A 57671-nucleotide genomic window follows, 5' to 3' on the forward strand; every position below is an offset into this window, starting at 1 on the left:
TTGGATCGCCATGCAGAAGACCCGGAGAAAAAGGACAAGCTTGCATTAATCTATTCGAGTCCTGACCGAGAGGAAGCATTCACATTTCTTGAACTGAGTAAACGCAGTAACAAGTTTGCGAATGTACTTCGAAAATATAATGTACGTAAAGGAGACCGCGTCTTTCTATTCATGCCGCGCAGTCCGGAATTTTATGCCGCCTTTTTTGGAGTTTTAAAAACCGGTGCCGTTGCTGGTCCCCTCTTTGAAGCATTCATGGAGCAGGCCGTAAGAGACCGGTTAAAAGATAGTGAAGCAAGTGTGCTCATTACAACAGCTGAATTATTGGAGCGTGTTCCTTATACGGAACTCCCCAATTTGGAAAATATCATAATCGTTGGCGAGGATTCGGATAAGGAAGGAGCTTTCATTAGTTTTGAAGAAGAGATGGAAGCTGCGTCAGATGAATTTGAAATGGAATGGGTTGACTTAGAGGACGGGATGCTGCTGCATTATACGTCTGGTTCCACTGGCAGGCCTAAAGGGGTCTATCATGTGCATAACGCCATGATCCAGCATTATGCGACCGGAGAGTGGGTCCTTGATCTGAAGCCGGATGATGTGTATTGGTGCACGGCAGACCCAGGCTGGGTGACTGGGACAAGCTATGGTATATTTGCCCCTTGGCTGCACGGGGTGACGAATGTTGTCCGCGGTGGAAGATTTACACCGGAATCCTGGTATGAAACACTTGAAAAATACAAAGTCACAGTTTGGTATACTGCTCCAACGGCCTTACGCATGCTTGTGAGTCACGGGGAAGATAAAGTGAAGCAGTATGATTTATCCGCATTACGTCATATTTTAAGTGTCGGTGAGCCGCTCAATCCGGAAGTGATTACATGGGGATTGCGTGCCTTTGATTTACGGATTCATGATACATGGTGGATGACAGAAACAGGTGCACAACTGATTGTGAATCTCCAGTGTAATGAAATCCGACCAGGATCTATGGGGAAACCAATTCCTGGAATTGAAGCATCCATCATTGACCACGAAGGAAATGAACTGCCGCCAAATCAGATGGGTAATCTTGCAATTAAAGCGGGCTGGCCAGCAATGATGCGCCAGATTTGGAATAACCCGGGTAAATTTGAAAGTTATTTTATCAATGGCTGGTATATTTCTGGAGACAGTGCTTACCGGGATGAAGATGGTTATTTTTGGTTCCAGGGGCGTCTGGATGACGTGATTAATACATCTGGAGAGCGGGTTGGTCCATTTGAAGTTGAATCGAAATTGATTGAACACCCTGCTGTTGCGGAAGCTGGTGTTATTGGGAAACCCGACCCAGAACGTGGAGAAATTATTAAAGCATTTATTACACTAAATGATGGATATGAGGAATCAGAGGATTTACTTCAAGACATCCGCAAATTTGTCAAAACTGGTTTAAGTGCGCATGCTGCACCAAGGGAAATTGAAATCAAGGATACGATACCAAAAACGAGAAGCGGAAAAATTATGCGCCGCCTCTTGAAGTCATGGGAGCTCGGGCTGCCAACTGGAGACACATCAACATTGGAAAATTAATTGAAGTTAAAAAATCCTGCATGCATAAGAGTGCAGGATTTGAAGATTATTATCTGGAAACGGAAAATCCAGTGCAATTGGCGGATTTTGTGTACCATGATGCATAACAGTTTATAAAATATTAAACGGTGGATGAAAAAGGAAGATACACATGAATTGTACAACTAACGATGAAGAAACAGCTATTATCCATTACTACCCAGGAACAACTATTAGAATGCAGCCTGGTGATGTGCTCTATTCCCATAAGTATGCCCTTTCTTCATTTTTAGTCGGACACACCGGAATTGTCGGTACGAATTACCGTATTTATCATGTGAATCGCTGGAAGGAGTTCGGTCACGCTGATAGTATGCCAATCTATCTTTCGCGTCACCGGGAGGAAGAAAAAATCACCATTCTCCGCCATTCCAATGAACAGGAAGCGAGTCAAGCAGCAAAATGGGCAATGCAGTATTATGACAATGTGCAACGCTATACGTATGTACGCGATTTAACCCGGCTGGAAGCTAATTATTGCTCCAAATTCACCTGGCAAGCCTTTTACTATGGCACAGAAGGACGAGTGGATTTATTACAGATAGGAAAAAGAAAGTCTTTTAAAAAATTTGTGATGCCTGGTGCAATTTATCGTCGTCTCGAAAAGATCGCAAGCTTCGAAAATACATTGTACCGGTAGATATTTATGTTTTAGAAATCATAAAATGGGAACACTTCATTATGTATAATCATTAATAAAGGAGTTGCTATTGATGGGTAAAAAAATTGCTACAGTCATTACAGACCTATTTGAGGACTCGGAATATACAGAGCCGGCAAAGGAATTTGAAGATGCCGGACATGAAGTAGTTACAATCGGTGCAAAAAAAGGTGAAACAGTCATCGGGAAACAGAAGGACGCCAAGGTTCCGATTGAATATGGAATTGATGACGTGGATCCGAACGATTTTGACGCTCTCTTTATCCCAGGTGGTTTTTCACCAGACCAATTGCGGGCGGATGACCGATTTGTAGAATTTGCCAAACATTTCATGGACGAGAAAAAACCGGTATTCGCGATTTGCCATGGTCCACAGTTACTCATTACAGCAAAAACGCTCGAAGGCCGTGATGCAACAGGTTATAAATCAATTCAAGTAGATATGGAGTATGCTGGAGCGAAGGTTAGAGATGAAGAAGTAGTCGTTTGCCAGAACCAACTCGTTACGAGCCGGCAGCCAGACGATATTCCAGCATTTACCCGAGAATCACTGAATGTATTGAAATAAGTGGAACACTCTCTCAAGTTTATTCTTGAGAGAGTGTTTTTCAAGTTTTATAAATAAACAAGAACACTCGTGACTTCAGTCATGAGAGGTTCAAACGGAATCAATATTTGCTTTCATGACGGAGCGCATTAAATATAGCGCATAGTCATTTGTATTCTTTTCCTCTGAAGCCATACAGTTCTCTGGTATGTGCAGGTCCATTTTATACATATAAGCATCCTTCGCTGTGAATAAAATACAAATATCCCCTGCTATTCCCGCAAGAATGAGCGAATACCGATTCAAATCAGTCAGCAGCGAATGGAGCGGCGTCTGGAAAAAGGCGGAATGTTGTGGTTTAATAAAGAAATAATCATCATCATCTGGTTTCATCGCTTCAATTATTTCTTTACTGCTATGATTCGTGCACTGTTTAATAATTTTATCAAAGTCAGCTTGCCATAATCCATAATGGTCATTAACATAGATGACTGGCAGGTTATTTTCTTTTGCAAATTCTTTTAGCTTGATTAAATTTGGCAAAATCTTCTCTGTATTTCTTAATAATTTATCCCCACCGGGAAAATTGAAATCGTTGATGATATCAATGAAAACAACGGCTGTATCTTTCAAGTTCTGCATCGTATTCGCTCCTTTGTGGATATTATATCTAAAATAAATGTCTTATTAGTTATTTCCTAATCTTATGATTTCAAACTTCTATAGAAATGTGGGTTATCTTATGTCTGATGAAAAATTTATGCAAGCAGCGATCAGTGAAGCAATAAAAGCAAGAGAGCGAAATGAAGTGCCGATCGGTGCAGTCATCGTTCAGGATGGTGAAGTCATTGCGAGCGGATATAATCTTCGGGAAACATCGCAACAGACTCTCTCGCATGCTGAACTTCTCGCTATCGAAGCGGCCAATGAAAAAGTCGGCAGCTGGCGCCTTGAGGACTGTACGTTATACGTCACCTTAGAGCCATGCCCGATGTGCGCTGGAGCTATCGTGCAATCACGGATTAAACGTGTTGTCTACGGGGCACCGGATCCGAAAGCCGGTTGTGCGGGAACGTTATTCAATTTGCTGGAGGAATCGAGGTTCAATCACCAAGTAGAAGTAACAAGCGGTGTCTTACAGGAAGAATGTGCCAGTTTACTTACTGATTTTTTTAAGACGCTAAGGCAGCGAAAAAATAAGTAAACTCCCGCTTCCGTTTATGAAATGTTTTCCATTGCAAACAGTAACGGAAAACGTTATAATGGTATTTACCGTGCTAAGCGGGGAGGTAGCGGTGCCCTGTACTCGCAATCCGCTATAGCGAGGCCGAATCCCTTGCCGAGGTACGGCGACTGTATGGTCAGCCTTAGTGAATTGGTGTTGACGCTCGGGTCCTGCGCAACAGGAACCCATGAACCCTGTCAGGTCCGGAAGGAAGCAGCAGTAAGTGGTCATTCTTGTGTGCCGCAGGGAAGCCTTGGCCGAGCCATGAAGCTAAGAAGCGCATAGGGACGTCGTATCGACGTGAGGTGCACGGTATACATATTTCGTGAGCAACGACTTTAGACATCACAAAATGGTGTTGTCTAGAGTCGTTTTTTATTTTTCAATTGTAACGTGATAAACTAACAGTAGTTAAGAGAGATTAAAGGAGGCGCTCCTCATGTCTTTTACCGATACGGATATTATGGATGATATCATGCAGCAAATCGTTTCGAAAAAAATCACTCCAGGGACAAAACTACCTTCGGAAAATGAACTTGCCGATAGATACCATGTTCCAAGAATGACTGTGCGCAGTGCCCTAACGAAATTAGAAGAGAGAGGACTCGTCTACTCTGTCCAAGGAAAAGGACGGTATTTACAGGAAAAAACGAAGCAAATTCAATTGTCGCTTACGGGAAAAACAAGTTTTACGGAAAAGATGCAGCAACTCGGTTATGATTTAAAAACTGAAAACCGGTACTGTGAAAAAATCAATTTTGACGAGAAAATTTATGATGCACTTCAAGCTGAAGAAACGGATGCAGTCTACCAAATCGGCCGGCTGCGCTTCATTGATAATGAACCGATTGCAATTCATCATTCCTTTGTTAGGAAAGCGCACTTTCCCAAGATAAAGGAAGACGGTCCGCAGATTACGTCAATGTTCGCTTATTACCGCAAACTTGGATACAATCATTTTTCCAGTAGCGAAACAATGCTTAGCATTACGTTTCCTACCGCAAAAGAGCAAGAACTCCTCTCCTGCCAAAGCCTCGTTCCTCTCCTAGTCGTTGAAACGAATTGTCTGGACATGGAGACGAAGGAAGTACTAGAATACACGAAAATTTTATATCGCAGTGATAAATTCACTTATGACATCACTGCAGGTTAACATAGGGAGGTATCGAAAATGGGGAAAATCATTGAATTAAATCAAAGTCACTATGACGAGATATTTTCATTATCCCAATTTGCATTTCAATATGAACTAACAGAAGAGGAATTACATAAGAAAAAAGAAGAAGCAGAAAGATATGCTATTTGGGGGATGATGGATGGAGAAAGAATCGCTGCTAAGCTGCATTTGATTCCATTAGCTGTATCTATTAATGGTATCCCGTTTGAGATGGGAGGGATAGCTTCGGTTGCGACGTGGCCTGAATACCGGAGAAAAGGAATGGTAAAGGAGCTGCTGCTTCATGCATTGCAGACCATGAAAGCACAAGGACAGACGATTTCATTCCTTCATCCATTTTCTGTTCCATTCTACCGCCAATATGGCTGGGAGGTGGCTTTTGCAGAAAAACATTATGAGATCCCAATGAAAAATGTAAAGCAGAATTGGAACGGGAAAGGCTATGTCAGAAGAGTGAATAGCGACATCCCTTTACTGGATTCCATATACCGCAAGTATATCAAAAATTACAATGGTGCTTTATTGCGAGATGAAAAATGGTGGAAACAGCGAGTACTTAAAGATCAGCATATGATTGCAGTCGCCTATGATGAAGAGAACCAGGCGGAAGGATATATTATTTATCAGCTAAAAGACCGGTTGTTCAAGGTAGATGAGTTTGTTTACAATACGACGAATGCACTTAAGGTATTCATGCAATTTATCGCCAATCATGACTCCATGGCTGAAAAGGTAGAAATGGTTGTTCCAGAAATTGATTTATTGCCATTACTCGTGCATGAACCGCGCTTCAAGCAAAAGATCATGCCATATTTTATGGCAAGGATTGTGGATGTGGAAGCTTTTTTAAAGGAGTATATGAGTAGTATCTCTACAGCCTTCGGTTCATTATCTATTAGGGTTGAAGATCCTTTTATAGAAGAGAATACGGGGATATACACACTTCATGAGGCAGATGGTAAGATTGATATCGTCTACGAGTCAGTAATGAATAATATAAAAGGTCCTGTGATAAGCTGCACGGTGCAACAACTTATTACGATGCTGCTAGGTTACCAGCGACCGGAAGATTTATATCAATTGGAACTGATTAGTGGAGACACTGAAGCAATTGAACTGTTAGAATATATTATTCCGAGAAAACAGACGTACTTCACAGATTTTTTCTAAGTGAGTGATTGGAAAGACCATTAAATGAAGAGGTTGGGACATAACGATAAGTTTAGGTTATGTCTCAACCTCTTTTTTTACTGGGACAAATGCACGGACCCCTTGTCCCACTTTTTACAGAAACTAAACACTAGCTTAACACACCCGACTTGGCGACAAGTTAAGCTTAAATTGTGAAGGAGGTTGGGCGGAAAAATGAAAAGACGGAGACGGACGAGAATTCTTATCGAAGGAAACCCTATTTTGGCCAAAAGATTATCTGAAACAATAACAGCAACCTATGAGTGGAAGGAAATTATTGCCCCGCACTACGGACTTACGATGGTGAAAATGCGGGAGTCTGCTAAAAATTCACTTTTTTATATCGGTGAGGTGCTTATTACCGAAGCAAAAATAGAAATCAATGGAGCAATCGGCATTGGTATTGTCGAAGGAATGAAGGAGCAGATTGCACGCCAGTTAGCAATAATTGATGCAGCTTACAACGCAAACTTACCAGAAACTCAAGGATGGGGAGCAGATCTTTTATTAGAAGAAGTAAGGATTAATGAACAAAAAGCGTTGGAACAGACCAAACTCTTTGAAACAAAAGTGGACTTCCAAACGATGGAAATGGACAGTTAACGAATAAAAACGAACAGGAGAGATAATATGGCAATTGATGAAGTACATGATTTGCAGTTTGTTTTCCGTGAAATTTTACATACAATGTCACGTCCAGGTGAAATTCAATCGTTGCGCAAACTCGAAGGAAAGAATGACCTTGATTTACCGCTACATGATGCGACTCTTTTTACGTTGCTCACACTATTTGATGCAGAGGTTAGCTTTCATGTCTTGCCTCGTGCGGAAAAACAAGTTGCTGGTAAAATATCAGCTTACACCCTTGCGTCCCACACAACACTTGCTAAAGCAGATTTTATCATTGTGCTTCCTGATGCCACAGAGGCGGAAATAACAGAAGCACTGGAAATATGTAAGAAAGGCACACTAATCGCTCCCCATCGTGCAGCAACATTCATTATCGACACTGATTTTACAGAACGGAATATAACGGTCCGTTTAACTGGCCCTGGCATTAAAGAGCAAACGATGCTACATACATTATCGAACAACATCTGGGAAGCAAGAAATACAACAGTCACAGAGTTCCCATTAGGTGTTGACCTCATTTTAACGGATAGCAATATGCAACTCGTATGTGTACCACGAACAACGAATGTCGAAGTTATGGAGGTGGAATAAATGGGCTATGTCGCGGTAAAAGGTGGCACAAAGGCAATTGAAGCTTCGATGGAACGGTTGACATACGAACGCCTGAAAGAGCAGGAAATTATCGAAGTCGAAACGATTATGGCTACAATGAAAAGTCTAATCGACCAAGTGATGTCAGAAAGCAGCCTATACTCCCCATTTCTTGCAGCGCTTGCGATTAAACAAGCGGAAGGCAGTATGGAGGAAGCCGTCTTTCTTCTGCGTGCTCATCGTTCGACTTTACCAAGACTTTATACGAGTGAAACAGTGGAGCCGGAGACGATGTTTGTCGAACGCCGAATTTCAGCGAGTTTTAAAGATATCCCTGGTGGTCAATTACTCGGTGCAACGAAAGATTACACCCACCGCTTACTTGATTTTAATTTACTGGAAGAAGATAAAACACAAATCACAACGTGGCTGAAAAACTTTGAAAACAATCTTGAGCAAACGGAAGGAAAAGTTACTTATTTTCCTAAAGTCGTTGATTACTTGAGGGAAGAAGGTTTATTTGAAACGTACCCGTTAAATGATACGGCACCGATTGATATTACAAAAGAAAGTCTTAGCTTTCCGGCATCAAGAAGTGCAAGATTACAAGTGCTCACGAGAGGACAAACCGGAGCAGTTACTGCACTCGGTTATGCATCATTAAGAGGTTACGGTCAAGTGCATCCGACGGTCGGAGAAGTTCGAGTTGGCAGGCTGCCAATTCATACCGCTCATCCAGTAGAGGGAAGCGGCAACCCGGAAGATGACTTTTATATTGGTGAAATTCGCGTAACTGAGATTGAATCCTTCGTACCGATCACGAAAAAGAACGGCAGGAATGAGGAAAAGTTAGAATTTGAGATTGGCTACGGGATTTGTTACGGGCAAAATGAAACGAAGGCGATTGCGATGAGCATTCTGGATCAATGTCTTGATCATCCCGAGGGAGATTTCCCGACGCATGATGAGGAGTTCGTGCTTCTTCATATTGATTCCGTTGAAGCGACAGGATTTATTTCCCATCTGAAGTTACCGCATTATGTCACTTTCCAATCGAAACTCGATAGCGTGCGGCAGATTAAACGAGGAGTGAGCGACGATGAAAGCTAAAACCCATTTTGCATTTTTTGATGAAGGATCGAAAAAGGAAATTAGAAGAGCCCTCTTAAAAGCAGTTGCAATTCCTGGTTACCAGGTTCCCTTTGCCTCAAGGGAAATGCCGATTGCTCGGGGATGGGGTACTGGAGGGCTGCAAATCACCCTTTCTCTCATTGGTAAACAGGACGTGCTGAAAGTAATAGACCAAGGGGCAGATGAATCGGTAAATGCGGTGAGTATTAAAAAACTCATTTCTAAGACGACTGGTGTCAGACTCGTGGAACGAACCGAGGATGCGACACTCATTCAATCACGGCACCGGATTCCTGAAGTGCCGCTTACGAAAAATCAAATCCTTGTTCTGCAAGTTCCCATGCCGGAACCATTACGCGGAGTTGAGGCAAGTGAATATCAAACGAAAATCCTTCATTCGGAAGAGGATTACAGTGGCGCGTGGCTTCAATTATTCGAACAAATTATGAAATATGGAAAGACAGCAACAGGTGCAGATCACCCCGTTTATGTAAATGGTCGCTATATTATGGCCCCGAGTCCGATTCCGAGATTTGATAATCCGAAGCTTCATCAATCAGACGCACTTATTCTCTTTGGTGCTGGGCGAGAGAAGAAGATTTACGCCGTCCCACCTTATACCGATATATCTTCCCTTGCTTTTGATGACTATCCGTTTCAAGTGGAGTCCTTTACTGGGGAAAACTGTCATTTATGTGGAGCAGAGAATGTATTTTTGGATGAACTCGAGGACCCTGTCACGAATGAAACAATCTATCAATGCAATGACACAAGTTATTGCTTAGAACGGTTAAACGAGAATGAGGAAGCGGAGGTAAGGAAGACGTATGCATGAAGCACCTTTACTACGTGTAAGAGATTTAACAAAGCAATTTGGAGAAGCTTGTTCATCCTGTGATGGTGGAGAGAACTTGGAAAAAAACTATTGTCCAACGTGTGGAACGGTATATGCCTGTCAAAACATTTCCTTTGATTTATATCCCGGTGAGATTCTGGGCATTGTCGGGGAAAGTGGGAGCGGAAAATCGTCGATGATGCAGTGCCTCTACTTCGATTCAGAGGTCACATCCGGTGCCGTCTATCTCGATCATATCCCGGCTCTAGCAGGGAAAAATGTGTTCACGCTCTCTTCCCAGCAGAAGCGTGCCATCCGCAATCAGCAATATGGCATGGTTTATCAAAATCCGATTCGCGGGTTAAAAATGGATTTTTCCTCCGTCGGTAATATCGCGGAGAAATTAATTGCAGCAGGTAACCGGCATGTTGGTGACATGGAAGCGGTGAGTAAGAGCCTACTTGAGCATGTTCACATTCCATTATTTCGAATGAAAGAGGAGCCAAGGAATTTCTCTGGTGGAATGCAGCAACGAGTTCAGATTGCCAAAGCTCTCTCGAATAACCCACCGATATTATTTTTAGATGAAGTGACGACTGGACTCGATTTATCGGTGCAAGCGAATGTGCTTGATTTGATTAAAGGCATTCAACGTGATCTTGGAATTAGCATGATTGTCGTTTCGCATGACTTAGCGGTGATTCGGATGCTTGCCGACCGGACGATTGTCATGCTGAACGGGTCGATTATTGAAGATGGGTTGACAGACCAGATCCTTGAAGACCCGCAGCATGCCTACACCCAGCAATTAGTATATTCCCTACTGTAAACGAAGGAGGAAGCAAACTTGTATATCATTCATAATGGAAAAGTTATATTGGAACAAGAAATCTTGGAGAATCATGCCGTTGTCGTAGAAAATGAAAAAATAAAGGAAATCATTCCTGAAGAAAAAATCGCACATTTCCCTCGTGCTAATAAAATCGATGCAAATGGCGGCTTCATTGCACCGGGTTTCATTGATATCCATTCTGATTATATTGAAGGCATTGTTTCCCCGCGTCCGACGAGCATGATGGATATGGATATTAGCTTACGGGAAGCAGAGAAAATCTTAATTAGTCATGGTATTACGACGATGTTCCACTCCCTTTCTTTTTACCGCGAGGATGCATTCACGCATAAGCCGATGCGTTATCCGCATAACGTGCAGCGGCTCGTTGATGCAATTGCCAGGACGCACCATGAATTACATTTGATCCGTCACAGGCTCCATGCCCGTTTTGAAGTGGATAATATCGATGAAGTTGATTCGCTAATTGAAAACATTGAAGCTGGAAAAGTTCATCTCTTGTCCTTTATGGATCATACACCTGGTCAAGGACAATACCGGGATCTGGAAGTGTACAGTGAGACGTTGAAAGGTTATCGGGACCTGACAGATTCGGACGTCCAAACGATTATTAAAGAACGGCAAAATGGCACCTTTCTCACCACGCAAAAAATAAAAGAAGTTGCAGATATTGCTATCCGAAAAGGAATTGCTGTCGCATCGCATGATGATGACCATCTTGCAAAAGTTGATTTAGTGAAATCTTTCGGCACGACGATTAGTGAATTCCCGATTACACTCGAAGTTGCTAAAAAAGCGAAAGAAGCGGGTTTACAAACAGTCGCAGGTGCTCCGAATGTGCTGCTTGGCGGCTCCCACTCTGGTAATTTATCAGCTGCTGAAGCGATTGCGCATGGCTGTATTGATATTCTTTGCAGTGATTATTATCCCGCCGCCCTGCTTCATGCTGTATTTAATTTACATGAGGAGTACGGTTATCCGCTCGAGGACATGGTCCAAATGGTCAGCATCAATCCGGCAAGAGCAGTTCGGTTAGATCATGAGGTCGGTTCCATCCAGCCAGGAAAAAAGGCAGATCTTCTTTTGATTGAAAAGATGGATGATGGCTATCCGATGCTTACGATGACGATGGTGAATGGAGTTGTGATTACGACAACGAATTATCGCTTGAATTAAAGGAGGAGATTCCTATGACAATGCTAGACATCCGAAATTTTGGAAAGCAATTTACAATCCACCATCTAGAAAAAACAATCCAAGCCGTTGAGGGAGTGAATTTTTCCATTGAAGAAGGAGAGTTTCTTGGAATTGTCGGGAGGAGCGGGAGTGGTAAATCAACAGTTTTAAAAAGTATCTACCGTTCCTATTTATCGGACGCAGGTGCAATTCTTTATGATTCTGCCAGATATGGAAAAGTGAATCTCGCAAAAGCAACGGAACGCGAGATGCTCTACCTTAGAAAATATGAAATTGGCTATGTTTCACAGTTTTTAAATGTCATGCCGCGGACAACTTCAAGAGAATTAGTGGAGAAGGCGTTATTGGAAATGGGTGAAACAGAAGAAGCAGCACGCTGCGAAGCGGAAAAGGCATTGGATCACTTTGAACTGGATGAAGCCCTTTGGGATACGTACCCAAATACGTTTTCCGGCGGGGAGAAGTTGAGATTGAATATTGCGATCGCAACCGTAAAGAAACCAAGACTTCTCCTGCTCGATGAACCAACCGCAAGCTTAGACTACGCATCGAAAATGAAGGTGCGGGAAATCATTGAAAAGCTGAAAGCAAATGGAACGACCTTGCTCGGAATCTTTCATGATATTGAATTTATGGAAGGCGTCTGTGACAAGGTGTACGATATGCGGACGCGAAAAGTTACGCAGGAGGTGGCGATCGCCAGTGAAGGCTGATTTGCACGTGCACAGTTCTTACTCCGATAGCTCGCTCACAATGAAAGAAGTGTTCCAGGAAGCAAAGCGAAATGGTGTCACTCATCTTAGCTTTGTTGATCATGATACGGTGGCTGGGTTGGCTGAAGCGAAACGATTAGAAAAAGAGTATGATGTTACCGCCATCCCTGGAATTGAAATCTCTGCCTATGATTTTGAACGGGATCGTAAAGTTCATATTCTTGGTTATAACTATGACCAGCATGCACGGCATATCACCCGGCTCTGCACCCCTCTCTTCGAACGAAGACACGAGCACACGTTATGGCAAATCGAGCAGATTAAACGGGCAGGATACAGGTTCCATGTGGAACGAGTGTTAGAAGCAGCAAAGCCTAGTACAACTATTTATAAACAGCATGTGATGACTCAGCTTACAGATGCAGCTTATGATTCCAATACTTATCAAACACTGTACCGGAAGCTTTTTAAAGGAGAGGGTCCAGCTGCTGGAGACATTATTTATATCGATGCATTTGATGCAGTCGAAGCAATTGTTGCAGATGGTGGACTTCCTGTTGTTGCCCATCCGGGACAACTTGATTCTTATGAACTCATTCCAGAGCTTGTCGAAGTCGGTTTAGCTGGAATCGAACTGCATCATCCGGATCACACAGAATTAGACCGGGACAAAGTAGAAGCCTTGGCAGAGAGTTTTGGCCTCTTTATGACTGGCGGGACAGATCATCATGGCTCCTTTGGCTCAAAGATTGAAATTGGCGCGGTTCTAAGTCCATTTAATCCATTGTTTAGATAGTTTTAATTTTATAAAGTTACGGTTAAAAACTTGTAAAAACGCTATTTTTTCTAATAAATTGTGGTTTAATAGGCGATGGAGATAGGTTGAAATGAAGCTCGACCACAATTTTTCGAAATTAAAAATGGAGGGGAACAAATTTCATGAAGAAGAAATGGTGTGTGTTAGCAATGCTGTTTGCAAGTATTCTGTTACTCGCTGCTTGTTCGGATAGTTCAGCAGAAAGTGGTGAGGTGGATGACGTCATTGATATCGTGTGGTATCCGAACGAATCCGGTAATGATATGAAATCTTCTCGAGACGAAATCGGCAGTGTTATTGAAGAAGCAACTGGTAAAACCGTTGAGCATCACTTAACGACAGATTACGCCATCGCAATCGAAACGCTTGTAAACAACAATGCAGACCTAGCTTTCATGGGAGCGGTAGGATACATAGAAGCTAAGAATGGCAATGATGCAGTTGAGCCTATCGTCGTACCATCAGGTCCATCCGGCACATTGGATGACGCGATCTACCATAGCTGGTTAGCGGTAAATGTCGATGAACAAGATAATTTCAAAGTAGACGGTGAGTTTTCACTGGATACGATTGTAGATAAGCCATTTTCCTTTGTATCAAACAGCTCAACATCAGGATTTGTGGTGCCATCCTCTGGTATCGTTGATTATTTTGCCGATCATGAGGAATACGGCGATTTAACACAGGAAGATCTGATGGAAGGCGGACCATTCTTCTCTCAAGTGTTATTCGGTGGATCGCACCAAGGTTCAGCGGTTAACCTCTTGAACAATTCCGTTGAAGTTGCAGCATTCTGTGATACTTGTGTTGAGAGTTATGTTGAATTAGCAGAAGGTGATGCAAATTCACCTGGAGCAGTCTACCAAGTGAAAGACGATGCTGCAGAACCATTCAACACCGTTACAGGGAAAGAATTCACACTAATTAGTGTGACTCCAGTACTGAATGCTCCATTTGCTGCCAACTTAGAAGTGATCGGTGAAGAAGATTATGAAACGATTCAGGAACTGTTCGCCTCTGACGAAATCGCAAATAACGAAAAAATTTTTGTACCAGAAGACTCCGATGCGTCCGGTTTATTCTATAAATCGGCTGATGAACGTTTTGTCCCAGTAGAAGATGAGTGGTTCAATCCAATCCGTGAACTGCAAAACTAAGTAAAAACAATACGGGATGGAGTGTGCAAGACTGCATACTCTATCCTGTTAATAAAAAAGGAGTTCAAAAAATGACATTATTACAGGTTGCGAAGCTTGGGAAGTCCTATGATTCACAGACACAGGTGTTGAAAGACGTAAGCTTTACGGTGGAAGCTGGCGAGTTTGTCTCGGTAATCGGACCATCCGGAGCAGGTAAATCAACCTTACTGCGCTGTATCAATCGAATGGTCGAGATTAATCATGGAAAGATTCTATTTGATGAGCGTGATGTCGGTTCGTTGAAGAAAAAAGATTTACGTAAGTTACGGACAGATATCGGTATGGTGTTCCAGCACTATAATTTAGTTCCTCGCTTAACTGTCATTGAAAATGTGCTTCATGGTCGCTTTGGTTATAAAAATACGGTTCAAGGTGTTCTCGGACGTTTTACAGAAGAAGAAAAGGAACAGGCTTTTTACTTACTAGACAAGCTTGGGATTGCGGAACATGCTTATAAGCGCTGTGATCAATTAAGTGGTGGCCAGCAGCAGCGTGTCGGTATATGCCGTGCGCTAATTCAAGACCCGAAATTAATTCTTTGTGATGAACCAATCGCCTCATTAGATCCGAACTCCTCTAAAGTCATTATGGATCATTTACAATCGATCACAAAAGAATTGGGTATTACGTGTATCGTTAACTTGCACCAAGTAGAAGTTGCACAAAGTTATTCGGACCGGATTATTGGTCTTAGAAAAGGTGAGGTTGTTTTTGATGGAAGGAGTGCTTTGCTTCTTGAAGAGCAGATTAATCATATTTATGGTACGAAACAACGGGAATTAATCACGGTTTAAGGAGCAAACAAGTGTGAAGGAAAAAACAATTCGAAAAAGCAGATGGATGACAACTATCGCCTTTATCATCATTATTGGGGTGACCTATTTTTCAGCAGTGATAACGGATTTTAACTTTATTGAAGGTGCCTTAACCTTCCCCGCTGCTATCAGCTGGATAGCTTCCAATCTGTGGATTACTGCTGAAACATGGGAAAGACTGCCAGCAATTCTGACAAAACTGAATGAAACAATTTTCATGTCCATTGCAGCAACGACCTTAGCAGCAGTCATCTCCTTATTTTTAGGATTAATGGGCTCCCAAACGACAAAAGTCAATAATATCTTTAGTGTCATTGCTCGCTTCATCGCTTCATTTTCAAGAAATATACCAGTTGTAGCTTGGTCCCTTATTTTACTTATTTCCTTTGGGCAAAATTCACTCACTGGATTCCTCGCGTTATTCGTTGGCACACTTGGATTTCTAACACGAGCTTTTATCGAAACGATTGATGAGGCCGAGCACAGTGCAGTAGAGGCATTGCAAGCTACAGGGGCAACGTATTCTCATATTGTAAGCAAAGCAGTACTGCCGCAAAGCTTACCACAGATGCTCAGCTGGATTCTTTTTATGATTGAGACGAATATCCGGAGTGCGACACTCGTAGGTATTTTAACAGGGACGGGAATTGGTTACACTTTTGATATGTATTATAAATCACTGAATTATAATGCTGTTGCCCTTGTCACCTTCACCATCGTCATCACTGTCATTATAATTGAACTGATATCCAACCGGATAAGGAAGGTGATTTTATAATGGAAGCATTTAGGGAGAAAATTCCACTCGAACAACTTTACATAAAACGGGCAAAGAACGGCAAAATCAATATTAAATCAGGGAATAAGATTGATCTCGTCACGAAATGGACGATTGCTGTATTGACTCTTCTCACGGTTCTAGCTTTCTTTTTCTTTGATTATACCGGGTTGAGCCTTGAGCGTGCGATACCGGAGACATGGCATAATTTAAAGACGATGTTTCTGGAACCCTCCCTGAGCCATTTTAGCTGGGGAGAGGCAATGTATCAGATTGGGGTAACAGTAGGTTTAGGCGTGTTAGCCACTGTCATTGGAGCAGTTATTGCTTTATTCCTCTCATTTATGGCGGCGGAAAACTTGTCCAAAGCTTGGGTATCAAAAACTGTCCGGATGGTCATGGCATTTATCCGTGCTGTTCCGACGGTGTTATGGGTCCTTATTTTTGCAATTGCTGCCGGGTTAGGGAGTGAAGCAGCGGTACTGGGAATGCTATTCCACTCGATTGCCTATCTTGTCAAAGCATTTTCAGAAGCCTTTGAAGAGGTGGATAATGGAATTTTAGAAGCGATGCGTGCAACTGGGTCTAACTGGTGGCATATCGTTACGCACGGTGTGCTACCTTCTACATTTACTTATTTATTATCGTGGACGTTCTTACGTTTTGAAATCAACTTCGGTGTTGCAGTTGCAATGGGAGCCGCAGCTGGAGCGGGAGGAATTGGTTTCGAACTCTTCATGGCATCTGGATTTTATTTCGATTTAAGGGAAGTTGGCTTTATCACTTATGCCATTCTTATTATTGCGATTGTGCTGGAGATGGCTTCGACAAGGTTGAAGAATCGTTATTTTCCAGCTTCGGTGAGAAATTAAAGAAGATTTTAAAATAGGCAAGCACTGCTATAGAGCGGTGCTTTTTTATTTTTGGTGTAACTTTTTCCTTTCTAATTCGTGTTATAGATAGAGGGGGAGTATCTGACGTGGGGATTAATTTAGACAACATTTATCAGATGTATTTTTTTGATCTATATCGCTTCCTTCTTTCCCTTTGTCATAATCATCATACGGCAGAGGATCTCTTGCAAGAAACGTTTTTTCGAGCACATCTAAATATTGAAAACTATGATGCCGATAATATTAAAACATAGCCCGTTACAATCATCCTTTCCTTCTATGGTTCCTGGAACCCGAACATAGCGATAAATATAAAAAAACTAAGCAGAATAATCAGCGAAACATGCATAACAAGCAGTGTTTTCCGTGGAAACCCCTTCAGTCCAAAGAAAGCACTGATTCCACCTAAGATGCTGATGATAACTGGGATAAAGATACTTATATTATATAAATGGTCGATAAAAGGAATGGATATGTTTAAGGAAAGATACCAGAACATAAAAAATGCAAAAAGAAAACAAATAATCGATACACTAGTAAATAGTTTTTGCATGATTATCCTCCAATTGTTCCACATGGGACAATTTTGTCAGTAATGTCTCCTCTACTATATACATTCAACGAAAAAAGATGTTTCCCTTTTTTAAACATCCTTTTTCGTTCCCCTTATTTTTCTTCCTGTATAAATACGGAAAGCACCGTACCAAAGATAGCGATTCCAGCCATCACGAGAAGCGCAAAAGTCGTTCCCCAGTATGTTCCGACTTTAAACGGCGCATCCATAACAGAGGTCGTGACACTAATAATAGTCGAAAGCACGATAATTCCAAACACCATTCCGAATTGCCGTACTGTATTAACGATAGCAGATCCATGAGCCATATCTTTATTATTAAGTACATTCATGCTTAATGTTACAAGTGGCATAAGGTTTAACCCGAATCCGGCCATGAATAAACAGAAGTATAGCATAATCCAATAAGGCGAGCTTTCCATTGTTACCGTATTGAGTAATAGGAGCGAAACAGAGATAAAAGCAAAGCCGATTACAGCAATCCGTTTTGCTCCGTACCGGTCAAATAGATTCCCTGAAATAATGTTAATAATCGACAATATAATCGTTCCCGGTACAAGGATGAACCCGGATACAAATGCATTTGTCCCGAGCACATCCTGCGCGAACATCGGGAGAATCGTCTCTGCAGATAATAACAGCATCAGATTGATGAAGACAAGAATCATAATGAGTCGGAATGTGGAATGACCGAACAATCTCAAGTCAAGAATCGGTAGGGGTAAGCGAAATTGTCGCGTGATAAAGAATATAAGCGCAACTAATCCAATCCCTATCGGTGCAAGCACCAACACATCCCAAAATCCGAGTACACTAATATTACTTAAACCGAAAATGAAAAATGAAAAACCGATAGCAGATAAAATGATGGACGGAAAATCCAGCTTTGAATCCTGTTTTTCCAGCACATCCTCCATCAGAAATATCGCTAGGATTAACGTGAGAAGTACTATCGGGAGCAGCATCCAGTGTAAGGAACGCCAACTGAAGAAATCAATAATAATTCCCGAAATAGATGGTGCACTTGCAGGCGCTACGTTTACGACTGCACCGAGTAAGCCCATCGCAAATCCTCTTCGTTCATAAGGAAACACAGTAAGCAAAATCGTCTGTACGAGTGGCAGAATAATTCCTGCTCCAATTGCTTGGACAACCCGGGCAAATGTTAATGTATAAAAGTCTGGAGCAAATCCACCAATAATTGTTCCAACAAGTAGGCAGGAAAGAGAAAAGACAACGAGCGATTTTGAAGTAAATCGATTGGATAAATACCCAGTCATTGGAATAAAAATAATTGTCGTAAGCAAAAATGCAGTCGTCAGCCACTGGACTTGGGTAGCGTTCAGATCGAATTCCCGCATGATGGTCGGATAAGCGGTGATGAGCAAGAATTGGCTGAATGTAAATAAAAAGGCTGCTGTTATAATGACAACAACAACCCCCTTTGATTCGATTCTTTTATTATTGCTCAAAAGACATCCCTCCTTTATCTTTCGAAAATCTTAGTTGCTAGAAGTATAAGCTTTCTGACAAGTAAGAGCAAATACCATTCATGAGAAGAAAAATCAAAAACCCTGTCTCTCCGCTAGAAACAGGTTTGCAGGCTTACCTAAGTTCGATTGTTATTCACTATTTCATAAAAACCAGAAGAGTTTCTCTAGATTGTAAATAAAAAGTACGGCGAGAACGAGAATGATAACCGTTGTGATATATTGTTTGGAGTTCTTTAAATACTTCCATTCCAAAAAGGCTTGAAAATCAATAAGTATAATCATGTACAGAATAAAAAAACCTTTCATAATCGCATTTTCATTCTTTTCCCATACACCCAACCAGATTTTCTTTTTATGAAGGGATTCCGCGATTTCTAAAGCTTTATTGAATAAGTATTTTCCTAGGCCATTTTTGTGAAAAGCCTTTTGTATGTAAATCCGCTCAATTTCAAGGGCATCTTCACCCATTTCCTCTGCCTGGGTATCACCGATATTCACCTTTAAAAATCCGGCAAGCTCCCCATGAAAATAAAGAAAAAGGAATTGGGAAGAGGGATTAGACAGTTCTTTTTCCAATTGTGCCGGGTGATATGCCCGTTCCATATAAGCTTTCATATTTTCCGGCGCATTTTGATCTTTAAATGTCTCATTGAATGTGTTTTAACTAATTTCTCGAAGCTCTTGCAGATGCTCTCTGCTGCATGATTGTAAATGGATTGTCATTATAAAATTCTACTCCTATCTTCTTTTATCGTGATTTTTCCCCGAATCATTTGAAAACTAATCATCGCAATCCAGATTGTAAATAGCAATCCGATCGCTTCGTTAAAATCGTGCATATTTTGTTTTGCCTGCATTAAAAAGAACCAAGCGAGAAAGGAACCGATAATTTGTATGGCTCCTACAATACACCCAAATATACCAATCTTTTTAAAAGAATTAAATGAAAATAGACCGATTGAATGAATCATAACCCAACGGCTTAAGCAAAGGTTCGCTAGAATATACATACTGACTGAAAGCCCGCCTTCTAGCATGGCCCAATCATATAGCAAGACAGCAAAAGAATGAGCTACCGTATCTTCCGTGGTACGGTACAAGTTAAACGCATATTCAACGGTCACTGCTTGGAGCATTAGGGATAAGCCATACAAAGTAAATCCAGAACAACCTGCAACTAATGCGATGGTATTTTTTAATCGAAAAATCTTCAATTCTTTAAAATGGATGTACAGACCAATTGGCAGTAGGACGGATAGTAACATAACGAAGGCTTTACTCCCGTGGTCAAAACCTAAAAGTCCAGGGAAATTACTGTAAAATTCGATACCTGTCTGTGCCATCGCAGCCTCATCATTGATGACCACCGGGTTTAATTGATTAAATAAAATATGGATAACCATCCAAATGATTAGAATGGAAACATGCATTATTCCGGCCTAGCCAATTGCCTTCAAGATTCTTCACCCCCAATATTTAAAAATTCCGTCTCTTTATAAAGCACCCTTGTATCACAATAGCAGAACAAGGGTTAAAGTATGTACGATGCCCTAAAGTAAGAAGCTTTCTCTCTCATCTTATTCCTTTTCTATCTTGTACTGAAGTGGTTAATGATTAAAATATAAAATGGATAGATAATTAAAGTTCCTGCTAAAACCCATAAGATAGTTTCGTTAGTTGGTATCGGAGCGGCAATGGCAGGAAATGCTTGGGTAAAGATAAAAACAAATAAAGCAAAATACGGTATCCAAAGGAGTGCTGCCCAGGACTTCATCTTGTCCTGTCCGAACCATTTTTTAGTTGGAAATAATAAGGTCAGTCCGGCACCTAGGACAATAACTAGAAATGTAATGGTCGCCATGATGTTCACTAATCTCGTCTGTTCCCCAGTTAAATTGCTAATATTTGTCACATTCAACATAAATTCAACAGGAACAAATAGAATTAGAGCGTATAAGATACTAATAATATTTAACCTCACAAACTTCAATCTATCAACATCCCTTCCCGTTATTCCTCTCCCTACCCTTTAGAGTAACATATAACTTGGGGATTTGATTGTTTCAGTTGATGGTAGTCAATATATCTTAGATATGATTGAAAACATTGATTTTCCATTAGAAATACAAATTAAATATAACTTTAAAGACAATGACTCCAATATTCGACAGGTTCGTAAATTAAAAGACGATTTTCAAATGATTCGTATTTGCGGTGTCGTTTTACTATCCCTTACTCCTATTCAGAAAAGGAGTATTTAAGCATTATTCTGGTGAAATACAAGTAAACCTCTTATAGTTTAGTTCTTATATTCCTTTGAAACAACTAAAGGAAATGGAACCCCCTCAACTGTCTTAAAAACACATTTGAGATAATTATAATATACTTAAAAACCTGAATACAGGTATAATTCAGGATTATTTTCTTAGGGTAAAGAATTGTAAAGATTACATTAACCCGCCTTTTTTTGAAGAAAAAAATGATAATATAAAAACTGTATGAAAGATATCAATCTTTCGTTAGATGTTTTTTAGTAAAATTACAGTCGACAATTTACTTTGAAAGGTGGTATGAGTTTTATAAAAATCTATTAAATAATATAGTTTTTAAATGTAATTATTTATCTAAAACTAGGAGGAAAAATAATGAATAGAAAGTCAATGAAAGGAATACTATTATCACTTTTCATAATTAGTATTTCAATGATATTAGTAGCATGTGGTTCATCATCAGATGAAACTACTCAAGCGAGCGACTCAGAAAATGACTCTGAAACTCAGCAGGAAAATGGAGAAGTTACAGAAATTACTTTTTGGTATGCTTTTGGTGATGCAGTTGGTGAAAGTAACGAATCTTTGACTGAAGAATTTAACGAAACAGTAGGCGCCGATGAAGGTATTCATGTAAATGCGGAGTTCCAGGGCGACTATAATGATATTTATTCGAAATTACAAAGTGGATTTGTGGCCGGTGAAGTACCGAACATTTCAGTTATTAACTCACTTGGGGTACTCCAATTTGCTAAAAATGACATGTTAGAACCGATTGGTGATTTTATTAGCGATGAATCTTTGGATGATTTCTATCCAGGATTATTATTAAATAGTTATTATGACGATGTTCAATATGGATTACCTTATTTAAGAAGTACTCCTCTAATGTATTACAACAAAACATTATTTGAAGAACTCGGAATTGATGAAAACTTAGAGACATTTGATGATGTTAAGGCAGCATCTGAAATTTTAAATGAAAATGGCTATACAGGTATGGGCTTCATACCAGACCAGTGGCATTTTGATGCTTTGATGCGCCAAAGTGGTGGTGGAATAATGAATGAAGATATGACCGAAGCAATATTTGCATCTGAATCTACAGTAGAACTATTCGAATTCCTTCGTGAAAATATGGAAGAAGAAAACTTTGATTTCTATCAAAGTGGTGATGATCAAACAACTGCTATTGCAAACCAGGGATTAGGTATTTGGCTCGCTTCAACTGGTAGTTTAGCTAATACTTTAACAATAGCAGAAGACGCTGGTTTTGAAATCGGCACAGCTTTTATTCCAACTAAAGATGATATCCGTAATGTTCCTACAGGAGGAGCAAACATTGTAATGGTAGCTGGACAATCTGAAGAAGAAAAAGAAGCTTCAGCTGTATTTATGAATTGGTTAACAGCACCTGACCAAGCTGCAAAATCACATGTTAACACAGGATATTTACCTACACGTCAAAGTTTAGGAGAACATCCAGATGTTGTTGCGATTAATGAAGAAAATCCACAATATCAAACTGCTTTAGACCAATTAGACCATGCTGGTATTGAACCTAATGCACCAGGATATGCTGAAGTTGTTGCCCTTGTCTCTAATATGATTACTGAACTACTTACAACAGATGTTGAAATTATGCCGACATTGGAATCATACGAAGATGAAGCCAATGCAGTTTTAGAAGAAAATCGTTAATAAATTCTTTTGAATTTGATTCCTTAATAGTCTTGTAGTTGTTAAGACTAAAATACTATTACCCATTATCTTAAAAAATTAAACATTATCTAACATTATTATTGAAAAGATGTGATGAAAAATGGAAATATTAAAAAACAATCATACGATTTATGTTTGTGCACATAGAGGATATATGTCAAAGTTCCCGGAAAATTCTTTGCTAGCATTTCAAAAGGCACTAGATTTAAATGTGGATGCTATAGAAATGGATCTTCATTACACAAAAGATCAAAAAATTGTAATTTTCCATGATGAATCAATTGATCGAATGACAAATGGTAGTGGGAGAGTAGAAGATTTAACTCTTGAAGAGTTACGGGAATATAAATTATTAAACCCTGATAATACGGAATCAAATGAAACGATACCTACTTTTGAAGAATACCTCAATTTGACTAAGAACTACGACAGCTTATACCATTTCGTTGAAATAAAAGAACAAAAAGATAGTGTAGATTTACTAGAGGAAGTTTATCTCATGTTAAAAGAGAGGAGTCTACTTAGTCGAACACTACTAACTAGTTTTGACTATCCTGTTATCGTTGCAGCGCATAATAAGAAAATGTTTACCCAGGGCTTTTTGTTTTCTAAGATGAAGAACAAACCGGAGAATGAAGATAATTACTATGATTTGTTAAATTGTGTAGGTTTATTTAAAAACGATGTTACTGAAGAAGAGGTATCTTTTGCTAAAAATCAAGACTTACAAATGACATTAGTACCGATTGATACTACAGAAGATATAAATATTGCAGTAGACCTAGGCATCAATATATTTGCTTCTGACGAGTTAGAAAACACAATTGAATATAGAAATAAAAGATAGGAACATTATCCTAAACAAGATATTTACACATGTCACACAGATCGTAAAGCACCGGAGATGTTCTGTACTCAACATTCTCACCGGTATGTTCACGGATTTACGGGAAGGAATCAAGTTGCGAGAAAAGAAATACACAGCTTATCTTACCAGATCAATACGAACTTAATAATAACAGTTCACAAACGAAATTATTGAAATCGTGAAAAGTATTCCACAAGAGCTAAGAAATGATGAATAGCAAAGGTCTTGAAATCATCACAGTCGCTACGTTTTATTCTGAAGCTAAAGATTTTCAAAAAGAAAGTTTGAGTAATTCTGAGGTGTCAGGAGTATTTTGAAGATAATCAAAGTATATAGATGGAGGATATAAGGATATTATGGGATCAATAGAATTGAAAAATATCACAAAGTCTTATGACAATAAAAAGAATGTAATAGAAGATTTAAATTTAAAAATTCCAGATGGTAGTTTTACCGTATTGATTGGACCAAGTGGGTGCGGGAAAACAACTACTCTGAGACTAATTGTTGGCCTTGAAGAACCTACTAGTGGAGAAGTATATATTGATGATAAATCGATGGAAAAAGTAGAACCTGGTGATAGAGATATAGCAATGGTTTTTCAGAACTATGCACTTTACCCAACAATGAACGTAAGAGAAAATATAGAGTTTGGATTAATTAATAACAAAGTCAAAAAAGAAGAACGTGACAAACTTGTTACAGAAATTGCAGAAATAGTTGGCTTAGAAGATTTTCTTCAAAAAAAGCCTGGTGAATTATCAGGTGGTCAGCGCCAAAGAGTTGCCTTAGCTAGAGCCATGGTCAAAAAGCCAAAGGTGTTTATTATGGATGAACCACTATCAAACCTAGATGCAAAACTAAGAGCACAGATGCGCATTGAATTAAGTGAATTGCATAAAAAAATGAATACGACATTTGTATATGTTACTCACGACCAAACGGAAGCAATGTCAATGGCAACTAATATTATTTTAATGAATGATGGAGCAATTCAACAACATGATACTCCTGAAAAGTTATATGAAGATCCGGCTAACTTATTTACTGCAGAATTTATTGGATCACCATCTATGAATACGTATGAAATAAATGAAATACCTGACTATAATCCCCCCATTCCTGAAGCCAAATATGTAGGATTTAGACCATCTGCAGCAGAAGTTATTCTAAATAGTACATCTGAAAAAATGAACAAAAATGATTTGATCATAAAGGTGAAGATTATCACTCGTGAATATTTAGGTTCAGAAATTATATATAATTGTGAAAGCAGCTTTGGAAAAGTATATTTTAAAACATTTCAAAAGGAAGATATGTCGGACGAAAATGAAATAACACTGTACCTTCCTGAACAAAAATTATTTTACTTTGATGAGGAAGGGAAGAGGGTGCATATTTAAAATGAAAAGAAAACTATTTCCCTACTTTTTGGTTTTACCAACGATGATTGTAATCATTCTTTTTAATGTATACCCAATTTTAAGGATGTTATATCAAAGTTTCCATCAATGGAACATGATAAATGATATGCAATTTATTGGATTCGATAATTTTATAAAACTAGCTTCAGATAAAGTGTTTTTACAATCACTAGGTAACACATTCTATTTTGTATTTTGGAATGTTCTTTTATGTACAGGTTTGGGTTTATTGTTAGCAGTATTTTTGCAAAAGAATACTAGATTCAACAGATTTTTACAATCAATCTCCTTTTTCCCTTATGTCGTCTCTCTGGCATCTGTATCCCTACTATGGTCCTGGATTATGAACAAAGACTATGGATTACTGAATTATGTCATTTCATTTTTCGGTATTACATCACAAGACTGGCTTGGGAGTCCGGGTTTGGCAATGAATTCTATCATACTTATATCAGTTTGGAAATCGGTAGGGTTCAATGTTTTAATTTTCATATCTGCTTTACAAAGAATTCCAAAATATATATATGAGGCTGCGATATTAGATAATTCCGGCTCATTTCAATTTTTCAGGAAAATTACACTGCCAATGATATCACCAACTTTATTTTTCATAACAATTATAAACATAATCAATTCCTTTAAGATATTTGAAACTGTACAGATATTGACACGAGGCGGCCCTTTAAACTCAACAAGAACAATTGTTTATGAAATTTATGAAGAGGGGACTTTATTCTTCAATGTTGGCTATGCATCTGCAATGGGAGTAGTATTATTAGTAATTTTGGCTATTTTGACAATAATATACTTTAAAACACAATCTAAACGTGTCCAATATCAATAGCATAAGAATAGGAAGGTAAATAATGAAAATAGTAAAAAAAAGTTCCCATTTAATTTTAAGCTTATTTATATTTATAGTGTTCTTTTTTCCTTTTCTTTGGATGTTTTCTTCGTCACTAAAAACGTTGGGGGAAACATTGCAATTTCCTCCAACATTATTTCCTGAGGACTGGCAATGGTTAAACTATGTAGATGCAATACAATCTATGCCATTTTGGAACTTTTTAACAAACTCACTTATTGTAACTCTCACCACTATCATACTTCAATTTATAACTACGATAACAGCAGCATATGCTTTTGCCCGTTATAGATTTGTGGGAGAAAAGGTTATGTTCGGATTAGTTATGGTTAGTATGATGGTTCCGGGACAGTTAACATTCCTAACAATTTTTGTTATGTTCGCTGAATGGGAGATTATTAATACGTTGCCAACTTTAATTTTGCCATTTGCGATAAGTGCATTTGGTATTTTTATGTTACGTCAAACATTTCGTAGTATTCCTAATGAGATTATTGAAGCAGCCAAACTAGATAATGCGACTGAATTCACAGTTATAAGAAAAGTCATGTTGCCTATGGCAATACCTACCCTTGTTACATTGGGGTTATTAACATTTATTGGAACTTGGAATGAATACTTTTGGCCATTAGTATTGACTACGAATAACGACGCACGCACCTTACCTGTAGGTATTGTAGCGATGATTAATGCGGAAGATGGAACAAATTATCATACGATGATGGCGAGTAATGTACTGCTTGTTATTCCGATTCTTATTATCTATTTGTTTGCTCAAAGACATATAATTAAAGCATTTACTTATTCAGGTGGACGATAAAATTTTGAAAGTATTCACAGGCGTAAATGTCGATTCAAATATTAAATGAAAGGAAGTAATACAGTGATTACAGCACATGCGGGAAGCGACGGATACAAACCAAACAGTTATGAATTTATTCAGTCAATGTTAGATTCTAATGTTGATGCACTTGAGATTGATTGTCAAATGTCATCTAAATCAGAGGTTTATCTTAGTCATGATCCCTTAGATGATTATTCCGAAGCATTATCACTTATAGATGTTTATCAATTATTAATAGATAGTAATAATACCAAAATAATCTTAAATGTAGACTGCAAACAAGATTCTATCCCTTTGTATGCTATAAATAAAGCGAAGGAATTTGGCGTTTTCGATCAGATTGTTATATCTGGGAAAATCAACATATCTGATATTAATCCTGCTGATAGAAATCAGTTATTCTTTAACTTGGAAAATCTAATAGATATTAGTAAGTTGAGTTCTATGGATATTTCAGAATTACGTGATCTTCTACAGGATCTTTATTCTAAAGGGATTCGTAAAATACAATTACCATATACTGCAGTATTTGATGAATTGCTCCACTTGCTTAATGAAATGAAATTAAAATTGTGTGTTTGGACTGTTGATGATTCATTGCTAATCAAAGATTTATTGAATCGTGGGTGTTACAATATCACAACAAATATAGCTTTGGATTACCTCCATTCAAACGAAGACTAATTCGTTGTAACGATAATACTTGGTATCTTGTATTAAAAAATTCCAATGCGGATGGAGATCCTTTCGCTATCCGCTATCAATATCCACTACCACGAACACAAATAAGGTCAAGGGTGGTGGGAGTGTTGCTGTATATAGGATAAACACACGGGAACTGTCTTAGCAACGGTGGATCAAAAAGATAGCAGAGATTGATTTATCAATCGTTAGGCATCGACAATAATCGTAGGACTGGGAACGATTATTATTTTATCGATAAAAAGCTTACCTCTAACCAAGTGCTGATTAGGAGGTAAGCTTTTATACTTTTTATAACTACTTAAACCTGTTGTTTGAGTATAATAGAACGAGATAAATCTTTTGCTGTTCCAAGTTGTTGAGGTGCTAAAGAAAAACCGGTGATGTTACCCCCAATTATTTGGGCTTGCTGTTTCATATCTTCGGTGGATAGATTAATTGTGTTAATATTAATTTCTGAATCATTAATATCAAAAACCCTAACTGCTTGCTGGTCTAGGACAGCAGCGAGCTGTACAAACGTCCATTGATCCTTTTCTATAATAGAATTAGAGTGGTTATGCCCATTAATATATATTCCTGTTCCTGTTTTCTTTTGTAAAACTTCCTGAATTGGAATTTCAGCATCAATGGATAGATAGGGTCTTTCTGAGTTTTTGGTCGTTTGGTGAACTGGATGATGACCAAATATAAGAAGGGGAAGTAAACCAGAATCTTTCACCACATTTTCTAACCAAGTTAATTGATTGGTTTCAAGGGTTCCTCCCCAATTCTCCAAATCCTGATCCCTAGTTGTATCAAGAAAAGCCAGTGTGGCATGATTAGTGGAAATAGCTTGATAACGTGTTTGTCCAGTAATCGTTAAGACATCCTCTTTTCTATTCCCATACACATCATGATTTCCCAAGACATGAATAAAATGTTTATCATATTTACGAATGAAATGGTATACATCTTCTAGTTCCCTATTTGTTCCATAATTTGTTAAATCCCCTATTGAAACATAGTAATCTGCTTCGATTTGAAAGAGCCTTTGGAAGAATTGCTCGTAAAATTGATTACGTATTTGCTCCATTTGTTTATCTTGAAAAGGCAACTCCGGGTAATGTAGATCTCCAAACACTGCAATTCTCAAAATATTTCCTCCTATCGATTAAACAAACTCGCATAATAAAGAGGATGCCCTCTTTCCTTGTTAGACGAATTATCGAGTCCTTCGTAGAGACGATTCCAGCGGGTTTAATATGCTTTGCAATAAAATGCACCGATTCTCTATCGTGAGAAAAGCCTCTAATAAGGTCGGCATGGACAAATAACGGTTTTGGACACTCTTTTAGTGCCGGGACATTCTCTGAAAAAAGTTTAGTTTCCTATCCATTAAAATAATTCCACTTACCTTTGTATCGTGTGCGATTTCTAAATTATTAGGTGTACATGCCCGCGAGTATTTGGTTCTTTCTTAAGGTCGGTTAAATAGTTGTCATTACTTATCAACCCCCTTTTCAACTATAACGTATGTAAAGTATAACATTCATTTATTAAACTCAAGTTAATTTACAATAATCTAACATTAGATTTATACTCACTTCATACTCCTGCTCTATAATGAAATTTATAAGGAAGATTAGGTAAGCAAAAATTCGGAGTGGAGAAAAGTTGAAAGAATCCTTTCATAGACATTATGAAAATCCCAACCAACATGGTTTGGTTTACTTTATAGTGCCTATAAAGGGTTTTTTGTATGGCTTGCAATCGGGGATGAAAGTTCTCGAACGAAGAGCCTGAATAAAAAGGTATTCTACCTAACCAATACGACGATTAAAACAAGGGAGATATTACAGTTGGGAATGCACCACATGTTATATTATTCTGTTGGTCTTCTCTTTCGCGCAACGGTCTATCATTAAAGCATTCGTATACAATGGAGTGAAGTAGATTATGAAAGGTCTAATTACATTATTATTACCTGCATACAATGAAAGCGAAAATATAGATTATCTCTATGATGAATTAATGAAGATAACCAAACAATTGCCTTATCTTGTGGAGTTTCTTTTTATTGACGATGGAAGCAAAGACAATACGCTTGAAAAAGTTAAGAATCTAGCTCGTTTTTCTAATCACGTTAAATATATTTCTTTTTCCCGTAACTTCGGTAAAGAGGCTGCCATATATGCCGGATTACAGCATGCGAAAGGGGAAGCTGTAATCCTTATGGATACGGATTTGCAGCATCCACCTTCTCTCATCCCAGAGTTAGTTCGGGGCTATGAGGCGGGATATCACCAAGTCATTACTAAAAGAGACCGAAGAGGGGAAACAAGATTCCATAAATTTATGACGAGCACTTTTTATCGCTTAATGAATAAAGTGAGCGATGTGAATTTAAATGATGGAGAAGGGGACTTTCGCTTACTTAGTAGAAAAGCAGTGGATGCGTTGTTGCAATTAAGTGAAGGAAACCGATTTTCCAAAGGACTTTACTCATGGATTGGTTTATCACAAAAAACAATTACCTATCAAAATGTACAAAGAGAAAGCGGCAAAAGCAAATGGTCTTTCTCTTCCCTAATTACCTATGCTCTTGACGGGATTCTGTCTTTCAATACCAAACCATTACGTCTTTGTTTTTACTTAGGTACGGTAAGTTTATTTTTATCTTTTATTTATGTGTTGTATATGTTTATCTCTATTATAATAAATGGAATCAATGTACCCGGCTATTTCACGATTATATCTTCTGTTCTATTTCTTGGTGGTGTGCAATTGCTTTCAATTGGTATTATCGGTGAGTACATTGGACGGATTTATAATGAAACAAAGAAGCGTCCGCATTATATTGTGAATGAAAGTAATGCAACAGAACTCAAAACGGAGGTCACCGCGTATCCTTACCCAAGTAAAATATACCCACAGGGAACAACCAGAACTGAGAAAAAAGAGAAGGTTGGGTTTTAGTGATTAGAATTTTGGAAAAGCTGCACACGCAAAAGGAATTTCTCCGTTTTGCGTTAGTGGGAATCTGCAATACCATAAATTATTATATTCTATATCTATTTTTTCTTGAGTTAGCTAATATTCATTATTTTATAAGTCATTGGGTCGCGACACTCATTAGTATGGTTATTTCCTACTTTTTGAACGTTTACTTCACTTATAAAACCAAGCCATCTTGGAAATCTTTCTTTATGTTCCCGTTGACACAGGTGGTCAATATGATTGTTCAGGCCATTTTCTTGGCTGTATTTGTAGAATTTATTGGGATTTCCAGTGTTATCGCTCCATTCATTGCAATTATTCTCACAGTGCCGATTACTTTTGTTATAACAAGGAGAGTTTTAAACTAAATGGGTGATTACAAAAAGAATCAACTTTCAACCAAGAAAATTTGGCTTCTAGTAATCGTTGGATCTCTCATCATTGCAATCTTAAGTCATCTCTATTTTATCTATCAAAAGAGTGACGGCATCCTCATGGCTGGCTTTAATGATGGCTTAAGTCAGATGATTCCATTTAAGAAGTTTATTTATGATGCATATACGAGTGGGAATTTCTTTTATTCCGACTCCTTTGGCCTTGGTGGGGGCATCTACTCCCAACTAGGCTATTATTATTCTACCAATTTATTCTTTCTATTCTATGTTGTAATCATATTTCTTTTAGAAATACTAGGGGTAATCGAACATCCTGATATTACCTTTTGGGCAAACGCTATTTTACCAATGAGCATTTTTAAAATAACTATTGCTTTAATTGTTACTATATACTACTTCAGACAAATAAAATTTGGATTTTTAGCCTCTTTTTTAGGTGCAGTTGTGTACGCGGTAAATGTACTCTATTTTCGCCATACCATGTATTGGGATTTTTTCAGTGATGCTTTTGTTTGGTTTATTCTTCTGTTAATCGGAATAGAAAAAATCATTCAGAAAAAGTCGGGAAAGCTATTTGTAATTGCGGTTGTTTGTAATTTGATTACCAATTTTTATTTTTCTTACATAAATTTTATTTTGGCATTGTTTTATATCTTACTGCGTTTTCTTATCCGATTTTTTAATGATGAAGAGAAAGTGTCAAAGCAGCTTATTCGCTATATATCCTTAGGTATTATTGGATTTTTGATTAGTTCCTTTGCTTTTATCCCAGCTGTTATGGGGTATTTGGATAATTATCGACCGGAATTTTCCGACTCAATCCCATTGTTTACACTAACGGATAATATCCTGTTTAATAGTCGGGTAATGTTTCTGCCTATTTTTATTATCATTCTTGTTTGTATTCGGAAATTTTATAAGCATCCCATCTTCCGATTCTTTGCAATCACTTCCATAATTGGAACAATACTACACTTCATTCCTGCTGTAGGCAGTATGTTTAACGGATTTTCTGCACCACAAAACCGCTGGGAACATATCGTAGGACTTGCATATGGAGGGATAACTGCGTTCACATTCCACTATATAAAACAAATAAAGTTACGACATATTAGTATTGGAGTCGGCCTCTATCTATTCGTGTCAATCGGAATCGTTTGGTGGGATGATTTTGAATTTGATCGTCCGATCCGATTTGTTATTCCAATTCTATCTTTTATGATGGTAATCATTTTATTGGGGATGAAAAGGTTTTCGTCTACTAAACAAAAAAGGATATTTTTTGTTAGTGTAACGCTATTCATGATGCTTATCGCTAATACATTCCAATCCGCTAGACTGATGATTCCGCCAAAGGATAAAGTATTGGCAAGTGAGGCTGTCATGCAATCCGGACATTATAATTCTAAAGAGCAGCGTAATATACTTGAGAATTTGGAACAGAGGACAGATATAGAGAACTTTCGCATTGATTGGATGGTTCCAACAAGAAATAACACTCCTATTGTGCAAGATTATGATGGATTTAGTATTTACTCTAGTATTTTGAATCAGAACCTATTATTTTTTTACTATGATCGATTACAGATTAGTATGGAAGAAGAAAGTGTTAGCAGATATGATGGGATGGGAGATCGAACGAATTTATTAAGTATATTAAATGGACAGTTTTATATGCGGGATAAAGCGATTGAAAAAGTTCCTTATGGATTTAATAAGATTCTAGAAAGTGAAAACTACCATGTTTATGAAAATGAATGGTTACTTCCTAATTTTCGAAAAACTAATACTTTATTTTCAGAGGAGGAATTTATAAATCAGCCGATTCTGACAAGAGAACATGCCATGCTTAAAGGGGCAATTGTTGACAAGCAAAAATCAACTGATAGATTACCAGATTCAAAAGAAATTACGGATTATAATATCAAGTTAATCAATGCAAATTATGATGATAAAGCATTAGAAGTAAAAGAAGAAAACGGTGGTGTTGAAATCACGCTGACCGATTCAGTAGAAGCTGGAGATCTTTATCTTTCATTCTATTTGGAAGGGATTAAGAATAACGATAAATACGTGTTAAAAGTAAATGAGTTTCAAACCATTAGGAAAGAAGCGGATTCGATTTACAGAACTGGCTACAACGACTTGACGCTACGTGTAACCGCAAGTGACAAAATTCAAATCAAGCTGCCAAAAGGAACATACCAGCTCGAAGACTTCCATATTTTTCATGAGGACTATCAGTATTTAAAAAATGCCTATATCGAGTACGCTGATGAGCGCCTATCCATCAAATGGAACAATGGTCGGGTAGAAGGCGATGTCGTGAGCGAGGAAAAAGATGAATTAATTGTCACACCTATTCCATACGAAAAAGGCTGGCATTTACAAATAAATGGGAAGTATGTTCCAATGGAAAAGGTAAACTATGCTTTTATTGGAATTCCTTTAGAAGAGGGAATGAATGATATAAAAATGGTTTACCTGCCACCGTACTTTGGAATTAGTTGTTTATTATCTATAATTGGTGTTTCTTTGTTTTGGTATCTAGTGAGAAAGCGGAAGCGTAGAGTAAGTGATTCTAATAAAGAAACTTGATATTTACTTAATTTCTAGCTAACAAAAACAAAATATAAAAGGAAATAAAATTTAATTGAATAAGACGAGCAGTTGGAGAAGGTACTTGCAGCAATTGAGAAGACTAGAAAAGGAGATAACATTTGAATTTTACCGAATAGATTATGTATATAAAGCTATAAAGAGTAGAAGAGGCACAACAAATATTTTAATTCACTTGTTGTGCTATTTTATTGCTTATTGATATAAAACGCTTGCCTAATATATATGTTTCTTGACTTTTAGATAGCGTTATGTACTCCCTAAAGCTAATCCTCTGATTTTGCTTTCAGTATATCTTTTAAAGTCGAATGGATATTTTGTAAAGTTATTAAAATAAATCCGAGCATAACAAATGTGACGATTTCTCCAGTAAATATTGATAGTGCTGCTAATATCACAGCATATATAGCGTATAAAAAGTTATTCATGTGTAATCACCTTTCTATGCAACAATTTCATTTAATCGGTTATGCATTCCATTAAAAAGTCTTAAACCAATTTAAACATAAGAATATCATCCGCATATTCCATTTCATTTCATTTAATTTCTTTTATTTTCCTTCCTTCTTCGACAAATCCCATCTTCTAGTTTTCCTGTTCTGACAGTGATTTTTAGATTGTTATTCGTTACAGCCATAGACTGTTCTCCTTTTATCTATATCATCTTAATCTACAAGACTAGCTATTAATTCCGTATAAGTTGCTGCCCATTCAGAAAAGGCTAAAGAATCATCCCAAGTAGCCGTTTTCGTTGCCTTTCCATTGCCCCAATCCAAAACTCTCTGATGCAGCATATGAACTATTAAACGACTCTTTATGAAACCTTTATCTGTCCATCCTTCAAAATATTTGTTTAGCATGTGCCTGGCAATCTCCAATTCATCATGATTGAGGTAATAGGTCACCATTTTAATTAAATCCAAAACGGGGTCTGCAAAATAAGAATTCGTAAAATCAAAGACGCCACTAATGCCCCAGCCGTTTTTCTCTTTATTTACAAGGAAGTTTCCTGGCTTAAAATCTCCCATTACAAAAGTTGGTGAATCCAGTCGATGAAAGGATTCTCTAGATTCATTAAGCAATGTTCGAGCCCACTCCATATCTTCAGGAGTGATTGTTGAATACTTATTCGCATCTTCCAGCCAAAACATTATCCGCTCGAAAAGCCAGTCGGTATAGCTAGGCTTGAAAGGAATGCTTTCCATTGTATCTGTGTTAAGTTCACCGAAGTCAGCTACTTTCCATTTGTGTAAAGCAGACAACGTACTTACAATTGATTCAGCAATTTGTAATTTATTTTCATTCGTGAGTGTATTTTTCAGCAGTTCAGAATCGATATGCTCTCCCGTTAGGCATGGCATAAGGGCGTAACTCCAACCAAAAATCTCCTCCGATTCATCAATGATATAAGGGATTGGAACCGGCGTATCTGTCCTTTTCTCGATATTTTCAATAAAGAACTTTTCCTCTTTCAACTGCCCAGGATAAAGAGGATTTCCTTTCAAAATAAAATCCCCATTTGTAGAGGAAACGAGCATCGTTTGTCCCATTGCGCCTTGTTCTGTTTTTCTGGATGAAAGGAGAGTGCCTAAACTAAATTTATTAAGCATTGCTTGAAGCTGGGTAGGATGTATAGTACCAAGCTTTTGTGATGCAAAGATTATTTTAGCAGTCATGTTCATTCACCTATTATTTATTTCATTTAAATTTCTAAAGATGAAAGTTGTAATTGTGGATTCGTTACCAATTGTTGATAAACTTTATCCTTCCAGGTGTACCCCGTATTATCGAGTGCTTTGAATCGATTTATGTATTTATCTTTTGGAATGTGGCGCAACGACTTATTTAAACGCTCGTATTGTTTATCTATGAATTGACTTACTGATTCATCCCTGTTTAATAGTGTTCCATCCAAGTCAAAAATTACTGCTTTAATCACGTTTATCTCTTCCCCGCCATAAATTAATTAAATGTCCAGTTTCCTATTATCTGGCTTAATATAATTACTATCGCAATAACCGGTCCAACAATTAGAATGCCAGTCACAAACGACTTCAGCATGCCCCAAAGGATTGAAATGGGCTTACCATTCCTATCTAAATCATCAATCTTGCTATTTATTTCTTGGATTGATTTATTGATGGTTTTTAATTCTTCTAGTATCTGATTATGAAATTCATTAATCTGTTGCTCTGTATTCTTTTCCATTATAAGCTAGCTCCTTAGAACTGAATTTACAAATTCTGTTTTGACCTTCTCCTTAGACTGAGTAAAAGAACCGGCAGCTATTTTCCGTCCTTAATCTTTTTTCTTTCTGTACTTTACTCCCATCACGGCTATGAAGATGATAATTAATACAGCTATAATAGAAGAATCCACCGAACCACCTCCGTTTATTGTTCCTTATTCTCCAATGCACGAACTCTATTTTCCAATTCCGCAATCCTTTCCCGTAACTCATCTGTCGGCTTTTTCATACGTTGAGTCCATCCTCCTATGATGCCAAGTACAGCGATAATCACGATAATACCCCCTACTGCAAACATGAGGATGATTTCTATTTCACAGGCTCCTTTCGCTTGTATCTAATCGATTTCATATGTTTGATAATTTCAGTCTACCCGAAATACCGGAACAACGAAATACCTTCTGAATGAAAAAGCGAGGAAATGAATAGACTCCCTTAAGTTTTTCAAGTTGTTATCCTTCATCAGTTCACATTCACCCCCTATATCGGGTATAATTAGAAATAGAATGTAGAGGAGAATCTGTATCATGAGCTATCAAGCTTTATATCGCGTTTGGCGGCCTCAGGTCTTTGAGGACGTCGTTGGACAAACACATATCACACGTACCCTGAAGAATGCTATCCGTGAGCAGAAGTTTTCCCATGCGTATTTATTCACCGGACCTCGTGGAACAGGAAAAACGAGTGCAGCGAAGATTTTTGCAAAAACCATCAACTGTGAACATAATTCGGATGGAGAGCCATGCAATGAATGTAATGCATGTCTAGGGATTCAGGATGGATCGATCTCTGATATTATCGAGATTGATGCAGCATCGAACACGAGTGTCGATGATATCCGGGAAATCCGTGATAAAGTAAAATATGCACCGAGTGCCGTTTCCTATAAGGTTTATATTATTGATGAGGTCCATATGATCTCTGTGAATGCATTTAATGCGCTCTTAAAAACCTTGGAAGAGCCGCCGCAGCATGTTGTGTTTATTTTGGCGACGACCGAACCACATAAAATTCCACTGACGATTATTTCCCGATGTCAACGTTTCGATTTTAAACCAATATCCAATGAAGCTATTGTCGACCGGATGAAAACAATTGTTCAAACGGATGAACAGGACGTGACCGGGGAAGCACTGGATGCGATTGCTCGGACGGCAGAAGGTGGAATGCGTGATGCGTTAAGTATTCTTGACCAAGCTATTTCCTATAGCAGTGAAGAGGTCACCTTAGAAGATGTGCTCGCTGTAACAGGTGGGGTTTCCCAAGGAATTTTAACGGAAATTACAAATGTAATGGTTGAAAAAGATGTGCAGCATGCAATCAAGCTGCTTGATACGATCATCCAGGAAGGGAAAGACCCTGGACGCTTTGTATATGACCTCATCTACTTCATGCGCGACCTGTTGCTTTACAAGAGTAATCCAGACTTGGAAGGTATGCTTGAACGGGCCAGGGTTGATGAGGCATTCCAGAAATTAGCTGAGCTGACACCGATTGACTGGATTCAAGAAGCAATCACCCGTCTGAACACATGCCAGCAGGAAATCAAATGGAGCAACAGTCCGAAAGTATATATTGAAATTGCGATTTTAACGATTACGAATGGCTCTGGGGCCGCAGGGAACCAAGCTGCAGTGGCAAGTGATGAAGTGCTTCGGTTGACGGAGAAGCTTGCACAGCTTGAGAAGCAACTTGCCCGCATGAAGGAGCAGCCGCCGGTCGCTGCAAGCGAGCCAGCACCACAGCGGGAGCAAAGACGCACCCCATCCCGTAGCTCAAAGAGCAGCTTTAAAGTTCCAACCGAGCAGATTTATGCTGTTTTAAGGGCAGCGGAGAAGCAGGAGTTACGCCAAGTACAAGGAAACTGGGCGAACTTTTTAGAAAGGCTTAAAGGCACGAATGCCCCGGCCCATGCAACGATTCAGGACAGTAAGCCGGTGGCAGCTTCACCGGATGCACTAGTTGTTGCATTTAAATATGAGATTCACTGTAACCTCTTCCTCGATAACCGGGAATTGGTTGAATCCGTCCTCGCTAGTGTTGCTGGGAGACAGCTTCAAATTATTCCAATCCCTGAGGCAAATTGGCTCGAAGTCAGGCAGGCATTCCTCAATTCCCACCATGAAAAGGATGCGCATGAGGAGAATGAAGAAAAACAAAGTGATCCGCTCGTTGAAGAAGCGAGAAAACTTGTCGGTGATGATTTATTGGAAATAGAAGAGTAAGACTCTTTTTTTAAAAATATGAGAAATGATAATAAGGAGGTATTTCCATGAGAGGAAATATGAATAATATGATGAAGCAAATGCAGAAAATGCAAAAGAAAATGATGAAAGCACAAGAAGAATTACACGAGATGACGTTTGAAGCTTCTGCCGGTGGTGGTATGGTAACTGTAACGGCAAACGGTAAGAAAGAAGTTACAGATGTAGAAATTAAAGAAGAAGTAGTCGATCCAGATGATATCGAGATGCTGCAAGATTTAATCATCGCAGCAACGAATGATGTGCTGAAGCAAATCGATGAGAAAACAGAAGCAACGATGGGACAATTTACAAAAGGCTTAAATATGCCTGGCATGTTTTAATGGACGCGTTCCTGCGGGTAATTCCACTCGTATGAATCGCTCTCGGCTTGAAGTACTTGCTTTTACATGTTCGGCCAAGCGCCCAGCAGCTAGTAAACTTTAAGAACGTTGCTAAACGGGCGCTTGCGCCTTTGTATGAAGGACAGGTGCTTTTTGCCTTTATCGTTTAGGAGGCATAATGAATGTATTACCCAGAACCGATATCAAAGCTGATGGACAGCTTTATGAAACTGCCAGGAATTGGCCCGAAAACTGCTGTTCGTCTGGCTTTTTATGTGTTGAATATGAAAGACGATGATGTCTTGAACTTCGCGAACGCATTAGTGAATGCGAAACGCGAACTGACCCACTGCTCGATTTGCGGTCATATCACGGATAAAGAAATCTGTGCTGTCTGCTCGGATTCAAGTCGGGATGGGTCGATTATTTGTGTGGTGGAAGATCCAAAAGACGTTATCGCGATGGAAAAAATGAAGGAATACAATGGCAAATATCATGTTCTTCATGGTGCAATTTCGCCGATGGATGGAATTGGACCAGAAGATATCAATGTCCCTGATCTAATAAATCGCTTGAAAGATGAAGAGGTTGAGGAACTGATTCTGGCGACCAATGCCAATATAGAAGGGGAAGCAACTGCAATGTATATTTCCCGATTAGTGAAACCTTCTGGCATTCGTACGACGAGAATCGCCCACGGACTTCCGGTAGGCGGAGACTTGGAATATGCGGATGAAGTGACACTATCAAGAGCATTAGAAGGAAGAAGAGATTTATAAGATTTGGGTGAAGAACATGGCAAGGAAGTTGAAGAAGAAGCATGTGGATGCGGAATTACTTGATAGTATTTTTGCTTTAGAAAGGGAATGGAAGCAGATTCGTGAGCTTGGGACGAGAAGTATTGACCGTACCTTGGAAAGCAGAGCTGCAGAGCAAGCCGCCCAGGCGAAATACTTATACTTACTGCGCGAAGCAAGACGTCGTAAATTGAATGCATTACACGTGTAAAAAAATAGAACAGACGCCTGGACGTCTGTTTTTTTATTGTAATCCCACTAAGAGCGGGACAGTCTATTTAGTTTAGCGCGATATTCTTGATACAGCCAAATGACTAAAATAGAAAGTAAGATTACCGTCGTGAGTGGTATGATCCATAAGTTTTCTACTGCCAAATTCCAGCCAATTACCATAACAGCGATAGAAAGAACCGGTGACATGATGTAATAAGCTTTTGACTGATAAAACCAGCCATAAGGAAAGAAATGTGCCCCTGTAATAATTGCAAAAATAAAAACAGCTAATTCCGTGTTTGTCCCAATTGCCCAAATCAGAATAGGAAAATAGATAAATTGGGCGAAATTCAAAATCAATCCTAATGAGCTTAAAGGATTCCCCTCTAGTTTCCAATCCGCTTTAAGAAGTCCATTAAAAGCAATTGATAATGGAAACATAATCCCCGTCGCAAACAACATACCTATCGTTTTATAATATATCTCGAGATTCGTGAAAAAAATAACGGATATAATAATCCAAACAACTACCCCTGCTAATAGAAATCCAAGCCCATTCTTTCCCCTGATCGATAATTCACTTCTAATCTCCTCAAAATTCAAAAAAAAGCCCCCTTTTTCATCATCCGACACCCTAAGAATACCATCTTAATACAATAATTGGAATACTCTCTACACCTTTAACTTCTATATCTTTTTTCAACGCATATATATAAGATGACTGGGACATGGGGTCAGAGTGAGGCTGCTGAAAAACATATTTTGGAAATTATTTTTCCCACTTTGATAACCAAAATCGAGTGAAAACAGGTATCTATTCCCCACTTTCATAGGTTATTTTACATGAAATTTGGGAATCGGTTTCCATTCGCTTGAAATTAGTGTACTTTTTCAGCAGCCTCGGTCAGAGTAACTGTCCCACTTCAAGCAATAATTTCAGTGTCGGGGGAGTGTCTAAACATGAGTTCAACTTTAATCATTATCATTATGATTTCCGTTATCGTCTTACTACTCACTATCGGTGCGCCCGTCAAACCAATGAAAATACTTGGACAAGGGGCTGTCAAACTAGTAATCGGAGCTTTATTATTATTTTTTGTTAATGTATTCGGTGCAAACTTTGGTATCCATGTCCCAATCAATCTATTCACCGCACTTGTCTGCGGATTGCTCGGAATATTTGGTGTTGGATCCCTTGTCGCGATCCACCTTTTTATTCTATGAAACGAGGGACAACATGGGATCACAGAGCATTTGTCCCACTTTAGCTCGATATTTCTCTTCCTTCAGGCCACCAATATGCCCATTTTCATTATGAAAATAGCATTTTTCATCTTCCATGAATAAGATACATGAGATTAGGAGATACTATGCTCATGGAGGTGGGGAAATGGAAGCAAAGGCGCTGAAACATTGCGGAATCTGTGAGGAAGAGAAAGGGCAAGGTATTCATTTATATACGATGTTCATTTGCAGAGAATGTGAGTATAATATGATTCATACCGAGCCACGCGAAGAGAAATACCGTTACTATGTGAAAAAACTAAAAAATGTAAACCAGCAACAGTTATTTTCCTAGAGTCTTTGTTTTCGCAAAGGCTTTTTATTTTGTCCATATCTATAAACAGAAAGTTTTTGCAAGTTAGTTACCAGCATGATATTCTGGGTGAAAGTGTTATTTTTAACTTTTGGAATAATAATAATTGATATGTCCGTATGAAAATGGGGTGAGTCGATGAGGAAAATTTTACTTACGTTGATGATTATAATTACCGTACTTTTCGGATGTCAGAACAGCGCCACTGAAGAGCGGAATGATGGCGGTTTTCTCTGGAAAGTGGAAAATGAGGATACAACCGTTTATTTACAAGGTACTATTCATGTAGGGAACGAAGATTTTTTCCCGTTAAACGAACAAATAGAAGATGCTTATGAGGAATCTGATGTTGTTTTGCCTGAAATTAATTTAAATGAACTCGATGTCATGGAATCCCAATCCTTGATGATGGATCTCGCCATGTATGAAGAGGGTCAGACACTAGCTGATGATTTAACGGAAGATACGTTTGTTGCTTTGGAGGAAATCCTTAAAGAGAATGATATGGGCATCGAAATGGTTCAGCAGTTCAAACCTTGGTTCATGGAAATGTTGCTGATGCAATTTGCGCTTGAAGAATCAGAGTATAGTCCGGAATATGCGGTGGATCAATATTTTCTAGACCGAGCGGATGAAGATGAAAAAGAAATACGTGAGCTGGAAACATATGAAGATCAGCTCATGGTGCTATCAGGATTCTCCGAGGAATTACAACTTGAAATGCTGGAAGATGCAATTTTGAATTATGATGAGATGGTGGAAGATTTGGATGAAATCACCGCTTATTGGTTAAATGGAGCAACAGACGAATTAAGTGCCTCTGGTGAGGATGAGGAAAGCATTGAGGGTTATGAAGAATATATGGAAGAAATGAATACAAACCGTAATATCGGAATGGCAGATACGATTCTTGAAATACTTACAGAAGATAGCGGTCAAACGTATTTTGTCTTTGTTGGTGCAATGCATATGGTGGAGGATCCGAGCATTGTTTCGTTAATTGAAGAAGATGGTTATAAGGTTGAACATATTTATTAAGAAGTGGACTTCCCCTTTTAGATAGTTTTCTAAACAGGGGATTTTTCGTTGTTATGCAGGATTCTCATCTGTTAGTACGGATAGAATGATAATTAAATAAAGGTAAGGTCCCGTTGATTATCCTTCCTCTTCCACTTTCTGTTCTACCAAGCACTTTCCACCCCAGTCCCACTCTATGTTAAACTATACTTAACAGGAGGTACCCGCCAATGAAGCAGAAAAACATCCCTATTTTAAAAATGCTAGATAAATTTACTAAAAAAAACCCACTTTCTTTCCACGTTCCGGGACATAAAAATGGTACAATTTTTCCTGAGCAAGCACAGACATATTATGAGCACATCCTGAAGCTTGATGTAACCGAGCTTCCGGGTTTAGATGATTTGCATGCTCCTCAAGGCTCCATCGCTGAAGCGGAAAAGCTCGCTACTAAATTTTTCCAATCTGATCATACTTTTTTCTTGATTAACGGAAGTACGGTGGGCAACCTTGCGATGATTCTAGCAACCTGCAAGCAAGGAGATAAGGTCATCGTGCAGCGCAATTGTCATAAGTCCATTATGAATGGACTTGAACTTGCCGGTGTACGTCCCATCTTTATTGCACCGGATTACGATGCCAAAGTTCAGAGATTTACAAGTCCAGCGCTCAAAACTTTCGCAGACGCACTTTCGGAGCATCCGGATGCAGCAGCTGTTATCTTGACGTACCCAGATTATTTCGGGCGGACGTATAATATAAAAGCAATGATTGAACTCGCCCACAAAAACAACATCCCTGTTCTCGTCGATGAAGCACATGGAGTCCACTTTTCTCTAGGAAATCCATTTCCGTCGTCTTCCTTAACACTCGGTGCAGACGTCGTTGTTCACTCCGCCCATAAAACGGCTCCAGCAATGACGATGGCTTCTTATTTACATATAAAGTCAACACGTGTTACGAAAGAATGCTTAGCTTACAGATTACAAATGCTGCAATCAAGCAGTCCATCCTACCCGCTCATGGCTTCCCTGGATATCGCTCGCTATTTTCTTGCTAACCAAACGGAAGAATCGATCCAGCAAGCACTCACGGACGTGCAAGAAATTAAAGCACTATTCGCAGCTGAAACATACGATAAATGGGAACTTGTCCCGTCCAATGACCCAATTAAATTAACTATCCAGCTGAAAGATGGGTATACTGCAAAAGAAGCTGCCACGCTTTTTGAGGCGCAAGGCATCTACCCAGAGCTTGTGACGGAGCGGCAAATTCTTTTTATTTTCGGTCTTGCTTCATTCACTGAATGGAACCGCTTGAAAAAAGTCCTCGATTCTGTCAATGAAAAATTAAAAAACGAGCCAAATCATGCTACAATAGAGGTAGTAAATTTATTTACTAGCAAAAGGCAAGAATTAGCTTTGTCCTATAGAAAGATGGAAGGATTGGAACAGAAACTCATACCCCTTGAAGCAAGTAACGGGGAAATTGCCGCAGAGGCAGTCATTCCTTATCCGCCGGGAATCCCTTTCATATTAAAAGGAGAAATGGTGACCCACGAGCATATACGAGCAATCAGACAGCTTACCGTCCGTGGTGTACGAATTCAGCAGCGGAATGAAGGTATCCGTATTTTTAAGCAATAACCTGAAGGAGAAAAAGCAGTGAAGGGAAAATTCATAACATTTGAAGGTGTGGAAGGAGCGGGAAAGACATCCGTTCTCCATGCATTAACTGATAAATTAATTGACTTGGGCTATCAAGTTGTAGCAACAAGAGAACCGGGTGGCATTGATATAGCGGAACAAATCCGCTCAATCCTCCATGACCATGCGAATACGTCGATGGAGGAACGTACAGAAGCATTACTCTATGCAGCCGCCCGCAGACAGCATCTGGTAGAGAAAGTCCTTCCTGCACTTGACGAAGGAAAAGTTGTGCTCTGTGATCGTTTTATCGATTCCAGCCTCGCTTACCAAGGACATGCCCGAGGCCTTGGAATGGAGGAAGTATATCAGATTAATCAATTTGCCATTCAGGGCGTGATGCCGAATTTAACTTTATTATTTGATATCACTCCAAAAAAGGGATTAGAGCGAATTGCGGCGAATAAGAATAGAGAGAAGAACCGTTTGGATTTGGAGACAATAGCCTTCCATGAAAAAGTATATGAAGGTTATCAATTGCTTCAGGAGCAGTATCCAAACCGCATTAAAAAAATCAATGCCGACCAAGCCTTCCAAGATGTTGAGAGAAGTGCATTGGATTGTATTTTAGCTTATTTAAAATAAGAAGGGAGAGCAAACCAATGAAATTAATTTTTGCTGTGCTTCAAGACAAAGATTCCACCCGACTCGTTAATGCGCTGGCGGAAGAAGACTTCAAAACGACAAAACTTGCTTCAACAGGAGGATTTTTAAAAGAAGGTAATACGACTTTAATGATTGGTTGTAATGATGATGAAGTGGATACAGCTTTAGCTATCATTAAAGAAAATTGCTCCCAGCGTGAACAGATGGTTGCTCCAATTTCACCAATGGGAGGAAGCGCCGATTCTTATATCCCCAAGCCTGTTAAAGTTGAAGTCGGTGGCGCAACGGTCTTTGTCGTACCAATTGAATCATTTATCCAATTTTAAAGCACAAAAGCGGAAACGCCCTTACAGGCTAAGTACGCGATCGTCTTCGCAACGCCTGTACTAGCACATCCAGTAGTCGCAGCAACGTACAAACTTCTACTCTTCTCTTTGAGGTAAAGGAAATTCAGGCGATGATAGTGAGTTGATGTTGACTTTCACCACAAGGGTATAAGGGCGACTAAGCCTCACAAAAACCAAACGGCTAAGCCTTCTTTATCGATTGGAAGAGTGTGAAATTTAATAGTTGCTGGGCGATGGAGCTGGACGTGGCCATTGCTAGCCATTTTACTAATCCACAGCATTTTATATTAAAGTTCCTTAACTAACAGGAAACAAACATGGAAGGAGTGGAGAATGCATGAAAATCAGCCAGGAAATGAAATCACGTACAGAAATGAATATACCGAGGCCGATTCATACCGAGACCCAGTCCTTCCAAAAATTAGTTCAATCCGAATCTCAGAATCTGAAACAGCAAGAACTGCAGCAATTAATACAAAACATTTCAAAACAAGGCGAAAAATTAGCACATTACCGTACCATGCGAGAAGTTGTGAAATTCAAACGAATGATCAAAGGTTTTTTACAAGAAACGGTTTCGATCGGTTATAAACTGCAACACGGACACTCATTCAGTTTTGATGGCAGCAGTCGTAAGCTCACCATCATTAAGGAACTAGATGATAAGTTACTCGAACTGACAGATGAAGTGATGAATCAAGAAAAGAAGACAGTAGACATCCTTGACCTCATTGGTGAAATTAAGGGGTTACTGATTAACATATATACGTAATCTTAAAGGCGGAAGCGCTAGAAGATAAGGAAGGATACCCATGAACAACTGGTCTGAATTAGTAGAAATACAGCCTCTGGCAACTCAGATTCTCACAAACAGTATAACAAAAGGCCGAATTTCTCATGCGTATCTTTTACAAGGTGAACGGGGAACTGGGAAAGAGCAGATTGCCCTCGTCATGGCGAAGAGTCTCTTCTGTGAAAATAGACAAGGGACAGAGCCGTGTAACACCTGTAATAACTGCAGACGAATCACTTCTGGCAACCATCCGGACGTTCATTGGATCGAGCCAGAAGGTTTATCCATATCAAAGGAGCAAGTGCAGCATTTACAGAAGGAATTCTCCTATTCTGGGATGGAATCCAATCAAAAGGTGTATGTTGTTAAACATGCGGACCGGATGACGGTAAATGCAGCGAACAGTCTCCTGAAATTTTTAGAAGAACCGAGTAAGCAGACGACAGCAATGATGCTTACGGAAAACAGTGGGGCGATTCTTGCAACAATCCGCTCTCGTTGTCAGGTTATAGACTTAAAGCCGCTGAACCCCCTGCAGTTTCAGAAACAATTGGTTACAGAGGGAATGCGAGAGCAAGATGCAACCTTGATGAGCGCGCTGACGAATAATTTAGATGATGCGTTTCAGGTTGTGCAAGACGAATGGTTTGTGGAAGCAAGAAAGCTAGTGTTACAATTAATAGAAATGCTCACAACCAATCATGATAATGTTTATCTCTATCTCCACAGTAAATGGCTCACACATTTTAAAGAGAGAGAGGATCACGACCGAGGGCTTGATATCTTACTCCTCGCCCTGCGTGACGTCCTTTATTACCATATTGGGAATGAGGGTGCGATGACCGTTTTCAAACCGGCGGATGCATTACTCGAGAAGAGCTCGATGAAATTTTCACAACATCATTTATCGAAACTGCTTGATTACATCATCCAGGCAAAACGGAAACTCTCACAAAATGTCCAGCCTACATTAGTAATGGAGCAGCTCGTACTGCAAATGAAGAGGTGAAAAAAATAGAATGATAGAAGTAATTGGTGTCCGCTTTAAAAAGGCGGGTAAAATATATTATTTTGATCCAGGGATAGAACAGATTACACCGGACAGCTATGTGATTGTGGAAACAATTCGTGGCATTGAATTTGGGAAAGTCGTTATTGCAAGCAAGCAGGTGGATGAGGAAGATGTTGTACTTCCGCTTAAGAAAGTGATTCGAGTAGCAACCGATGAAGATAAACGTACGGTTGTTGAGAATCAGAAGCAAGCTCAAAAAGCAATGGAAGCCTGTTCTATAAAGGTGATAGAACATGAACTCGAGATGAATATGGTGGATGTAGAATATACATTTGACCGGAATAAAATCATCTTCTACTTCACTGCAGACGGCCGGATTGATTTCCGTAATCTTGTGAAAGACCTTGCATCCATGTTCAAGACAAGAATCGAACTACGGCAAATAGGTGTCCGTGACGAAGCGAAAATGCTTGGTGGTATTGGTCCATGTGGTCGGATGCTTTGCTGCTCGACATTTTTAGGTGACTTTGAGCCTGTATCGATTAAAATGGCAAAAGATCAGAACTTGTCTCTTAATCCAGCGAAGATTTCCGGATTATGCGGTCGCTTGATGTGTTGCCTGAAGTATGAAAATGACCATTATGAAGAAGCTAAAAGAGAACTGCCTGACTTTGGTGAAGCGATCAAGACGCCACACGGTAAAGGTAAAGTTGTCGGCTTAAATATCCTGGAAAAACTCGTACAAATTGAATTAAAAGAACAAGAACGTACGATTGAATATACATTAGATGAAATGATCGAAGAAGGAATGTTAGCGCAGGCCACAAAGTAGTGAAGAGGTGAGTGGGCGTGAATAATAGGGAAATATTTGACCAGGTTGCCGATATGGAAAAGCAAATTGGTGAACTATATGAACGACTTGGCGAATTAAAAGGGCAGCTAAGCAGTGTCCTTGAAGAAAACCATCGCCTGCAAGTAGAGAATCACAATTTGCGCAACCATTTGGAGCAAACGAATCAAGAAAAAGAAAAACAAAAGAAAAACAGTAAAGATGATGATACGAAAGAATACTTACCAGGAGAAGGCCGTGATAACCTTGCAAGGCTTTATGATGAAGGTTTTCACATTTGTAATTTAGAGTTTGGAAGTCCGCGGCAGAATGAAGATTGTATTTTTTGTCTGGATTTCTTTGCAAATAGAAAATAGTGTACTAGCCAAAAACTGTCCTATTATAAAAATAGGGCAGTTTTCTCACGGATTAACAGTCTGTAATATACAGTCCGTAAATCCCTGATTCTGTTCAACTAACATTCAGTAGGGGAAGGAAAGAAAACCCTTGCTGAATGAAGTTTCACTTTATTAAGGTGTTAGTATAGAAAGGATTCCAACATGGTAAAACTATACGATGATGAACGGCTCGATTACTTATTAGCCGACGAGTCGATGAAAATTATCCAAAGCCCGACAGCATTTGCCTTTTCGCTTGATGCGGTATTGCTCGCTCATTTTGCTAGTATCCCACTTAAGCGTGGTACAATCCTTGATTTGTGCACGGGAAATGCAGTGATTCCTTTACTCATGTCGAAGCGGAGTAATGCGAAAATTACAGGAGTGGAAATCCAAGAACGGATTTTTCAAATGGCAGAGCGCAGTATCGAATTCAATAATCTCGGGGAGCAGCTTTCCGTTATTCACGGTGATTTAAAAGAAATGCTGCCGGTGCTCGGTCATAGTAGCTTTGACGTTGTAACGTGTAACCCGCCTTATTTCCGTTCTCCGAAAGCAACAGAGCATAATGAAAATGAATACCTTACGATTGCCAGACATGAAGTCTACTGTACGTTAGAAGATGTTGTTAAAGCGTGTAAACTGCACGTCCGTCCAGGCGGGAAGGTAGCAATGGTTCACCGGCCGGGAAGGCTTGTTGATATCATTACGCTCTTCCGGCAAAATAAAATAGAACCAAAGCGAATCCAGTTTGTTTACCCGAAGCATGGGAAAGAAGCGAACATGCTGTTAGTTGAAGGAATACGTGACGGGAAGTCGGACATCAAAATTCTTCCTCCTCTATATATTTACCGTGGTGACGGGAGCTATACGGAGGAAGCTAGGAGCATTATCTATGGCTAACACGCATCTTGTTTATATGTTGAAATGTAAGGATAATACATTATATACAGGTTATACAAATAATCTTTCCCACCGGGTCATGATGCATGAATCGGGGAAAGGAGCAAAGTATACCCGCGGCCGGGGTCCATTTGAAGTTGTCCATATAGAAGATTTTCCGACAAAGGAAGAAGCGTTACGACGTGAATATGAGATCAAGCAGCTCTCGCGTGCTGAAAAGGAAGAATTAATCGGTGCTAAAAGAAAGAAGTGTGTGCGGAAATGATGATCCAAAAGAGCTTTGCAAATGAAACAGAAGGCGCCATTATTCTCGTTCCGACACCGATCGGGAATCTGGAGGATATTACGTATCGTGCGTTAAATACGTTAAAGACAGCGACTGTCATTGCGGCAGAAGATACGCGGAATACGAAGAAACTTTTAAATTACTTTGAAATTACGACCCCATTAACAAGCTATCACGAGCATACTAGAAATGAGAAAATAGAAAAGCTGATCAACAAAGCGGAAAGTGGAGCACAAATCGCTGTTGTAAGTGATGCAGGTATGCCGGCCATTTCTGATCCCGGTACAGATATTGTCAAGGCTGCATTAGAACGGGATATCAAAGTCATTGTCCTGCCAGGAGCAAACGCCGCCCTTAGTGCCCTTGTTGGTTCCGGCCTCTCGACAGATGAGTTTTACTTTTACGGATTTTTGCCACGGAAAAAGAAAGAAAAGGTCGAGGTTTTGGACAGGTTAAAGTCCATTCCGGCGTCGCTTCTCTTCTACGAATCACCGTTCCGTGTAAAGGATACTGTAAATGTTCTACATGAAACATTAGGCGACCGGAAGATCACATTAGCCCGCGAACTTACGAAACGCTTTGAAGAATATATCCGCGGAACAATAGAAGAGGTGCTCACTTGGGTGGAAACAAATGAATTGAAGGGTGAGTTTGTCATTGTTGTTGAAGGAGCAAATGAAGATGACGCGCAAGCTGCTGCTGATTGGTGGATTGATCTCGAGATGAAGGAACATGTAGAGCATTATATGGATCAGGAAGGATTATCAAGTAAAGAGGCTATTAAGCAAACGGCGGTGGATCGCGGTGTTCCGAAACGGGAGGTCTACCAAAATTATCATATTCGGAATTAGCGCCACACAAAAATAAAACTGGGTGCATGATTCAACCCAGTTCATTTAATTTTAGAGTTATGGTGAAACTATCTCCCATGTTGGGTGAACAATTAATTTACTAAGCGGGATTCAATTTCTTGAATTAACGCAGCAGCACCGTCTTTACTAAGGATGAGCTTGCCACCTGCGAGAAGTAAGTTATCATCGGATACTTCACCAGTAATATGGCATGCCATCCGAGATTCATACTTCCGTAAAATAATTTTGTCATCATCCACATAAATTTCAATTGGATCTTTCTCGTGGATGTCCAGTGTGCGTCTTAATTCAATTGGGATTACGACTCTCCCAAGTTCATCGACTTTGCGAACAATTCCAGTAGATTTCATATTTTTTATCCTCCCCAGATAATGTTGGAAACGGCACTCTTTATATGTATGCTGCCAATTTCCTTGTTTTTCTTTATCTAAATAATTGCAGATGTTTTATATTTGTCTATATATTCCGCAATTACTGATAACTTAAGTTAAATTTTAAAATGCAATTCATAACATCTACTTAGCAATAGAATAACAACATCACTAAATAATGTCAATTTTATTTCTCAAAATATTCATTAGTTAGAAAATTAATGATTCAATTTGTCGAAAACAATCTTTTGCATGCTAAAGAAAGTTATAACGCCATAAAGTTTAGCTATCATAATAGCTTGATAATCACGTCCAGCTCCAGCGCCCAGCGACTAGCGAGACTTCCTTCACCTCCGTGCGATAAAGAAGACTTGCCGATTGGCTTTGCCAGAGGCTTAGTCGCACTTATACCCTTGCGGTGAAAGTCAACATCAGCTCCCTTTGGTCGCTATGTTTCCTTTATCTCCTACGGGAAAATAGGAAGTTCGATTAAGATCGCCACGTCCTGTGGCAACATCGAACTACCTCCCGTCCTGGGAGGCACAGTCCGTACGTCGCTAAACGGGCGCTTACGCTTTTGTTCCATTTGGCAAATTCTTATATAATCGTTACAATAGATTTTAGGTATAATGATACTAATGAGGAGGTTCACCATGGGTAATTCGAAAAACACCTTTTATATAACAACACCCATTTATTATCCAAGTGGAAAGCTACATATCGGTAACGCTTATTCCACGATTGCCTGTGACGTTATGGCGCGGTATAAACGAATGACCGGCTATGATGTGTTCTATCTTACAGGAAGTGATGAACACGGGCAAAAGATTGAGCAGAAAGCGGAAGAGTTGAATGTTTCGCCGCAAGCCTACGTGGACGAAATGGCAGAAGGAATGAAGAAGCTTTGGAAGCTGCTCGAAATTAGCAATGATAAATTCATCCGTACGACCGAGCCGACTCACAAAAAAATTGTTCAGGATATCTTTGAACGTTTCCTTGAACAAGGTGATATTTATCTTGATGAGTATGAAGGCTGGTATTCGATTCCGGATGAAACGTTCTATACAGAAACACAATTAGTCGATGTAGAACATGATAAAAACGGGAATGTTATTGCTGGTAAATCCCCAGACAGTGGACATCCAGTAGAACTGATCAAAGAGGAATCGTACTTCTTCAAGATGAGCAAGTATGCAGATCGTTTACTTGAACATTACGAAACACATCCTGAATTCATCCAACCAGAATCCCGTAAAAATGAAATGATCAATAACTTCATTAAACCGGGACTGGAAGACTTAGCAGTCTCTCGTACTGTATTTTCTTGGGGGATTCCAGTACCGAGCAATCCGAAGCATGTTGTGTATGTATGGATTGACGCTCTGGCGAACTATATTACCGCACTTGGTTACGGTACGGAAAATGATGAGTTGTTCAATAAATACTGGCCGGCAGATGTCCATATGGTTGGGAAGGAAATTGTACGCTTCCATACCATTTACTGGCCGATTATGCTAATAGCTCTTGATTTGCCACTGCCGAAGAAAATTTTTGGTCATGGCTGGCTCTTAATGAAAGACGGAAAAATGTCGAAGTCGAAAGGAAATGTCGTCTATCCGGAAATGCTTGTTGAACGCTATGGTTTAGATGCATTGCGCTACTACTTAATGCGTGAAGTTGCGTTCGGAAGCGATGGCGTCTTTACTCCGGAAGATTTCGTCTCCCGTGTTAACTTTGACTTGGCAAATGACCTCGGAAACTTACTGAATCGTACAGTCGCCATGATTAATAAATATTTAGACGGACAAGTTCCAAGCTACAAAGGAAATATTACGGCTTTTGATGAGGACTTAAAACAAACAGCTGCAGAAACGATTACAGATTACCAGAAAGAAATGGAGAAAATGCAATTTAGTAGTGCACTCACGCATGTATGGCGCCTCATCTCTCGAGCGAATAAATATATTGATGAAACCGAGCCATGGAAGATTGCGAAAGAGGAAGACAAACAAGCAGAACTTGCAAGTATTATGGTACATTTGGCAGAAAGCTTGCGGATTGCTGCATCCCTACTGCAACCGTTCCTAACACATGCACCGAAGAAAATTTTCGAACAGCTCGGCCTAGATACAGATATGGCGGGGAACTGGGAAGATGTTCAATTTGGGAACTTCCCTGAAAATGTTACAGTCGTTAAGAAGGGTACTCCAATCTTCCCGCGTCTTGAAGCAGAGGAAGAAGCAGAATACATTCGTTCCCAAATGGCTGGGGGCGCTGCTAGTGAAGAAGAATGGAACCCAGAAGAAACCGAACTCGTTTCCAGTAAAGAGAAACAGATTAAAATTGACCAATTTGACCGCGTAGAACTAAAGGTTGCGGAAGTGATCGAATGCTCTAAAGTGGAAGGTGCGGATAAATTGCTGAAATTCCGACTCGATGCGGGCGATAAAGCACATCGTCAGATTCTTTCTGGGATTGCGGAGCATTATCCGAATCCGGAAGAATTAATTGGTAAAAAGGTAGTAATTGTCGCGAACTTAAAACCACGTAAGATGCGCGGAGAAGTGAGCCAAGGTATGATTCTATCTGCAGAATCTGATGGAAAACTTACAGTTGTTGAAGCACCGCAAGACGTGCCGAATGGTTCATTAATTTCGTAAACGGATAAAAAAGAATTACCCTGCTATATGGAGCAGGGTTTTCTTTATATATGAAGGAGCTGAACAAATGTTATTTGATACACATGTCCACATGAATGCTTGGCAATTTAAAGAAGACCGCGAAGAAACAATCCAGCGTGCCTTTGATGCAGGGGTTACGCATATGACCGTTGTTGGCTTTGACCATGAAACGATTCCTCTTGCGATTGAAATAGCGGAACAATATGAGACGATTTATGCGGCAATCGGCTGGCATCCAGTTGACGCGATTGATATGACGGATAAAGAATTAGCTTGGATAGAAGAGTTGTCCGAGCATCCGAAAGTCGTTGCAATCGGTGAAATGGGGCTTGATTATCACTGGGATAAATCACCGAAAGACGTTCAGGCTGACGTGTTCCGGGAACAGATTCGCTTGGCGAAAAGGTTGGACATGCCGATTATAATCCATAACCGGGAAGCGACGGAAGATATTATTCAAATTCTTGAAGAAGAAAAAGCCCATACGGTTGGCGGAATTATGCACTGTTACAATGATTCGGTACAATATGTCCAGCGCTGTTTAGATATGAATTTTTATATTTCTTTAGGTGGTCCGGTAACATTTAAAAATGCCCCGCTGCCAAAAGAAGTGGCAAAGGAAGTGCCACTGGATCGCTTATTGATTGAAACCGATGCCCCGTATCTTGCACCACATCCAACTCGCGGGAAACGCAACGAGCCTGCTTACGTCAAACTTGTAGCAGAGAAAATTGCGGAGCTTCGAGAAATAACATTAGAAGAAGTTGCTGAAGCGACGACGAAAAATGCATTTAACGTTTATAATATTGAAGCGAAATAAAAATGGGATAGATGGAGAAATCATCTCTATCTGTTCCACTTTTTTTATTCGACATTTTGATACAGATCTATCACTTTGTTAATAAAACTTTTCGTAGCAGGTGATGCTTGATCCGTGTGGGCGATGCCGATTATCCGGTATGCTTCTTTTTCAAATTCAAGCGGGATGATCTGATGCCAGTAATGCTTTAATACGAGTCCTGGTCGGATACTGATCCCGATATTCGCTTCGACGAGGGCAAAAATCGAATGATCATCCGAAATTTTATATTTCATATTCGGCTCAATGTGATGCCGCTGGAATAATTCATGGATTTCATTGTCCCAGCCTACTTCCGGCTGGATCAACGGATATTCCTCCAGTTGACTCATCTTTATTTTTTTCTGTTTGTGCAAGGGGCTTGCTTTTGAAACGATACAATATAACGGGTCTTTTTTTAGGGAGATAAATTCAATATTTTTATTTGCCGGTTTCGTTGTAAAACAGCAATCCAGTTCCCCCGCGATTACCCTGTCTTCGAGCCCGTCAAAATCATCTTCAACAAATTCAATGGAAATACCTGGATAGCTCTGTTTGAAAGCTTTAAAAATTGTCGGCATCCAGTTCGTCGTAACACTTGAAAAGGTCCCGACCTTGATACAGCCTGTCTCCATTCCGACTAATGCGGCAGCCTCTTCGAATAAGATATTATTCATATTAATGATTTTCCGCGTATATTCGTAAAATTTCTCTCCTTCTCTTGTCAAATTGATTCCAGAACGATTACGGACCAACAGACGGAATCCAAGTTCATCTTCCAAGCTTTTAATAGCATGGCTGACCGTTGACTGGGTGAGGTTCAGTTCCTCTCCAGCCTTTGTAATATTTTCTATGGCTACGACTTTATTAAAAATTTCATACCGTTGAATCGTCACGGTAACCCCTCCATCATGAAAGTAATTAATGGTATAGTTAAAATAAATTTGTTTTGTTAATCAGTCTCTGTTTAAATTAAAATTAAGTCAAGTAAAGGATGTGAGACTTTTATGAAAAAGAGAATCGTAGATATCATTTTTCTTACTATAGGTTCACTGATATTCGCACTCTCCATTAATCTTTTCGTCATACCGAATGAACTCGGTGAAGGGGGCGTAACCGGGTTAACGATTATATTTTATTACATGTTCGAATGGTCACCGGGACTTGTTAACCTCATATTAAACTCACTTTTACTGCTCGTAGGTTACCGATTCTTAGGAAAAACGACAACCGTTTATACGATTATTACGGTACTCTTCTTTTCGCTATTTTTACATCTGACAGAAGGCTGGAATGTTGCTTCAGATGAGATTATTATTAACGCGATATTTGGCGGTGTCTTTGCTGGTGTGGGGATCGGTTTAATTATTAGGGTTGGCGGTACGACTGCGGGTACGGCAATTTTAGCTAGTATCACAAATAAATATTTAGGCTGGAGTATCAGTTATGGCTTGCTATTCTTTGATTTAATTGTTGTCATGGGATCTTACTTTATCATCGGAATAGAGAAAGTGATGTTGACCGTTCTGATGCTCTATATCGGAACAAAAGTAATGGAGTTCATTATTGAGGGGTTGAATCCGAAAAAAGCTGCTACAATCATAACTAAGAACCCGGATGAAATTGCAGAACAAGTAAACTTATTAATCGGCAGAGGTGTTACCGTTTTTTCAGGACATGGATATTATACGAAAGACTCGAAGGAAATCCTATATATCATTATTAGCAAACAAGAAGTGATTAAATTAAAGAGAATTGTAAAAGAAAAGGATCAAGATGCGTTCGTTGCAATCCATGATGTGCGAGATGTGTTTGGCGAAGGGTTTATGGATATTTCAAAAACATAGTAAACGTAGGAAAGAATGATTGGAATGTATAAAGGGTATTTAATTGACTTGGATGGTACTGCTTACCGTGGAACAGAAGTCATTCAAGAAACACTAGAATTTGTAAAAAAACTACATGAGAGAGGAATTCCTTATTTGTTTTTAACAAATAATTCGACAAAAACACCGCAAATGGTCGTGAAAGTATTAGAGTCATTTGGCTATCCGGTTACGAAAGAACAGATTTATACATCTTCCCTGGCCACTGCTCAGTATGTGTCTGATTTGAACCCGAATGCAAGAATTTATATGATTGGTGAAATTGGTCTCAAGCAAGCACTGACTGAGAAAGGGTTGATTCTCGTGGAGCAAGGAGAAGAAGCTGAGTATGTTGTATTCGGACTTGACCGCGAAATAAATTATGAAAAATACTTTCAAGCCTGCTTAGCAATCAATAATGGCGCAACTTATGTTGTAACGAATGGAGACCTGGCTCTCCCGACAGAGCGGGGGTTAATGCCAGGAAATGGTGCGATGGCATCTGTTATTAGCGTTTCTACAGGGGTAAAGCCTATTTTTATTGGGAAACCTAATATTACGATTATGGAGAAGGCATTAGACCTGATAGGTCTTTCTAAAGATGATGTCGCGATGATTGGGGATAATTATTTCACCGATATTTTAGCAGGGATTCACGCCGGGATTCCAACGATTTACATCGAAGGCGGTTTTTCAAAACGAGATGATGTTTTGACTTATGATAAGCAGCCTACTCATATATTGAAAGATTTATCGGAATTTGAAATTTAGCAAGTTTAAATCTTAGAAATGGCAGGTTAGCTTTAAAGATTGCAAGAAGAAGCAATTTTTGCCAAAGAAGCGGGATTAACAATGCTGAAGCGAATCGGTAAACCGAATGACGTACTAGGCGCTATTGTATTTCTGGCATATCGGATGAATCATCTTATATAAATAAACCAAGAACAGCCGCGATTTCAGTCATGAGAGGTTCATAACAGGTACACATCTCTTTATTGATGGGGGCTATTCTGTAATCTAAATAAAAAGGCTGGGATTCGTTATATCCCAGCCTTTTTCCGTGTGTTCTCCGATATTTCCTCTAATAAGAAAAATTCTCTGTAAAACCGTGTCGAAACTCCTTCATTTCTGTTATATAAATGTAAACAATGTCTTATTTCCAGAAACATCCATTACCTGGTAAGCTAGATTTTACATGCTAAATACTATTATACTGAATAAATAGATAATTTCGTAACCCTTGTATACCAAGCGATTAGAGGCTATGAAATATATTTACAATCGAACTGTAATTGAATTGTAATTTGATTGTAAACGGAATAGCTTTGACTTTACATATACGTATTAATATAATCGGTTTCGTACAAGGAGGCAGGAGCATGAAAATTTTTCATAAGCTTATGCTAGCATCAAAAGCGAAAATGGTTCTTTCGAGTATTGGTGTTTTAGCACTTGTTTTATTTACGAGCTTACTAGTAGTCGAAGCAACAAAAAAAGAAGTAATCATCGTAGACAATGGAGAAGAACAAGTTGTAAACACCCACAAAAACACGGTGGCAGAGCTATTTTCAGAAGTGGGAATTACAGTTGGTGCCCATGATGAACTATCACACAAGGAAGAAGCACCAATTGAAAACGGAATGACAATCGATTATAAGACAGCGCGTCAGGTAACCGTTACAATCGACGGGGAGCCTGAGAGTTTCTATACAACAGAAGATACCGTATTAGCATTTTTAAAACAGCAGGATCTGACCTTCTCCGAGCATGACGAGGTATCCCATGCAGATGGAGATTCAATTGAGAATGGCCTGGAAATCAATGTGAAGAAGGCATTTGATGTTACAGTAGTTGATGGCGGTAAGGAGTTAACCATTCCTGCCACTGGTGGCACGGTAGAAGAATTGCTAGCGGAGAATAATATCGAATTGAATGATGCTGATAAGGTTAATCCGGCATTAGACAAAAAGATAAAGAAGGACACAACCGTTGATATCACTCGTGTGACAACAGAGACGGTAGAAAAAGAAGAAGCAGTTGCTTTTGAAACGGAAAAACAAGAAGACGCTACACTGCAAAAAGG

At 39.2% G+C, this 57671-nt stretch carries 65 protein-coding genes, 1 other RNA gene and 2 pseudogenes (2 of these 68 running past the window's edge); 52 read left to right on the forward strand and 16 right to left on the reverse strand.

Features of this window, described 5'->3' with window-relative positions; all coding sequences use genetic code 11:
- From acsA to L3V42_RS06790, 3 genes are all read left to right on the forward strand, one after another.
- On the forward strand, positions 1-1572 hold the 3' portion of the coding sequence (gene acsA / locus L3V42_RS06780; RefSeq protein ID WP_238471680.1) for an acetate--CoA ligase. It extends 144 nt beyond the left edge of the window; 1572 of the gene's 1716 nt are visible here — the last part of the coding sequence; its start codon lies beyond the left edge, outside the window; its stop codon occupies positions 1570-1572.
- 151 nt (positions 1573-1723) lie between these two features.
- Positions 1724-2251, forward strand: coding sequence for a hypothetical protein (locus tag L3V42_RS06785; protein ID WP_235763143.1), 528 nt, complete (start codon positions 1724-1726; stop codon positions 2249-2251).
- 73 nt (positions 2252-2324) lie between these two features.
- A complete protein-coding gene (locus L3V42_RS06790; protein ID WP_235763144.1) occupies positions 2325-2840 on the forward strand; it encodes a type 1 glutamine amidotransferase domain-containing protein in 516 nt (171 codons plus the stop codon).
- A 90-nt stretch (positions 2841-2930) separates the two neighbouring features.
- Here L3V42_RS06790 and L3V42_RS06795 read toward each other — a convergent pair whose 3' ends face one another.
- The gene (locus L3V42_RS06795; RefSeq protein ID WP_238471624.1) at positions 2931-3461 is read right to left on the reverse strand and encodes a cysteine hydrolase family protein; all 531 of its coding nucleotides are present in this window, start codon (positions 3459-3461) and stop codon (positions 2931-2933) included.
- 100 nt (positions 3462-3561) lie between these two features.
- Between L3V42_RS06795 and tadA the strand changes: the two genes are divergently transcribed.
- From tadA to L3V42_RS06880, 17 genes are all read left to right on the forward strand, one after another.
- The gene (gene tadA, locus L3V42_RS06800; protein WP_238471625.1) at positions 3562-4023 is read left to right on the forward strand and encodes a tRNA adenosine(34) deaminase TadA; all 462 of its coding nucleotides are present in this window, start codon (positions 3562-3564) and stop codon (positions 4021-4023) included.
- Positions 4024-4091: 68 nt separating this feature from the next.
- Positions 4092-4357: signal recognition particle sRNA large type (ffs, locus tag L3V42_RS06805), an RNA gene on the forward strand.
- A 126-nt stretch (positions 4358-4483) separates the two neighbouring features.
- Positions 4484-5197, forward strand: a complete 714-nt coding sequence (locus L3V42_RS06810) for a GntR family transcriptional regulator (protein WP_238471626.1) — start codon at positions 4484-4486, stop codon at positions 5195-5197.
- Between the two features lie 18 nt (positions 5198-5215).
- Positions 5216-6391 carry a GNAT family N-acetyltransferase gene (locus tag L3V42_RS06815; RefSeq protein WP_238471627.1) on the forward strand — a complete coding sequence of 392 codons (1176 nt, stop codon included), beginning with the start codon at positions 5216-5218 and terminating at the stop codon, positions 6389-6391.
- Positions 6392-6586: 195 nt separating this feature from the next.
- On the forward strand, positions 6587-7015 hold the full coding sequence (gene phnG / locus L3V42_RS06820) for a phosphonate C-P lyase system protein PhnG (protein WP_235763149.1): 429 nt from the start codon (positions 6587-6589) through the stop codon (positions 7013-7015).
- 27 nt (positions 7016-7042) lie between these two features.
- Entirely contained in the window at positions 7043-7636 is a 594-nt protein-coding gene (gene phnH, locus L3V42_RS06825; RefSeq protein ID WP_238471628.1) for a phosphonate C-P lyase system protein PhnH, read from the forward strand.
- Positions 7637-8746, forward strand: coding sequence for a carbon-phosphorus lyase complex subunit PhnI (locus L3V42_RS06830; RefSeq protein ID WP_235763151.1), 1110 nt, complete (start codon positions 7637-7639; stop codon positions 8744-8746).
- Entirely contained in the window at positions 8736-9602 is an 867-nt protein-coding gene (locus L3V42_RS06835; protein ID WP_238471629.1) for an alpha-D-ribose 1-methylphosphonate 5-phosphate C-P-lyase PhnJ, read from the forward strand. The genes L3V42_RS06830 and L3V42_RS06835 overlap by 11 nt, the downstream gene beginning before the upstream one ends.
- Positions 9595-10431: an ATP-binding cassette domain-containing protein gene (locus L3V42_RS06840; protein WP_238471630.1), complete on the forward strand. Its 837-nt coding sequence runs from the start codon at positions 9595-9597 to the stop codon at positions 10429-10431. Before L3V42_RS06835 ends, L3V42_RS06840 begins: the two co-directional genes overlap by 8 nt.
- An 18-nt stretch (positions 10432-10449) precedes the next feature.
- Positions 10450-11631 (forward strand): phosphonate metabolism protein PhnM, encoded by a 1182-nt coding sequence (gene phnM, locus L3V42_RS06845; protein WP_235763154.1) that lies wholly within the window; start codon positions 10450-10452, stop codon positions 11629-11631.
- A gap of 14 nt (positions 11632-11645) precedes the next feature.
- Positions 11646-12365, forward strand: coding sequence for a phosphonate C-P lyase system protein PhnL (locus L3V42_RS06850; protein WP_235763155.1), 720 nt, complete (start codon positions 11646-11648; stop codon positions 12363-12365).
- Positions 12355-13161: a PHP domain-containing protein gene (locus L3V42_RS06855; protein WP_238471631.1), complete on the forward strand. Its 807-nt coding sequence runs from the start codon at positions 12355-12357 to the stop codon at positions 13159-13161. Before L3V42_RS06850 ends, L3V42_RS06855 begins: the two co-directional genes overlap by 11 nt.
- A gap of 143 nt (positions 13162-13304) precedes the next feature.
- On the forward strand, positions 13305-14339 hold the full coding sequence (locus L3V42_RS06860; RefSeq protein ID WP_238471632.1) for a PhnD/SsuA/transferrin family substrate-binding protein: 1035 nt from the start codon (positions 13305-13307) through the stop codon (positions 14337-14339).
- 71 nt (positions 14340-14410) lie between these two features.
- Complete coding sequence (gene phnC / locus L3V42_RS06865; RefSeq protein WP_238471633.1) at positions 14411-15175, forward strand: phosphonate ABC transporter ATP-binding protein; 765 nt, start codon at positions 14411-14413, stop codon at positions 15173-15175.
- A 13-nt stretch (positions 15176-15188) separates the two neighbouring features.
- Positions 15189-15974: a phosphonate ABC transporter, permease protein PhnE gene (gene phnE / locus L3V42_RS06870; protein WP_238471634.1), complete on the forward strand. Its 786-nt coding sequence runs from the start codon at positions 15189-15191 to the stop codon at positions 15972-15974.
- Complete coding sequence (phnE, locus tag L3V42_RS06875) at positions 15974-16846, forward strand: phosphonate ABC transporter, permease protein PhnE (protein WP_238471635.1); 873 nt, start codon at positions 15974-15976, stop codon at positions 16844-16846. The genes phnE (L3V42_RS06870) and phnE (L3V42_RS06875) overlap by 1 nt, the downstream gene beginning before the upstream one ends.
- A 137-nt stretch (positions 16847-16983) precedes the next feature.
- Complete coding sequence (locus L3V42_RS06880; protein WP_255771043.1) at positions 16984-17121, forward strand: sigma factor; 138 nt, start codon at positions 16984-16986, stop codon at positions 17119-17121.
- 23 nt (positions 17122-17144) lie between these two features.
- Here the strand turns inward: L3V42_RS06880 and L3V42_RS06885 are convergent, their stop codons facing one another.
- The 6 genes and pseudogenes from L3V42_RS06885 to L3V42_RS06910 all read right to left on the reverse strand — a co-directional run bounded on the left by L3V42_RS06885 (position 17145) and on the right by L3V42_RS06910 (position 20924).
- Complete coding sequence (locus tag L3V42_RS06885; protein WP_238471636.1) at positions 17145-17420, reverse strand: hypothetical protein; 276 nt, start codon at positions 17418-17420, stop codon at positions 17145-17147.
- Positions 17421-17533: 113 nt separating this feature from the next.
- A complete protein-coding gene (locus L3V42_RS06890; RefSeq protein ID WP_235763162.1) occupies positions 17534-18913 on the reverse strand; it encodes a DHA2 family efflux MFS transporter permease subunit in 1380 nt (459 codons plus the stop codon).
- A gap of 162 nt (positions 18914-19075) precedes the next feature.
- The gene (locus L3V42_RS06895; RefSeq protein ID WP_255783437.1) at positions 19076-19240 is read right to left on the reverse strand and encodes a DUF4181 domain-containing protein; all 165 of its coding nucleotides are present in this window, start codon (positions 19238-19240) and stop codon (positions 19076-19078) included.
- A pseudogene (locus tag L3V42_RS06900) lies at positions 19241-19657 on the reverse strand (GNAT family N-acetyltransferase); the annotation flags it as partial.
- Positions 19657-20364 carry a hypothetical protein gene (locus L3V42_RS06905; RefSeq protein ID WP_238471637.1) on the reverse strand — a complete coding sequence of 236 codons (708 nt, stop codon included), beginning with the start codon at positions 20362-20364 and terminating at the stop codon, positions 19657-19659. The gene L3V42_RS06905 and the pseudogene L3V42_RS06900, both read right to left, overlap by 1 nt.
- A gap of 158 nt (positions 20365-20522) precedes the next feature.
- Positions 20523-20924 carry a hypothetical protein gene (locus tag L3V42_RS06910; RefSeq protein ID WP_238471638.1) on the reverse strand — a complete coding sequence of 134 codons (402 nt, stop codon included), beginning with the start codon at positions 20922-20924 and terminating at the stop codon, positions 20523-20525.
- Between the two features lie 655 nt (positions 20925-21579).
- Here L3V42_RS06910 and L3V42_RS06915 point away from each other — a divergent pair.
- The 6 genes from L3V42_RS06915 to L3V42_RS06940 all read left to right on the forward strand — a co-directional run bounded on the left by L3V42_RS06915 (position 21580) and on the right by L3V42_RS06940 (position 27611).
- Complete coding sequence (locus L3V42_RS06915; RefSeq protein ID WP_238471639.1) at positions 21580-22905, forward strand: ABC transporter substrate-binding protein; 1326 nt, start codon at positions 21580-21582, stop codon at positions 22903-22905.
- A 121-nt stretch (positions 22906-23026) separates the two neighbouring features.
- Complete coding sequence (locus L3V42_RS06920; RefSeq protein WP_238471640.1) at positions 23027-23773, forward strand: glycerophosphodiester phosphodiesterase; 747 nt, start codon at positions 23027-23029, stop codon at positions 23771-23773.
- Between the two features lie 377 nt (positions 23774-24150).
- A complete protein-coding gene (locus L3V42_RS06925) occupies positions 24151-25197 on the forward strand; it encodes an ABC transporter ATP-binding protein (RefSeq protein WP_238471641.1) in 1047 nt (348 codons plus the stop codon).
- A gap of 1 nt (position 25198) precedes the next feature.
- Positions 25199-26062, forward strand: a complete 864-nt coding sequence (locus L3V42_RS06930) for a carbohydrate ABC transporter permease (RefSeq protein WP_235763168.1) — start codon at positions 25199-25201, stop codon at positions 26060-26062.
- A 22-nt stretch (positions 26063-26084) separates the two neighbouring features.
- Complete coding sequence (locus L3V42_RS06935; protein WP_235763169.1) at positions 26085-26903, forward strand: carbohydrate ABC transporter permease; 819 nt, start codon at positions 26085-26087, stop codon at positions 26901-26903.
- A gap of 63 nt (positions 26904-26966) precedes the next feature.
- Positions 26967-27611, forward strand: coding sequence for a glycerophosphodiester phosphodiesterase (locus L3V42_RS06940; protein WP_238471642.1), 645 nt, complete (start codon positions 26967-26969; stop codon positions 27609-27611).
- A gap of 319 nt (positions 27612-27930) precedes the next feature.
- Here the strand turns inward: L3V42_RS06940 and L3V42_RS06945 are convergent, their stop codons facing one another.
- Together L3V42_RS06945 and L3V42_RS18495 are read right to left on the reverse strand one after the other, a co-directional pair.
- Positions 27931-28764: a metallophosphoesterase family protein gene (locus L3V42_RS06945; protein ID WP_235763171.1), complete on the reverse strand. Its 834-nt coding sequence runs from the start codon at positions 28762-28764 to the stop codon at positions 27931-27933.
- Positions 28709-28924 carry a glycerol-3-phosphate responsive antiterminator gene (locus L3V42_RS18495; protein ID WP_369412853.1) on the reverse strand — a complete coding sequence of 72 codons (216 nt, stop codon included), beginning with the start codon at positions 28922-28924 and terminating at the stop codon, positions 28709-28711. Before L3V42_RS18495 ends, L3V42_RS06945 begins: the two co-directional genes overlap by 56 nt.
- Before the next feature lie 640 nt (positions 28925-29564).
- On the opposite strand from L3V42_RS18495, the gene L3V42_RS06950 reads away from it, so the two are divergent.
- The 3 genes from L3V42_RS06950 to L3V42_RS06960 are packed head-to-tail and all read left to right on the forward strand — an operon-like array spanning position 29565 to position 33601.
- The gene (locus tag L3V42_RS06950; RefSeq protein WP_310739833.1) at positions 29565-30587 is read left to right on the forward strand and encodes a glycosyltransferase family 2 protein; all 1023 of its coding nucleotides are present in this window, start codon (positions 29565-29567) and stop codon (positions 30585-30587) included.
- A 56-nt stretch (positions 30588-30643) separates the two neighbouring features.
- Positions 30644-30976: a GtrA family protein gene (locus L3V42_RS06955; protein ID WP_310739834.1), complete on the forward strand. Its 333-nt coding sequence runs from the start codon at positions 30644-30646 to the stop codon at positions 30974-30976.
- Complete coding sequence (locus tag L3V42_RS06960) at positions 30977-33601, forward strand: YfhO family protein (protein WP_238471643.1); 2625 nt, start codon at positions 30977-30979, stop codon at positions 33599-33601.
- A 686-nt stretch (positions 33602-34287) separates the two neighbouring features.
- Here the strand turns inward: L3V42_RS06960 and L3V42_RS06965 are convergent.
- From L3V42_RS06965 to L3V42_RS18280, 4 genes and pseudogenes are all read right to left on the reverse strand, one after another.
- Positions 34288-35298, reverse strand: a complete 1011-nt coding sequence (locus L3V42_RS06965; RefSeq protein ID WP_235763174.1) for a phosphotransferase family protein — start codon at positions 35296-35298, stop codon at positions 34288-34290.
- A 65-nt stretch (positions 35299-35363) separates the two neighbouring features.
- Positions 35364-35561 (reverse strand): annotated as a pseudogene (locus tag L3V42_RS06970) (HAD hydrolase-like protein); the annotation flags it as partial.
- 23 nt (positions 35562-35584) lie between these two features.
- A complete protein-coding gene (locus tag L3V42_RS06975; protein WP_238471644.1) occupies positions 35585-35830 on the reverse strand; it encodes a hypothetical protein in 246 nt (81 codons plus the stop codon).
- A 185-nt stretch (positions 35831-36015) separates the two neighbouring features.
- A complete protein-coding gene (locus L3V42_RS18280; protein ID WP_255771038.1) occupies positions 36016-36144 on the reverse strand; it encodes a hypothetical protein in 129 nt (42 codons plus the stop codon).
- Positions 36145-36397: 253 nt separating this feature from the next.
- Here L3V42_RS18280 and dnaX point away from each other — a divergent pair, with 253 nt between their 5' ends.
- From dnaX to L3V42_RS06995, 4 genes are all read left to right on the forward strand, one after another.
- Positions 36398-38095, forward strand: coding sequence for a DNA polymerase III subunit gamma/tau (dnaX, locus tag L3V42_RS06980; RefSeq protein ID WP_238471645.1), 1698 nt, complete (start codon positions 36398-36400; stop codon positions 38093-38095).
- Between the two features lie 47 nt (positions 38096-38142).
- Positions 38143-38457: a YbaB/EbfC family nucleoid-associated protein gene (locus L3V42_RS06985; RefSeq protein WP_238471646.1), complete on the forward strand. Its 315-nt coding sequence runs from the start codon at positions 38143-38145 to the stop codon at positions 38455-38457.
- Positions 38458-38639: 182 nt separating this feature from the next.
- Complete coding sequence (gene recR / locus L3V42_RS06990; protein ID WP_235763177.1) at positions 38640-39236, forward strand: recombination mediator RecR; 597 nt, start codon at positions 38640-38642, stop codon at positions 39234-39236.
- 16 nt (positions 39237-39252) lie between these two features.
- The gene (locus tag L3V42_RS06995) at positions 39253-39465 is read left to right on the forward strand and encodes a DUF2508 family protein (RefSeq protein WP_235763178.1); all 213 of its coding nucleotides are present in this window, start codon (positions 39253-39255) and stop codon (positions 39463-39465) included.
- A 47-nt stretch (positions 39466-39512) separates the two neighbouring features.
- Here the strand turns inward: L3V42_RS06995 and L3V42_RS07000 are convergent, their stop codons facing one another.
- Complete coding sequence (locus L3V42_RS07000) at positions 39513-40070, reverse strand: DUF7010 family protein (RefSeq protein WP_235763179.1); 558 nt, start codon at positions 40068-40070, stop codon at positions 39513-39515.
- A gap of 357 nt (positions 40071-40427) precedes the next feature.
- On the opposite strand from L3V42_RS07000, the gene L3V42_RS07005 reads away from it, so the two are divergent.
- The 13 genes from L3V42_RS07005 to rsmI all read left to right on the forward strand — a co-directional run bounded on the left by L3V42_RS07005 (position 40428) and on the right by rsmI (position 49812).
- A complete protein-coding gene (locus L3V42_RS07005; protein ID WP_238471647.1) occupies positions 40428-40691 on the forward strand; it encodes a pro-sigmaK processing inhibitor BofA family protein in 264 nt (87 codons plus the stop codon).
- A 166-nt stretch (positions 40692-40857) separates the two neighbouring features.
- The gene (locus L3V42_RS07010) at positions 40858-41046 is read left to right on the forward strand and encodes a sigma factor G inhibitor Gin (RefSeq protein ID WP_235763181.1); all 189 of its coding nucleotides are present in this window, start codon (positions 40858-40860) and stop codon (positions 41044-41046) included.
- Positions 41047-41202: 156 nt separating this feature from the next.
- The gene (locus L3V42_RS07015) at positions 41203-42102 is read left to right on the forward strand and encodes a TraB/GumN family protein (protein WP_238471648.1); all 900 of its coding nucleotides are present in this window, start codon (positions 41203-41205) and stop codon (positions 42100-42102) included.
- A gap of 209 nt (positions 42103-42311) precedes the next feature.
- Complete coding sequence (locus L3V42_RS07020) at positions 42312-43727, forward strand: aminotransferase class I/II-fold pyridoxal phosphate-dependent enzyme (RefSeq protein WP_235763183.1); 1416 nt, start codon at positions 42312-42314, stop codon at positions 43725-43727.
- Positions 43728-43745: 18 nt separating this feature from the next.
- On the forward strand, positions 43746-44372 hold the full coding sequence (gene tmk, locus L3V42_RS07025) for a dTMP kinase (RefSeq protein WP_235763184.1): 627 nt from the start codon (positions 43746-43748) through the stop codon (positions 44370-44372).
- A 17-nt stretch (positions 44373-44389) separates the two neighbouring features.
- On the forward strand, positions 44390-44719 hold the full coding sequence (darA, locus tag L3V42_RS07030; RefSeq protein ID WP_235763185.1) for a cyclic di-AMP receptor DarA: 330 nt from the start codon (positions 44390-44392) through the stop codon (positions 44717-44719).
- Positions 44720-45077: 358 nt separating this feature from the next.
- A complete protein-coding gene (locus L3V42_RS07035) occupies positions 45078-45512 on the forward strand; it encodes a YaaR family protein (protein ID WP_235763186.1) in 435 nt (144 codons plus the stop codon).
- A 40-nt stretch (positions 45513-45552) separates the two neighbouring features.
- Positions 45553-46542, forward strand: a complete 990-nt coding sequence (holB, locus tag L3V42_RS07040; protein ID WP_238471649.1) for a DNA polymerase III subunit delta' — start codon at positions 45553-45555, stop codon at positions 46540-46542.
- Between the two features lie 10 nt (positions 46543-46552).
- The gene (locus tag L3V42_RS07045) at positions 46553-47377 is read left to right on the forward strand and encodes a PSP1 domain-containing protein (RefSeq protein ID WP_235763188.1); all 825 of its coding nucleotides are present in this window, start codon (positions 46553-46555) and stop codon (positions 47375-47377) included.
- A 17-nt stretch (positions 47378-47394) separates the two neighbouring features.
- Positions 47395-47751, forward strand: coding sequence for a DNA replication initiation control protein YabA (gene yabA, locus L3V42_RS07050; protein ID WP_235763189.1), 357 nt, complete (start codon positions 47395-47397; stop codon positions 47749-47751).
- 183 nt (positions 47752-47934) lie between these two features.
- The gene (locus L3V42_RS07055; RefSeq protein ID WP_238471650.1) at positions 47935-48675 is read left to right on the forward strand and encodes a tRNA1(Val) (adenine(37)-N6)-methyltransferase; all 741 of its coding nucleotides are present in this window, start codon (positions 47935-47937) and stop codon (positions 48673-48675) included.
- Positions 48668-48940 carry a GIY-YIG nuclease family protein gene (locus tag L3V42_RS07060; RefSeq protein WP_235763191.1) on the forward strand — a complete coding sequence of 91 codons (273 nt, stop codon included), beginning with the start codon at positions 48668-48670 and terminating at the stop codon, positions 48938-48940. Before L3V42_RS07055 ends, L3V42_RS07060 begins: the two co-directional genes overlap by 8 nt.
- Positions 48937-49812, forward strand: a complete 876-nt coding sequence (rsmI, locus tag L3V42_RS07065) for a 16S rRNA (cytidine(1402)-2'-O)-methyltransferase (protein WP_238471651.1) — start codon at positions 48937-48939, stop codon at positions 49810-49812. Before L3V42_RS07060 ends, rsmI begins: the two co-directional genes overlap by 4 nt.
- 92 nt (positions 49813-49904) lie before the next feature.
- Here the strand turns inward: rsmI and abrB are convergent, their stop codons facing one another.
- On the reverse strand, positions 49905-50183 hold the full coding sequence (gene abrB, locus L3V42_RS07070; RefSeq protein WP_235763193.1) for a transition state genes transcriptional regulator AbrB: 279 nt from the start codon (positions 50181-50183) through the stop codon (positions 49905-49907).
- A 674-nt stretch (positions 50184-50857) separates the two neighbouring features.
- On the opposite strand from abrB, the gene metG reads away from it, so the two are divergent.
- Together metG and L3V42_RS07080 are read left to right on the forward strand one after the other, a co-directional pair.
- A complete protein-coding gene (gene metG / locus L3V42_RS07075) occupies positions 50858-52864 on the forward strand; it encodes a methionine--tRNA ligase (RefSeq protein WP_238471652.1) in 2007 nt (668 codons plus the stop codon).
- Between the two features lie 67 nt (positions 52865-52931).
- On the forward strand, positions 52932-53705 hold the full coding sequence (locus L3V42_RS07080) for a TatD family hydrolase (RefSeq protein ID WP_238471653.1): 774 nt from the start codon (positions 52932-52934) through the stop codon (positions 53703-53705).
- A 44-nt stretch (positions 53706-53749) separates the two neighbouring features.
- Here the strand turns inward: L3V42_RS07080 and L3V42_RS07085 are convergent, their stop codons facing one another.
- The gene (locus L3V42_RS07085; RefSeq protein ID WP_238471654.1) at positions 53750-54619 is read right to left on the reverse strand and encodes a LysR family transcriptional regulator; all 870 of its coding nucleotides are present in this window, start codon (positions 54617-54619) and stop codon (positions 53750-53752) included.
- Positions 54620-54730: 111 nt separating this feature from the next.
- Between L3V42_RS07085 and L3V42_RS07090 the strand changes: the two genes are divergently transcribed.
- From L3V42_RS07090 to L3V42_RS07100, 4 genes are all read left to right on the forward strand, one after another.
- Entirely contained in the window at positions 54731-55570 is an 840-nt protein-coding gene (locus L3V42_RS07090) for a YitT family protein (RefSeq protein ID WP_235763629.1), read from the forward strand.
- Positions 55571-55594: 24 nt separating this feature from the next.
- Positions 55595-56359, forward strand: coding sequence for a TIGR01457 family HAD-type hydrolase (locus L3V42_RS07095; RefSeq protein WP_238471655.1), 765 nt, complete (start codon positions 55595-55597; stop codon positions 56357-56359).
- Positions 56360-56398: 39 nt separating this feature from the next.
- Positions 56399-56521: a hypothetical protein gene (locus tag L3V42_RS18290; protein WP_255783431.1), complete on the forward strand. Its 123-nt coding sequence runs from the start codon at positions 56399-56401 to the stop codon at positions 56519-56521.
- A 446-nt stretch (positions 56522-56967) separates the two neighbouring features.
- A protein-coding gene (locus tag L3V42_RS07100) for a resuscitation-promoting factor (RefSeq protein ID WP_238471656.1) crosses the window boundary here: on the forward strand, positions 56968-57671 show its 5' portion. Its footprint extends 511 nt past the window's final position; only the first 704 of its 1215 coding nucleotides appear in the window; it begins with the start codon at positions 56968-56970; its stop codon lies beyond the right edge, outside the window.

The organism is Oceanobacillus alkalisoli (assembly GCF_022213125.1).
GTDB classification, from domain to species: Bacteria; Bacillota; Bacilli; order Bacillales; family Amphibacillaceae; genus Oceanobacillus; species Oceanobacillus alkalisoli.

Bases quoted from the DNA above. Each gene is read 5' to 3' on its own strand.
- L3V42_RS06785 (WP_235763143.1), top strand. From the start codon at position 1,724: ATGAATTGTACAACTAACGATGAAGAAACAGCTATTATCCATTACTAC.
- L3V42_RS06790 (WP_235763144.1), top strand. From the start codon at position 2,325: ATGGGTAAAAAAATTGCTACAGTCATTACAGACCTATTTGAGGACTCG.
- L3V42_RS06795 (WP_238471624.1), bottom strand. From the start codon at position 3,461: ATGCAGAACTTGAAAGATACAGCCGTTGTTTTCATTGATATCATCAAC.
- tadA (WP_238471625.1), top strand. From the start codon at position 3,562: ATGTCTGATGAAAAATTTATGCAAGCAGCGATCAGTGAAGCAATAAAA.
- L3V42_RS06810 (WP_238471626.1), top strand. From the start codon at position 4,484: ATGTCTTTTACCGATACGGATATTATGGATGATATCATGCAGCAAATC.
- L3V42_RS06815 (WP_238471627.1), top strand. From the start codon at position 5,216: ATGGGGAAAATCATTGAATTAAATCAAAGTCACTATGACGAGATATTT.
- phnG (WP_235763149.1), top strand. From the start codon at position 6,587: ATGAAAAGACGGAGACGGACGAGAATTCTTATCGAAGGAAACCCTATT.
- phnH (WP_238471628.1), top strand. From the start codon at position 7,043: ATGGCAATTGATGAAGTACATGATTTGCAGTTTGTTTTCCGTGAAATT.
- L3V42_RS06830 (WP_235763151.1), top strand. From the start codon at position 7,637: ATGGGCTATGTCGCGGTAAAAGGTGGCACAAAGGCAATTGAAGCTTCG.
- L3V42_RS06835 (WP_238471629.1), top strand. From the start codon at position 8,736: ATGAAAGCTAAAACCCATTTTGCATTTTTTGATGAAGGATCGAAAAAG.
- L3V42_RS06840 (WP_238471630.1), top strand. From the start codon at position 9,595: ATGCATGAAGCACCTTTACTACGTGTAAGAGATTTAACAAAGCAATTT.
- L3V42_RS06850 (WP_235763155.1), top strand. From the start codon at position 11,646: ATGACAATGCTAGACATCCGAAATTTTGGAAAGCAATTTACAATCCAC.
- L3V42_RS06860 (WP_238471632.1), top strand. From the start codon at position 13,305: ATGAAGAAGAAATGGTGTGTGTTAGCAATGCTGTTTGCAAGTATTCTG.
- phnC (WP_238471633.1), top strand. From the start codon at position 14,411: ATGACATTATTACAGGTTGCGAAGCTTGGGAAGTCCTATGATTCACAG.
- phnE (WP_238471635.1), top strand. From the start codon at position 15,974: ATGGAAGCATTTAGGGAGAAAATTCCACTCGAACAACTTTACATAAAA.
- L3V42_RS06880 (WP_255771043.1), top strand. From the start codon at position 16,984: ATGTATTTTTTTGATCTATATCGCTTCCTTCTTTCCCTTTGTCATAAT.
- L3V42_RS06885 (WP_238471636.1), bottom strand. From the start codon at position 17,420: ATGCAAAAACTATTTACTAGTGTATCGATTATTTGTTTTCTTTTTGCA.
- L3V42_RS06895 (WP_255783437.1), bottom strand. From the start codon at position 19,240: ATGAAAGGTTTTTTTATTCTGTACATGATTATACTTATTGATTTTCAA.
- L3V42_RS06905 (WP_238471637.1), bottom strand. From the start codon at position 20,364: ATGCATGTTTCCATTCTAATCATTTGGATGGTTATCCATATTTTATTT.
- L3V42_RS06915 (WP_238471639.1), top strand. From the start codon at position 21,580: ATGAATAGAAAGTCAATGAAAGGAATACTATTATCACTTTTCATAATT.
- L3V42_RS06920 (WP_238471640.1), top strand. From the start codon at position 23,027: ATGGAAATATTAAAAAACAATCATACGATTTATGTTTGTGCACATAGA.
- L3V42_RS06925 (WP_238471641.1), top strand. From the start codon at position 24,151: ATGGGATCAATAGAATTGAAAAATATCACAAAGTCTTATGACAATAAA.
- L3V42_RS06930 (WP_235763168.1), top strand. From the start codon at position 25,199: ATGAAAAGAAAACTATTTCCCTACTTTTTGGTTTTACCAACGATGATT.
- L3V42_RS06935 (WP_235763169.1), top strand. From the start codon at position 26,085: ATGAAAATAGTAAAAAAAAGTTCCCATTTAATTTTAAGCTTATTTATA.
- L3V42_RS06960 (WP_238471643.1), top strand. From the start codon at position 30,977: ATGGGTGATTACAAAAAGAATCAACTTTCAACCAAGAAAATTTGGCTT.
- L3V42_RS06965 (WP_235763174.1), bottom strand. From the start codon at position 35,298: ATGACTGCTAAAATAATCTTTGCATCACAAAAGCTTGGTACTATACAT.
- L3V42_RS06975 (WP_238471644.1), bottom strand. From the start codon at position 35,830: ATGGAAAAGAATACAGAGCAACAGATTAATGAATTTCATAATCAGATA.
- dnaX (WP_238471645.1), top strand. From the start codon at position 36,398: ATGAGCTATCAAGCTTTATATCGCGTTTGGCGGCCTCAGGTCTTTGAG.
- L3V42_RS06985 (WP_238471646.1), top strand. From the start codon at position 38,143: ATGAGAGGAAATATGAATAATATGATGAAGCAAATGCAGAAAATGCAA.
- recR (WP_235763177.1), top strand. From the start codon at position 38,640: ATGTATTACCCAGAACCGATATCAAAGCTGATGGACAGCTTTATGAAA.
- L3V42_RS06995 (WP_235763178.1), top strand. From the start codon at position 39,253: ATGGCAAGGAAGTTGAAGAAGAAGCATGTGGATGCGGAATTACTTGAT.
- L3V42_RS07005 (WP_238471647.1), top strand. From the start codon at position 40,428: ATGAGTTCAACTTTAATCATTATCATTATGATTTCCGTTATCGTCTTA.
- L3V42_RS07010 (WP_235763181.1), top strand. From the start codon at position 40,858: ATGGAAGCAAAGGCGCTGAAACATTGCGGAATCTGTGAGGAAGAGAAA.
- L3V42_RS07015 (WP_238471648.1), top strand. From the start codon at position 41,203: ATGAGGAAAATTTTACTTACGTTGATGATTATAATTACCGTACTTTTC.
- L3V42_RS07020 (WP_235763183.1), top strand. From the start codon at position 42,312: ATGAAGCAGAAAAACATCCCTATTTTAAAAATGCTAGATAAATTTACT.
- darA (WP_235763185.1), top strand. From the start codon at position 44,390: ATGAAATTAATTTTTGCTGTGCTTCAAGACAAAGATTCCACCCGACTC.
- L3V42_RS07035 (WP_235763186.1), top strand. From the start codon at position 45,078: ATGAAAATCAGCCAGGAAATGAAATCACGTACAGAAATGAATATACCG.
- holB (WP_238471649.1), top strand. From the start codon at position 45,553: ATGAACAACTGGTCTGAATTAGTAGAAATACAGCCTCTGGCAACTCAG.
- L3V42_RS07045 (WP_235763188.1), top strand. From the start codon at position 46,553: ATGATAGAAGTAATTGGTGTCCGCTTTAAAAAGGCGGGTAAAATATAT.
- L3V42_RS07055 (WP_238471650.1), top strand. From the start codon at position 47,935: ATGGTAAAACTATACGATGATGAACGGCTCGATTACTTATTAGCCGAC.
- L3V42_RS07060 (WP_235763191.1), top strand. From the start codon at position 48,668: ATGGCTAACACGCATCTTGTTTATATGTTGAAATGTAAGGATAATACA.
- rsmI (WP_238471651.1), top strand. From the start codon at position 48,937: ATGATGATCCAAAAGAGCTTTGCAAATGAAACAGAAGGCGCCATTATT.
- abrB (WP_235763193.1), bottom strand. From the start codon at position 50,183: ATGAAATCTACTGGAATTGTTCGCAAAGTCGATGAACTTGGGAGAGTC.
- metG (WP_238471652.1), top strand. From the start codon at position 50,858: ATGGGTAATTCGAAAAACACCTTTTATATAACAACACCCATTTATTAT.
- L3V42_RS07080 (WP_238471653.1), top strand. From the start codon at position 52,932: ATGTTATTTGATACACATGTCCACATGAATGCTTGGCAATTTAAAGAA.
- L3V42_RS07090 (WP_235763629.1), top strand. From the start codon at position 54,731: ATGAAAAAGAGAATCGTAGATATCATTTTTCTTACTATAGGTTCACTG.
- L3V42_RS07095 (WP_238471655.1), top strand. From the start codon at position 55,595: ATGTATAAAGGGTATTTAATTGACTTGGATGGTACTGCTTACCGTGGA.